Source organism: Nodosilinea sp. E11 (assembly GCF_032813545.1).
In the GTDB taxonomy this organism is placed as follows: Bacteria; Cyanobacteriota; Cyanobacteriia; order Phormidesmidales; family Phormidesmidaceae; genus Nodosilinea.
Genome location: NZ_CP136520.1, coordinates 5,296,000 through 5,353,670, shown reverse-complemented (window position 1 = coordinate 5,353,670; position 57,671 = coordinate 5,296,000). Strand labels below are relative to the sequence as shown.

Annotated in this window: 37 protein-coding genes (2 of these 37 only partly in view); 13 read left to right on the top strand and 24 right to left on the bottom strand. The window is 55.7% G+C overall.

The genetic code is table 11. The annotated features are described in order from the left end of the window. The 7 genes from RRF56_RS25830 to RRF56_RS25800 all read right to left on the bottom strand — a co-directional run. Positions 1 to 4,359: the 5' portion of a PAS domain S-box protein gene (locus tag RRF56_RS25830; RefSeq protein WP_317036026.1), read on the bottom strand. Its footprint begins 1,932 nt before the window's first position; the window shows 4,359 of its 6,291 coding nt (coding positions 1-4,359); its start codon is at positions 4,357 to 4,359; the stop codon falls past the left edge of the window. A 372-nt stretch (positions 4,360 to 4,731) separates the two neighbouring features. Continuing rightward, positions 4,732 to 5,379 carry a HupE/UreJ family protein gene (locus tag RRF56_RS25825; RefSeq protein WP_317036025.1) on the bottom strand — a complete coding sequence of 216 codons (648 nt, stop codon included), beginning with the start codon at positions 5,377 to 5,379 and terminating at the stop codon, positions 4,732 to 4,734. A gap of 84 nt (positions 5,380 to 5,463) precedes the next feature. Next, complete coding sequence (locus RRF56_RS25820; protein ID WP_317036024.1) at positions 5,464 to 5,832, bottom strand: nitrile hydratase accessory protein; 369 nt, start codon at positions 5,830 to 5,832, stop codon at positions 5,464 to 5,466. A gap of 102 nt (positions 5,833 to 5,934) precedes the next feature. Continuing rightward, positions 5,935 to 6,564: a nitrile hydratase subunit alpha gene (gene nthA, locus RRF56_RS25815; protein ID WP_410510520.1), complete on the bottom strand. Its 630-nt coding sequence runs from the start codon at positions 6,562 to 6,564 to the stop codon at positions 5,935 to 5,937. A 36-nt stretch (positions 6,565 to 6,600) separates the two neighbouring features. Beyond that, positions 6,601 to 7,347, bottom strand: a complete 747-nt coding sequence (nthB, locus tag RRF56_RS25810; RefSeq protein WP_410510699.1) for a nitrile hydratase subunit beta — start codon at positions 7,345 to 7,347, stop codon at positions 6,601 to 6,603. A gap of 304 nt (positions 7,348 to 7,651) precedes the next feature. Next, positions 7,652 to 8,185 (bottom strand): DUF1097 domain-containing protein, encoded by a 534-nt coding sequence (locus RRF56_RS25805; protein ID WP_317036021.1) that lies wholly within the window; start codon positions 8,183 to 8,185, stop codon positions 7,652 to 7,654. 34 nt (positions 8,186 to 8,219) lie between these two features. Further along, positions 8,220 to 9,176: a GTP-binding protein gene (locus RRF56_RS25800; RefSeq protein ID WP_317036020.1), complete on the bottom strand. Its 957-nt coding sequence runs from the start codon at positions 9,174 to 9,176 to the stop codon at positions 8,220 to 8,222. Between the two features lie 302 nt (positions 9,177 to 9,478). Here RRF56_RS25800 and RRF56_RS25795 point away from each other — a divergent pair, with 302 nt between their 5' ends. After that, a complete protein-coding gene (locus RRF56_RS25795) occupies positions 9,479 to 9,973 on the top strand; it encodes an Lrp/AsnC family transcriptional regulator (RefSeq protein ID WP_317036019.1) in 495 nt (164 codons plus the stop codon). 9 nt (positions 9,974 to 9,982) lie between these two features. Here the strand turns inward: RRF56_RS25795 and RRF56_RS25790 are convergent, their stop codons facing one another. From RRF56_RS25790 to RRF56_RS25775, 4 genes are all read right to left on the bottom strand, one after another. Next, complete coding sequence (locus RRF56_RS25790) at positions 9,983 to 10,795, bottom strand: ABC transporter ATP-binding protein (protein WP_317036018.1); 813 nt, start codon at positions 10,793 to 10,795, stop codon at positions 9,983 to 9,985. 24 nt (positions 10,796 to 10,819) lie between these two features. Continuing rightward, the gene (locus tag RRF56_RS25785; RefSeq protein WP_317036017.1) at positions 10,820 to 11,689 is read right to left on the bottom strand and encodes an ABC transporter permease; all 870 of its coding nucleotides are present in this window, start codon (positions 11,687 to 11,689) and stop codon (positions 10,820 to 10,822) included. Next, entirely contained in the window at positions 11,634 to 12,671 is a 1,038-nt protein-coding gene (locus tag RRF56_RS25780) for an ABC transporter substrate-binding protein (RefSeq protein WP_317036016.1), read from the bottom strand. Before RRF56_RS25780 ends, RRF56_RS25785 begins: the two co-directional genes overlap by 56 nt. A 269-nt stretch (positions 12,672 to 12,940) precedes the next feature. Next, positions 12,941 to 13,693, bottom strand: a complete 753-nt coding sequence (locus RRF56_RS25775) for an isochorismatase family cysteine hydrolase (protein ID WP_317036015.1) — start codon at positions 13,691 to 13,693, stop codon at positions 12,941 to 12,943. A 110-nt stretch (positions 13,694 to 13,803) separates the two neighbouring features. Here RRF56_RS25775 and nthA (RRF56_RS25770) point away from each other — a divergent pair, with 110 nt between their 5' ends. From nthA (RRF56_RS25770) to RRF56_RS25740, 7 genes are all read left to right on the top strand, one after another. Then, entirely contained in the window at positions 13,804 to 14,421 is a 618-nt protein-coding gene (gene nthA, locus RRF56_RS25770) for a nitrile hydratase subunit alpha (RefSeq protein WP_317036014.1), read from the top strand. A gap of 11 nt (positions 14,422 to 14,432) precedes the next feature. Further along, positions 14,433 to 14,747 (top strand): SH3-like domain-containing protein, encoded by a 315-nt coding sequence (locus tag RRF56_RS25765; RefSeq protein WP_317036013.1) that lies wholly within the window; start codon positions 14,433 to 14,435, stop codon positions 14,745 to 14,747. A 152-nt stretch (positions 14,748 to 14,899) separates the two neighbouring features. Further along, positions 14,900 to 15,268, top strand: coding sequence for an SH3-like domain-containing protein (locus RRF56_RS25760; RefSeq protein ID WP_317036012.1), 369 nt, complete (start codon positions 14,900 to 14,902; stop codon positions 15,266 to 15,268). A gap of 4 nt (positions 15,269 to 15,272) precedes the next feature. Then, entirely contained in the window at positions 15,273 to 15,611 is a 339-nt protein-coding gene (locus RRF56_RS25755) for a nitrile hydratase accessory protein (RefSeq protein ID WP_317036011.1), read from the top strand. 225 nt (positions 15,612 to 15,836) lie between these two features. Beyond that, positions 15,837 to 17,912 carry an ATP-binding protein gene (locus RRF56_RS25750; protein WP_317036010.1) on the top strand — a complete coding sequence of 692 codons (2,076 nt, stop codon included), beginning with the start codon at positions 15,837 to 15,839 and terminating at the stop codon, positions 17,910 to 17,912. Between the two features lie 331 nt (positions 17,913 to 18,243). Then, positions 18,244 to 23,412, top strand: coding sequence for a PAS domain S-box protein (locus RRF56_RS25745; protein ID WP_317036009.1), 5,169 nt, complete (start codon positions 18,244 to 18,246; stop codon positions 23,410 to 23,412). A 59-nt stretch (positions 23,413 to 23,471) separates the two neighbouring features. Continuing rightward, positions 23,472 to 24,989, top strand: coding sequence for a response regulator (locus RRF56_RS25740; RefSeq protein ID WP_317036008.1), 1,518 nt, complete (start codon positions 23,472 to 23,474; stop codon positions 24,987 to 24,989). A gap of 73 nt (positions 24,990 to 25,062) precedes the next feature. On the opposite strand, the gene RRF56_RS25735 is transcribed toward RRF56_RS25740, so the two are convergent. The 5 genes from RRF56_RS25735 to RRF56_RS25715 form a co-directional block, all read right to left on the bottom strand. Further along, complete coding sequence (locus RRF56_RS25735) at positions 25,063 to 31,104, bottom strand: hypothetical protein (RefSeq protein WP_317036007.1); 6,042 nt, start codon at positions 31,102 to 31,104, stop codon at positions 25,063 to 25,065. Between the two features lie 56 nt (positions 31,105 to 31,160). Further along, positions 31,161 to 34,841 carry a TonB-dependent receptor gene (locus RRF56_RS25730; protein ID WP_317036006.1) on the bottom strand — a complete coding sequence of 1,227 codons (3,681 nt, stop codon included), beginning with the start codon at positions 34,839 to 34,841 and terminating at the stop codon, positions 31,161 to 31,163. Position 34,842: 1 nt separating this feature from the next. Continuing rightward, positions 34,843 to 36,210 (bottom strand): hypothetical protein, encoded by a 1,368-nt coding sequence (locus RRF56_RS25725; protein WP_317036005.1) that lies wholly within the window; start codon positions 36,208 to 36,210, stop codon positions 34,843 to 34,845. Positions 36,211 to 36,581: 371 nt separating this feature from the next. Continuing rightward, positions 36,582 to 37,145, bottom strand: a complete 564-nt coding sequence (locus RRF56_RS25720; RefSeq protein ID WP_317036004.1) for a hypothetical protein — start codon at positions 37,143 to 37,145, stop codon at positions 36,582 to 36,584. 102 nt (positions 37,146 to 37,247) lie between these two features. After that, the gene (locus RRF56_RS25715; protein WP_317036003.1) at positions 37,248 to 39,791 is read right to left on the bottom strand and encodes a hypothetical protein; all 2,544 of its coding nucleotides are present in this window, start codon (positions 39,789 to 39,791) and stop codon (positions 37,248 to 37,250) included. A gap of 1,611 nt (positions 39,792 to 41,402) precedes the next feature. Between RRF56_RS25715 and RRF56_RS25710 the strand changes: the two genes are divergently transcribed. Continuing rightward, positions 41,403 to 42,518: an imelysin family protein gene (locus RRF56_RS25710; protein ID WP_317036002.1), complete on the top strand. Its 1,116-nt coding sequence runs from the start codon at positions 41,403 to 41,405 to the stop codon at positions 42,516 to 42,518. Then, positions 42,515 to 43,912, top strand: a complete 1,398-nt coding sequence (locus RRF56_RS25705; RefSeq protein WP_317036001.1) for a di-heme oxidoredictase family protein — start codon at positions 42,515 to 42,517, stop codon at positions 43,910 to 43,912. The genes RRF56_RS25710 and RRF56_RS25705 overlap by 4 nt, the downstream gene beginning before the upstream one ends. A 250-nt stretch (positions 43,913 to 44,162) precedes the next feature. Here the strand turns inward: RRF56_RS25705 and RRF56_RS25700 are convergent, their stop codons facing one another. Then, a complete protein-coding gene (locus tag RRF56_RS25700) occupies positions 44,163 to 45,818 on the bottom strand; it encodes a Ppx/GppA phosphatase family protein (RefSeq protein ID WP_317036000.1) in 1,656 nt (551 codons plus the stop codon). 220 nt (positions 45,819 to 46,038) lie between these two features. Between RRF56_RS25700 and RRF56_RS25695 the strand changes: the two genes are divergently transcribed. After that, complete coding sequence (locus RRF56_RS25695) at positions 46,039 to 47,439, top strand: FAD-dependent oxidoreductase (RefSeq protein ID WP_317035999.1); 1,401 nt, start codon at positions 46,039 to 46,041, stop codon at positions 47,437 to 47,439. Between the two features lie 78 nt (positions 47,440 to 47,517). Here RRF56_RS25695 and RRF56_RS25690 read toward each other — a convergent pair whose 3' ends face one another. From RRF56_RS25690 to RRF56_RS25670, 5 genes are all read right to left on the bottom strand, one after another. Further along, a complete protein-coding gene (locus tag RRF56_RS25690; protein WP_317038379.1) occupies positions 47,518 to 47,946 on the bottom strand; it encodes a thermonuclease family protein in 429 nt (142 codons plus the stop codon). Next, on the bottom strand, positions 47,939 to 49,552 hold the full coding sequence (locus RRF56_RS25685; RefSeq protein WP_410510506.1) for an IS5 family transposase: 1,614 nt from the start codon (positions 49,550 to 49,552) through the stop codon (positions 47,939 to 47,941). The genes RRF56_RS25690 and RRF56_RS25685 overlap by 8 nt, the downstream gene beginning before the upstream one ends. A gap of 105 nt (positions 49,553 to 49,657) precedes the next feature. Then, positions 49,658 to 50,161, bottom strand: a complete 504-nt coding sequence (locus tag RRF56_RS25680; RefSeq protein WP_317035998.1) for a thermonuclease family protein — start codon at positions 50,159 to 50,161, stop codon at positions 49,658 to 49,660. A 121-nt stretch (positions 50,162 to 50,282) separates the two neighbouring features. Continuing rightward, positions 50,283 to 50,696, bottom strand: coding sequence for a fasciclin domain-containing protein (locus RRF56_RS25675; protein WP_317035997.1), 414 nt, complete (start codon positions 50,694 to 50,696; stop codon positions 50,283 to 50,285). An 85-nt stretch (positions 50,697 to 50,781) separates the two neighbouring features. Continuing rightward, a complete protein-coding gene (locus tag RRF56_RS25670) occupies positions 50,782 to 52,077 on the bottom strand; it encodes a CO2 hydration protein (protein ID WP_317035996.1) in 1,296 nt (431 codons plus the stop codon). A 94-nt stretch (positions 52,078 to 52,171) separates the two neighbouring features. On the opposite strand from RRF56_RS25670, the gene RRF56_RS25665 reads away from it, so the two are divergent. Next, entirely contained in the window at positions 52,172 to 52,600 is a 429-nt protein-coding gene (locus RRF56_RS25665) for an NUDIX hydrolase (RefSeq protein ID WP_317035995.1), read from the top strand. Between the two features lie 159 nt (positions 52,601 to 52,759). On the opposite strand, the gene RRF56_RS25660 is transcribed toward RRF56_RS25665, so the two are convergent. Further along, positions 52,760 to 54,325: an NADH-quinone oxidoreductase subunit M gene (locus RRF56_RS25660; protein ID WP_317035994.1), complete on the bottom strand. Its 1,566-nt coding sequence runs from the start codon at positions 54,323 to 54,325 to the stop codon at positions 52,760 to 52,762. Between the two features lie 77 nt (positions 54,326 to 54,402). After that, the gene (locus RRF56_RS25655) at positions 54,403 to 56,256 is read right to left on the bottom strand and encodes an NAD(P)H-quinone oxidoreductase subunit F (RefSeq protein WP_317035993.1); all 1,854 of its coding nucleotides are present in this window, start codon (positions 56,254 to 56,256) and stop codon (positions 54,403 to 54,405) included. Positions 56,257 to 56,714: 458 nt separating this feature from the next. Here RRF56_RS25655 and RRF56_RS25650 point away from each other — a divergent pair, with 458 nt between their 5' ends. Beyond that, positions 56,715 to 57,671, top strand: partial view of a tetratricopeptide repeat protein gene (locus tag RRF56_RS25650; RefSeq protein ID WP_317035992.1) — the 5' portion only. The gene runs 1,374 nt beyond the window's last position; 957 of the gene's 2,331 nt are visible here — the first part of the coding sequence; its start codon is at positions 56,715 to 56,717; its stop codon lies beyond the right edge, outside the window.

The following is a 57,671-nucleotide window of genomic DNA, read 5'->3' as shown; positions in this document are numbered from 1 at the left end:
TTGGCGGCAGGTTGCATTCTGATAAGCGGCCAGTAGCCCCCAGAGGGTATCTCCCGAAAAGATCGGGGCGATCGCAAAGGCTTTGGCTTGAAACTGTTCTAAAAGCTCAATGTGGCAGGGTTGCAAGCCAGCCTGGTAGATATCTGCAATGACAAAGGTTTCGTGGTGTTTAAATCGCCCGCCCTGGGTGTCTTGTAGGTAGGTATCTTCCCAAACTTTTTGAATGTCAGGACCCACCAATTTAACCCAAGGCTCATGCACCGCTTCGGCAATAAAGTCACCGCTCCAATCGGGACGAAACTGATACACGGCGACCCGATCGGTCTGCAGCGTGTGCTGCATTTGCTCAACAGCGGTATTTAGAATAGCGCTCAGGTCTAAGGACTGACGAATGCGCTGGGTAATCTCCCGCAGCACCGTTTCTCGCTCCGCCTGTTGGCGAATGATTGCTTCTGCCTGCTTGCGATCGGTAATGTCTTGAAAGGTGCCAACAATGCCGATAACATTCCCGGCTCCGTCCCGCAGGGGCAGTTTGTTAGTTTCAATCCACCGCTGTTCTCCATTGGCTGGGGTGGCGGTTTCCTCTATTCCCAGCTTAGCAATCCCTGAGGTCATCACCTGGCGATCATCGGCGGTATAGCCCTCAGCTTCGGCCTGGGGAAAACCCATATCAAAATTACTCCTGCCAATCATATCGGCAGGCTCGGCAAATCCAGAGACGGTGGCAAAGGGCTGATTGCAGCCCAGAATCACCGACTGCCGATCTTTCCAAAAGACCGACAGAGGCACGGTATCAAGCACGGTTTGCAGCAACCGCTGAGAGTCTTGCAGGGCGGTTTCGTAGCGTTTGCGATCGCTGATATCTTGGCAAACACAAATTAGCAGGTTGTCTGCCGAGAGTGTCAGCGACAACTGCTCTGGGAAAGTTGTGCCATCTTTACGGGTAGCCGTAACTTCACCTTGCCAAGACTTTTGTGCTAGTACAACTGGCACTATTTCCCGATCGAATCGCTCTAGCTCCTCCGGAGAATACACCATTCGCCAACTTTGACCGACCAGTTCTTCTGCCTGCTCATAGCCAAACATCTTGACGTGGGCAGAGTTGAGATACTGATAACGCTCACCCTCAAGAATAGCAATGCCATTGACTGCGGCTTCGATCGCGGCTAGCTGGCGTTGCAACGCAATTTCGGCGTTTTTACGTTCGGTAATGTCTTGATAGGTTCCCAGAACACCCACCACCTCACCGGTCAGGTTACGCAGGGGCAATTTGTTGGTTTCTAACCAGATTACCGTCCCATTCTGCTGGTGTTGAGGTTCGATGATGGCGAGTTTTGTCTCACCACTCTCCATGACGATGCGATCGTCGGCTCGATAAGCTTCGGCCTCAGTCGCACCCCAGGGCATTTCAGAGTCGTTTTTGCCCACCAACTCTGAAACGGAACCAAGGGAGGCATCTTGGAGAAAGCGTTGGTTAGCACCTAGATACGTGGAGTTTCGATCTTTCCAGAAAATTGAGAGGGGTACCGTATCCACCACCGTTTGCAGGAATTGCTGAGATTCTTGCAGGGCGGTTTCGTAGCGCTTGCGATCGCTGATATCCACCACCACACATACACAGCTTTCGTCCTCGTGAGATAGCATTGCCACCCCAACCAGCACTGGAACCAGATGCCCATCTTTGTGGCGGTAGACCTTTTCCCAGGGAGGAACGGAGTCGTGGTACTGGAGGTGAGCGATCGCGGCTTGGTCTTGAGCCTGGTACTCCGACGGCGTCAACTCCGCCCAGTTGAGGAAACAGCACGACTCTAGCTCCTGGCGACTGTAGCCCAGCATCCCTAAAAAGCAATCGTTGGCCTCGCTGATGCAGCCACTGAAATCGGTGAACATCATCCCCACTACGTTCGACTCAAACACCCGCCGAAAGCGGAGTTCACTTTCCCGTAGGGCCTGCTCTACGGCCTTTTTGGCCGTGACATCTCGAAAGATAGCACGGGTAGAGAGGATCTGTGGGCAACCGTCGGCATCGTCCCCAAACCGACAGTTGATGCTGCCTTCTACCAGCACGGGTTGCCCTGACTTATGGATAAAGGTCAGTTCAACCTGTTCCAGGTTAATGAGCGTTCCGGCTTGCATCTGGTCCATCGCTTGCTGGCAGTGAGGTATACAGTCAGGGGCTAACACATCAAAGATGGTCAACTGCTCGACGTCGGCAGCCGTATAGCCCAAGACATCTCGCCAGGCCCGATTGACAAACTCAAAGCGCCCGGTGTCAATAGCTACTATCTGGATTAGATCGTTAGCATTGTCCAAAAAGTCTTGCAGAAGAGCTTCCCGTTCGCTCAATGCTGCGGTGCGTTCTGCAACCCGAGATTCCAGTTCGGCGTTGAGCCGGGCCAGATCTAGCTCGGCCTGTTTGCGATCGTTAATATCGGTATAGATGCCCAACAGACGCTGAGGACAGCCAGCCTCGTCTCGCTCCACAATCTTGCCCAAAGACATCACCCACACATAGTCGCCCGAGCAATGGCGCAGTCGAAATTCCTCCTGATACTTGTGCTGAGTTCCGGCCAGATAGCCATTAAAGGCCGCCACAACTCTGGCCCGATCCTGCGGATGGACGCGCTCTACCCAGCCGTCATAGGTTTCCTCAAAGGTCTCTGGGTCGTAGCCCAACAGCAGGGCATATTCGGGGCTAAGGGTACCTGCTTGGGTAACCAGGTTGAAATCGTAGATGCCCTGCTTAGCGGAGACAAGGGTCAGCCGCAGCCGTTCTTCGCTTTGCTGAATCTGCTGCTCGTTGCGGTGGCGCTGTTGGGCGGTGGCGATGGTCTGCCCCATCACCTGAAGCAGCCGGATGGTCTCCTCTTCCCAATGTATTTCCTGGTTATAGGAGGCAAAACCGATCGCCCCCACGACCTGCTGCTGTTGAACGAAGGGCACCATCAGCAAGGCCCGCATGCCAGTAGCCTGCCAATGGGCTTGATCGATGGCAGCGGCGGCGGGCAGCTCGGCTAGGTTGGGAATGTGAATGGTTTGCCGCTGGTTTAAGAGAGGACTGCTCCAGGGAAATAGGGCGGTGCAGGGGATATTCTGGGCCTGAGGTTGCTGGGCAGGATAGCCCGATCGACACCATTCATGGGTCATGCTGCTGAGGTCATGATCGGGGTCGTAAGTGAACAGGAAGCTGGTATCGACTTGGGTGATTTCGCCAATTAGGCAGAGGGTGCGATCAATTTCTGCATCCAGGGTGCCGGGATGGCTATCCACAAAGCGACTGGTGATTTCGGCTATAAGTTGGTTAAAATCTCGCTGCCGCTGGAGGGCAACAGCGCTGACCTGCCGTTGGCACATTTCGGACTGAAGCTGCTGGTGCTGGGTTGCCTGCTGGAGGGCGATCCCCACCTGCATCGAGAGCGATCGCAGAAAGTCAACCTCCGCTGGTTGCCAGTCGCGGGGCTGTATTTCGGTCACATTCAGCAGGCCCCATAGCTCGTCTCCACAGAGCAAAGGCACCAAAATCTTGGCCCGAGTCTGAAGCCGGATGAGCAGGTCGCGGTGGCAGTCCGACATCTCAGTGGTGTAGATATCGGACACTACCCGAACATGCCCCTGACGATAGACCTCTACTTGGGTTTCTTGCAAGCAGGTGTCGTGAATGCGATTGCCAACTAAGGAGAGGTCAGACTCAGTAGACTCTGCCACAACTACGGTGGCCCAATCGGCCTCAAACCGCCAAATGTTGACGCGATTGCAGTCCAGAATCTGCCGCACCTGCCGCACGGTGGTGTCTAAAATCACCTGGACATCTAGGGAGGCCAAAATTTGGGAGGCCAACCTAGATATCAGACGCTCGCGCTCCCCCTGCACCTGCACCATTTGGGTACACGCTGCCATTTGCTGCCCCAGATCTGCCGCCTGGATGTTGAGCTGGGCCAGACGATCTGCGGTGAGTAGACCCACCAGGCGATCTTGCTCATCTACAATCGGCAGATGACGAATCTGCTGTTGCAGCAGACCAACGACACTGAACAAGTCGGTGAGTTCAGATTGACGGCGGCTGATTACCGGCTGAGTCATCACCTCAGCGACAGAGAGGCGATCGAGAGGCTGCTGCTGAGCCGTGAGGCGCACCACATCTCGCTCAGTCAAAATACCGATCACTCGCTGATCTGGCTCCACCACCACCACACAACCAGAGCAGACCTCCATGGGCCGGTTATGCTCACGGGCTTCAAGGGAAGCAGTACAGGCCTCGCTCATGCGGGCGATCGCCACCAGCGCCGGAACATCTGGCCCGATGGTTAGGGGATGGCGAATAATTGCAGCAGCTAGAGCAGCGGGCCTCGGGCTAACCATAGATCCAGCCCATCTTCAATAAACACAAGCTCATAGTACCCGTTTGTCTAGCCGCTTCTACTGGTGGTTGCATACAGGCCAGAACTCTCAGCCTATCGCCCGATGCCTCCGGTTGAACAGCGTGGAAGTAACCACATAGACCAAGCTCTCTCTCAGTTAAATCACCAGTCAACGACACCTAGCCTCAGTTCAACCAACGGGGACCTTGAGAAAGCCTCTGGCCCACTCTGCCGATTAAACCAATACGCTTCACTACGAGTAGAGCGCTTCGTAGAGCGCTTTAATTATTGTAGGGTGCGTCACCCTAAGCCATGACGCACCCTACAAAGCTATTTGATTAGGGTATTTAATTAGGACCAATCTCTTGATCAATCAGCTCAGCAGTACACCAGAGAGAAACGCTGCACCAATGCCAGCAAGGCTAAACCCAGCAAAGCGCAGGTTCAGTGCTTTTTGGTCGCCATCGTGGCCCAGCCGCTTAGCTGTAGCGTAAACCCCTAGAGCAATCGCCATTTGGATGGTCGAAAACCCAATGAGGTAGGCCAGTAAAGATGACATACCGGCCCCCACAACCGCTTCTCCATAGGCATAGCCATGAAACAACCCTGCCGCCGCTGCGAGAGCCATGACGACTTTTGCTGGCAGGGTGTTTTTCATGGCCAAAAGTAGCCCAAATACTAGCACTGATGCCGAAATGAAAAACTCTGGAGCGGGTAAATTGACGTTAAGCAAGTGAACAATAGTACCGAGCAAAGACGTGATCACAAAGGCAACCGGAATGAGTAATCCCCGATTAAAAACCACTGCCAGTAGCCCGGCTGTCACCACAAATGCCAAGTGATCGAGGCCAATGACCGGGTGACCTAATCCTGATAGAAACCCTTGCACCATATTAGTCGGTGTTTCTCCACCAAAGGGATGGTGGGCCATTGCAGGCGCACATAGCAGCCCTAAACTGATGCTGGTCAGAGCTGCGATCGCTAGCTTTTTAGAAGAGACTAAAGAAAATTTACTGCGCATAAGGTCATTTCCTATCGATGTAGTGTGCTGTCGTCGCGGTGAGGGTGGCAAAATTCTGCTCTGCTTTTGAAATAACAATCGAGGCTAGGGCTCAGCAGAGTTTTCGTGAGATCGGCTGCAATCTAGCAAAACGGATAGCTTTTTATCCAGTTCCGTTTTGTCTACCAGGCCCGCCTCCAAAACCAGCTTTTCTAAAACCGTGTACCAGCGCTGATAATAATCCCAGGTAGGATCATCCAGATTGTGTTCTACTTCCCAGTCGCCAATAGTAGCAATCAGGTTCTGGCGAAATTCTTCCCACTCGTAGTGCCCCTTTTTTGACAAGGCAATGGCTAGGGCAAAGGCAACTTGTTCCCAACTACGGCTGAAGGCCAGTTGCCCATTCTGCCGAGGGGGAGATTCATCACTGCCCATTAAACTGGAAGCGGCAAAATGCTCAAATCGGGTAAACATAAAAGATTTAGGATGGGAGTGAAGACAAGGACAAGGAACAGACTGGACGTTAGGCGGGTTGAACTATCAACGGAGCGATCGTTCAACCCTATGCATAACTAGCTAGGGGGCCGATACCTTGGCTACGCCCATCATGGCCTCTGGGGTAACTAAAGCAGCCAGTTCCTCTTCACTGAGATGATCCGCACCAGGCGGTTTTTCGGGCAGAACCCACCACCGAATTTGTCCGCTACTGTCCCAAACGCGCACATCTACCGAGGCTTCTAAGTCTAGGCCAAACTCTTTGAGAACCTTACGAGGTTCACGAGCAGCTCTGGCTCGAAACGTAGGATCTTTATACCAGTAAGGTGGCAACCCCAATGTTGGCCACGGATAGCAGGAACACAAGGTGCAAATAATCAAGTTGTGGACCGAGGCAGTGTTCTCAGCTACGCGCATATGTTCGCCTTCCGCACCAGCCATGCCCGTGGTCATACCCATGGCCTCACAGGCTGCATTACAGTCACTGACCAGTAATTGCTTAAAGTCTGGATCAACCCAGGCTTTTGCCACCAATTTAGCGCCGTTGAATGGCCCCATTTTGGAGTCAAAATAGTCTAGAACCTTGTTGACCGTTTCACTGCCAATAATACCTTTTTCGATCAACAGCGCCTCAAGCGCTCTGACCTTGGCTGCACTTTCTAACTCGCGGTTTGAGCTGTAGTTAAATTGCTCATCTCCAGGCATCGACATTGGTAATCTACCTTTCTTACTAAAAATTGCTAAAGACTAGGCCGCATCGAGATAGAGCTCAAACAGATCGGCGTAAAATGTTGAGCCGGGCTCGGCCAACGTATCACCCCAAATATCCTTAGGATCGAAGCGAACGCTGTAGCTGGGTTGGGGCGCTCCTAACCCATCTGATGGGCCAGGAAAATAGGCGTAACAGCCGTCGTAAACTAGATCTACAATTCCAGGCTTGCCCCGCAGATGACCGGGTAAGCGAGTATGTTCGGCAGCCGGCATGTCTTTGACAATGACAGCATCTCCAACGGCAAATTTAGGCTGAGTATCGGCATCCCGTTTGGGCGAATCTCCCAACTCTAGGTACTTGATCACCTGGTCATCAATAGCCGGAGCTTCCTTGTGGGGCAGCGGCGTAGGATCGACATTGCCCTCCTTTAGATAAAACTTGGTCTTCTCGTCTAGTTCTTCTTGAGAGATATAGCCTTTTTCAACAAAGAAGCCAGAGATTCCCCCTAACCACTTTTCGTAATAGCGCAGTTTGAAATAGTCGAAGGGGTTCATCGCTTCTGCGCCCCGCCGCAGATCGGCCCAGGTCCAAATGTCTTTAAATGCAGTAGGCACCTGCTCAATGGCGTATTGGGGTAAGGCTTCCTTGAGGTGAGAGCTGAGGCCCATCATGGCGGTATGAATACCGAAAATGCGCTTTTCCCACTGCTCAACAAAGACTTTTTTCTGAAAATCTACCGGGCCGAGACCCTCTAGACCTCCTAAGGAATGCTGTAGTTTCATCGATTGTGAATCTCCTTCTTCAGTTAATAAATGAATGCTGTAGTGACGTTGACGCGGATGCATCCCGGCTTTGTCAAGGTGCGACGTCATTCCCACGCAGGTGCGAATCCATATGGGAGTCAGCTATCCGGCGTGGACTCCCGCCCCATGCCTTCGCGGGGGCAGGTTCTGCACGGGAATGACAGGCAAATTGTCTATCAGAGCAATGACTTTGCAAAACTGGGATGTACCCCGTTGATGCAGGGTTAACCAGCAAGGGCTAGCTGTAGCTAATCCGGTGATGGGCCAGAGTTATTCCAGACGCTCAACTCCTAATTTTTCGGCCACCTTCTCCCGCTGTCGCGACAGCGGGAAGAGTGGTCATGGCCTTGCCCCAGGCTTCGGATAGATAGCCAAAAATGTTGCCTAAAATCATCGCGGCGATCGCGATTAAAACCGGGTTATTGGGCAGGGCTGCTGTCACAGACAGCCCGGTCACAGCAACTGTACCAACGGTCTGGGAGAAGCCCCACACAATCGCGGGGGTAATGCCGTGGGTAAAGGGCAGTTTAGAGGCCTGAACCATGGCGGCACTACCAATACCGACACAGATGGCCGCAACTAAGGGACTAGGGCCGATTAAATCGATCGCCAGAAGCGACAGGGCTGCAATGATGATGCCCGTGATATTACAGGCAATGGATTTGATAAATCCTTGCACACCACCACCGACAATAAAAAATGAGGCCCAGGCGGTAAACGTGACCCAAACGGGAACAGGAATCACCGTGGCGGTCAGAAAGACATCGACGCCGCCAAGTACGCCGATGCTGATGGTTAAAGCTTCGGACTGTTTCATAGCCGATTGCGCTCCGAATAAATGGATTTTGCGGTTACGTTAGACACTCGCCAAAGCTACGTCGCAGCTCAACCTCGTCTAAATTACGGCCAATAAAGACGAGCTGGTTGTGCCGCACTTCTCCCGGTAGCCAAGGGCGGCCCGGGCGACCATCTAGAGTCATGTGAACCCCCTGAAAGACGAACCGACGGTCTTCGTGATCCATGTCTACGATTCCTTTCATGCGAAAAATGTCGGCACCACGGGCCTGCACGAGTTGATAGAGCCAGCGATTTAGCTTGTCGCCATCGACGACGCCCGGCTCCTGAATGCTGACCGAGGAGACACTTTGGTCATGCTGATGGGCATCTTCGTCTAAAAACTCTGGATCAATGCTGAGGGCATTTTGTAGGTCAAACGCGCCCACTCCCAGCACCGTTTCTAGCGGGATCTGGCAATGCTGGGTGGGGTGGATTTTTGCGATCGCGTTCATCCCCCGAATTCGCTGTTCTAGCTCCTCCAATATCGGAGGAGACACCAGATCGACTTTGTTGAGCAAAATGACATCGGCAAAGGCAATTTGCTCCTGAGCCTCGCTGCTATCCCAGTGCTCCCAGATGTACTTGGCATCGACGACGGTGACAATGGCATCGAGCAGCAGCCGCGATCGCATGACTTCATCGATAAAAAAAGACTGAATCACCGGAGCCGGATCGGCAAGGCCAGTGGTTTCAAGCATCAAGTAGTCAAAATCTTCAGAGCGCTCCATCAAATCACTGACGATCCGAATCAGATCGCTACGGACAGTACAGCAGATGCAGCCGTTATTCATCTCGAAAATTTCTTCGTCAGCATCGACAACCAACTGATTGTCGATACCCACTTCGCCAAATTCATTGACAATGACGGCGATTCGTTTTCCGTGGTTAGCCGTCAGAATATAGTTGAGGAGAGTAGTTTTACCAGCCCCTAGGTAGCCCGTCAGGACTGTAGCCGGGATTAAGTTTTTCAAGGGTAGCTTCCCTCCGCATGACGTCTTAGTCTAAATACCTAATCAGATGAAAGAAAATTTAGATCGTGCTTGAAAATTTACTTGACCTGCAGATCACAAATAGATTATCCGATAAATTTCTATTGTCCCAATAGTAGAAGAAACCAACCATTAGCGACTGTATATCAAGTAACAAGTTTTAGAGTTATTTAATTCAAGTCAGAACTTTAAAAATTGCTACAATGGTTTCCATAAAAAGCATTAGAATTTGCAGCTTAAAGCGACTGTTATAATAATTCAAATCAGCAAGGGCTTGATCACACATGACAACCAACAATGGTGCATCAATACAGGATTTACAAAACCATGAGATTGACCAGCTTGATCTAAGAATTATTGAGCTTTTACAGCAAAATGGCAGAATTCCATATCGCGATATCGCTCGCGCCATTGAAACTCCAGAAGCGACCGTTCGGTATCGGATGAAGAGGCTCTTAGATGATGGCATCATCACCATTAGTGCTTTCATCAATACAGGTAAAGTGCGGCATGAAAACGTTGCCTATATTGAGCTCAAGGTTCAGTCTGACTTTTTTGAATCAGTGCTAGATGAGTTAATCAGCATGGAAAGTATCAGCTACCTTTCAGCCGCTACCGGTGAATTTGATATCATGCTTGAATATATTTATAAAGACAATCAAGATCTCCTTTCATTTATTGGCTGGCTAAAGAGAAAAAAAGAGGTCATCGATCTTAACTCCCGAAATATCTTGAAGATCTATAAAGCTCAATATCCAGCGAGGGTAAGCCAGGAGTGATACTGGTGCTTAACCGGTAATGGGCGTAACGCTGTTGAGTGGTTCTAAGAAGTCTGAACTTTCTCCAATTACCTGTTCTAGGTGCTGCTGTAAGGTTAAGAACGATCTGCTGTAGCGATCGCGGAAAGTTGCCGACGAGATATCTACCGCCTCAACTATTTGCCCAGGCTGACCACCTACTACAATTAGCTTCTGCCCCAGCAGTATGGCTTCTTCTACATCGTGGGTGACTAGCACCATCGTGGCTGCGGTTTCTTGCCAAATTCCTAACAAAAACTTTTGTAGCCGCCGTCTTAATTGAATATCTAGGGCTGAAAAAGGTTCATCTAAAAGCAATACATCAGGCTGAATTGCTAGAGAGCGGGCGATGGACACCCGTTGCTTCATCCCTCCCGAAAGCTGGTGAGGATACAGATTGCGGGCCTGGAATAATCCGACATGCTCCATCACCTCCTGCACCCGCAGGGCATACTGCGGCTTAGCTTTTCCCCGTACTTTGAAGCTAAACCCAATATTCTGCTCAACCGTTAGCCAGGGATACAGCGTGTTTTCTTGGAAAACCATACCAATTCTAGGAGTGATGCCCTCTAAAGGAACGCCATGGAACAATACCTGACCAGATGTAGGGAGGATGAAACCACCTAGGAGCTTTAGAAGGGTAGATTTGCCACCGCCAGATTGACCCAGAATCGTAACGAAATCACCCTGGGTGACCTCTAGGTCGATGTGCATCAGCGCTTCAAAGGCCGAATTTCTATCTCTCTGGAACGTTTTGCCTACGTTTTTGCAATCCAGAATTACCTGCTTAGACAGTTGATGCATAGTGAAAGAAGGGTTGCTCATTGCTTAAATGGTCCACCAGAAAAACTTTTTCTGAATTGCCAGCAGCAAACGGTCAACGGCAAAACCAGTAATGCCAATAATGCAAATCCCTAGCAGAATCAAGTTGCTGTTAAACAAGTTCCGCCCCGTCATCACAACAGTGCCAAGCCCATCTCTTAAGCCGGTCATCTCGGCTGCCAACACGGCCATCCAAGCGGCGATAAAATTGAGCCTCAGCAACGTAAACACCCCTGGTAAGACGGCAGGTATAATCACAAATCGCCAGCAGGCAAAACTATCTCCTCCTAGATTTTTAGCAGTAATCAGTAGATTTAGCGGAATGCGTTTAATCTCGGCTACGGTAGCAATAGTTAAGGTAAAAAACACCCCCATAAACACAATAAATACTGCGGTTAGGTTGCTGACGCCAAAAACCACTAAGGCCAGAGGTACCCAGGCAATGGGCGCAATGGGTGCAATCAAACCTAAAATCGGCAAAATAAATAATTCTGACCATCTAGAGAGGCTAATCACTAGCCCACAAATGATCGACCCAACAAAGGCAATGGTCATGCCTGAGATCACACGAATTAGGGTAACGCTAACAGATTGGTAAATCGTTGCTGACTGAGACCCTAGCCCAATTTTAAAGTCGCTTTCGAATAGAACCGGCAAAAATTTTGACGGCGGCGGCAGAACTTGAGCGATAGGATTTTCAGAGTCGGTGCCGATAACTTCCCAAAGACCAATAAAAACGGCACAGGACACTAGTCCACACAGAAGGGGTAGCATTGAGCGCAATAGGGTATGCCGCCAGCTATAGTTAGCCTTACTCATGCTACTGTTCGAGATCTTTAACGATGGAAATATCAAAAATATCTTTTGCTGGTACATCTGCTTTGATATAGTCCAGCTGCACCATCCTATCGACCACTGTTTGGATAGCATCTAAATCAGGCGTAAACGTAATCGGTGAAGGCTGGGTTTCGAATGCCGTTAACAGCACACCGTCTTCAACCCGGTAGTAGTTTCCGTCCGTCAATAGGTCAATAGCCTGTTGAGGGTCGGTATTAATCATGGCCGCAGCGCACTGAAGCCCTTGGATGTAGGCCTCCACGACCTCAGGCCGATCGCGGAGAGTTTTTTCTAAAACGCTCACCACAGTATTAGGGGTTGTGGGAGACCATACTTCGGCGTTGTCGGTTATGACGTTGGCAGCGCCAGACGCCACAAACTGCGTGGTATAGGGTTTGATATGGCTTAGCACATCGACTTGCCCTAAGCGAAAGGCGTCGACCATGGCCAGTAGATCATCGAAATAGACCATTTCAAAGGCATCTAAATCGATGCCTGCCTGCTCCAAGCCATCGACTAAAATTAGCTCTAGCGTATCCCCTCGCAGGGTAGCAATCTTCAACTTTTCGTTGGGGTTATTGGCAACAAAAGCGGCCAAATCTGCCATAGATTCGACCTCGTATGCACTGTCAATAATCACCTGCATTACTCCCCATCCCCCAGCAGCGGCCACGGTTTTGATGGGCACACCGCTATTGGCGGCAAAGAACGGTAGGGTGAATGGGTTAGTGCTGAAATCTATCTGCCCACCGGCTAAAGCGGCATTGTTGTCACCGGGGTTTGTGAAGAAAACCGTCTCTACCGCCAACCCGTTTTGTTCAAAACAGCCTGACTCTACCCCGACGAACAGCGGTGCCATGTCTAACGCCACTAGGTGGCCCGCCTTTACCGATACCAGCGGATCTGACGCAGAGGCTACCGCCGCATTCTCGCCAGTGGTAGCGGTAGGTGGCGATGAAGCACAAGCCCCTAAAAACAACGTTCCTAAGGCAGAAATGACGACAATTTGCCTGGGCAGCATGAACACACACCTCAACTAGCAAAAACCGGAACTCATCAGCCTGACAGATGGCTGCTACCTCAAAACCTAGACCTCACAACCCAGAGACCGTTTACTGGTGGCCTATGGTTTTTGAGGTTAAGGGCATTAGCAGGTAAAATTTGTAGTCAAAGGCACATCTTTAGCAAGATAGCTACTTATTCTTGCGTGTAAAGCAACATTACGAGCATTTTATCTGCGCTTTTGGCAAGATAACTTTACTTCGTTGATGATTTTTGTGTTGATCGACGCTAATCTGGAGGTGAGTTAGGACAGGGATACAAGGCGTGATAAAGCGTTGAAGATTGCGCAACCCAGCCCAGCACTCCCCCTTCCGACTGAAGGATGTGAACCGTGGCATCGTGATCTCTGCGGTCAAACGCGGCACAACAATCGTCGAGCAGGAGGCAGTAATAGCCTAAATCGCTAGCGTGACGGTAGGTTGCTAAGACACAACACTGCGTCGTTACACCGGCAATCAGGAGGTGGGTAATGTTATGGCTGCGTAATTTGTCGTCTAGTTCAGTGTTGACAAAACAGGAGTGAGCTGGTTTATCTAGTTGTGATTCATGGGATAAGGGCTGGAGTTCTGAAATAATTTCGGCCCCTTTTTCACCTCTCACTAGGAAGCGGCCCATTTTTCCGAGTTGGCCAATGGGCGAACCAGCGTTAATGTAGCGCTGCCGCTTGCTGTCGCTTAAATCAGATAGGTCGGGAGCGTGGCTCTCTCGAGTAAAAATGATTTCAAAGCCCATTTGTCGAGACCAGGTAAGGAGGTTCTGAATTGCCGGAATAATGGCTCTAACTGAAGTCAAATCGAGATTTAACTCACTGCCATTAAAGCCATCGGGATGACAAAAATCATTCTGCATGTCTATCACCAAAAGAGCTGTGCTTTCAGGGGACAGCTCGAAGGGATGAGTTGGAGTTTTTATGGTTATCATGGTTAGAAAATGAGCAATAGCTTTGATTGAATAAGATACTCTATCGCCATTACATTTCATCTATTTTATTTCCAAATTTTGTTGATTCTGGTATTGTTTAATCACCTAATAGCTGCATTCTGGCCAGGTATAAAACTTTTATCGTTTGCGGAACTGGATCGTCACTCGCTATGACTCAGCCTCACCATGAAAAACCTGATCTCGCTCTCCGTGTGCAGGCGATCGAGTCGCTTTTGGTAGAGAAAGGGATCATTGATCCTGCGACTCTAGACACTATTATTGATGCCTATGAAAATCGCATTGGTCCCCATAATGGGGCGCGGATTGTGGCGAAAGCTTGGGTTGACCCAAACTATAAGGAACGGCTGTTAGACGATGGTACTAGTGCGATCGCAGAACTGGGCCTCACCGGTTTCTCCAGCGAACACATGGTCGTGGTCGAAAATACCCCCCAGGTGCACAATCTAATTGTTTGCACCCTGTGTTCTTGTTACCCATGGGCTATTTTGGGCCTGCCTCCCACCTGGTATAAATCCTTTGCCTACCGATCGCGGGCCGTGATTGAACCTCGCCAAGTGTTACAAGAGTTTGGCCTCACCATTCCGGCAGATGTCGAGATTCGAGTCTGGGACAGCAACGCCGACCTGCGCTATCTGGTGCTACCAGAACGTCCCAGCGGGACCGACGGGATGACAGAGGCGGCCCTAGCGGCCCTGGTCACCCGCAATGCCATGGTGGGCACGGCAAAAGTTCAGCCCCCGGCAGCGGCTTCTACCCTTGCGACCTAGGAGAACACACCATGAACGGTCCCCACGATCTGGGAGGCATGCATAACTTAGGGCCAATCCCTATAGAAGAAGACGAGCCTGTGTTTCACTCCCGATGGGAAGCTAAGGTCTTTGCCATGAGCTTTGCCACCTTTTGCAACTTCTTCCCGGTGGACGAAACTCGCCATGCCTCTGAACGCATGCCGCCAGGCGACTATTTAAGCTCTCAATACTACGAGCGGTGGTTGTACGCTTTAGAACTGTTGATTACTGAGCACAACCTGGTCACCACAGCAGAAATTGAGCAGCGTATGGCTGAGTTGGCTAAGACCAACTCCGAGTCCTAACCCCCCCGATTCGCCAATGGCCAACTCGTAGGGGCAGACTCTGCGCCCCTCTGAACCGGGGGTAGCCCGGTAGGATTTGGTATAAGACCGATCGCTAAACCAGATACCGTTGAAAACACGCCTTCGATTGCTACACCTCCCCACGTACCCCCATGGCCATCCAAACTAGTAACGAATGTATGACTGTGGCCCAGGCTGAGGCTTTGCTTCAGTCGGGCGTTGACTGCCGGGGCGAGGTCGATACCCTTCCCCAGTTTCGGGTGGGCGATCGCGTCAAAGCCAAGGTGATGCACCCAGTCACCTATACCCGCCTACCTCGCTACGTGCGAGGCAAGGTGGGCACCATCACCAAAGTCCATGGTGGGTATATTTTTCCAGATACTATGGGGCAGCGCTTAGGCCCCAAGCCCCAATACGTCTACAGTGTTCGTTTCTCAGCCCATGAACTTTGGGGCCCCTCGGCCTCGCCCCAAGACTGTCTTTACATTGACCTATTCGATGACCATTTAGACGCTCTTTAACGCTATGTCTAACCCACCACCACCTTCACCTTCAACCGTCTGCCCAGGCTTTTCCCCAGATGATCAGACTCTGGTTTTTAATGCCCCCTGGGAAGCTAAGGCGTTTGCGATTGTGAACCACCTAGCCACCGATCAGCACTGTACCTGGTCAGAGTGGACCGAGTATTTGGTCAACGAAATTTCGACGACAGATCAGGAAGCACCTGGATCAGTAACCTACTATGAACAATGGGTGATTGCTTGTGAAAAAATGTTGATGGCCAAGGGTCTAATTGATGCTCAAGGCATTAATTCAAAACTAGATGAACTAGCCGCAGAACGAGAGGCAAATCACCATCATTGATGGGTAGCAGGTGAGTAGATAAACATAAAAGGCAATTCTAGGACTGCTCACTACAACCCAGGAGGGGCATACAATTTTGGAGCCTATAGGGGTAAGCCTAGTACGAATATTACCAGGAAATGGTCGTATTTTGGACCATAGTTAGTTGGGGAGCTCCTACTGCTATAGTTTAGGCACTCTTGCTAGTAAACTCAACATGGTGCTCCTAAGGAAGGAGTTGTGCCAATGCCTGCCACCTCCACCAATGCCTCGCTGCAAACCTTAGAAGATTTACAGCTAGCCGTCTGTGAACGGTTACTGCGAGGTGTGGCGATCGCCACAAATCTGTTACTCACCGAAAGTGACCACCACGCCGCTATCAATGCTGCCCTAGGCATTTTGGGTGAGGCTACTGGCGTAGATCGCGTCTACATTTTTGAGCATCATCCCCACCAGAATAGTCAAGTACCTGCCATTAGCCAGCGATGGGAGTGGGTGGCAGAGGGGGTCGTCCCCGAAATTGAAAATCCCATGTTGCAAAATCTGCCCTACAGTGATTTTTTACCCCGCTGGCAACTAGAGCTCAATGAAAGTCGCCCCATTGTGGGGCTGATTCAAGATTTTCCCCTTTCAGAACAAGCATTGCTGGGGCCTCAGGGCATTTTGTCGATTTTAGTTGTGCCCATCAGACTCAAGGATCAAGTCTGGGGATTTGTCGGATTTGATCAGTGCAAAACGGCCCATCAGTGGAGCGAAACCGAGATTACTACCCTCTGGGCGATCGCAGGTAGTTTTGGGGGCACCATTGCTCGTCACCAGGTTGAACAGGCTTTACAAGATATCAACCGCACCCTTGAAGAGAAGGTTGAACAGCGTACTCAAGAGCTCACCCTTGCCAAAGAACAGGCCGATCAGGCCAACCAGGCAAAAAGTGAGTTTTTGGCCAACATGAGCCATGAACTGCGTACCCCGCTCAACGGCATTCTGGGCTATGCCCAAATTCTCGCCCGTTCCACAACCTTGTCGATGAAAGATCTTCAGGGTGTCGATATCATTCAGCAGTGCGGTCAACATCTGCTCCACTTAATCAATGAAATTTTGGATTTGGCCAAAATAGAGGTCGGGAAAATGACCCTGCAATCGGCCGTGACGTCCCTCCCGTCCCTATTGCAGAGTGTAGTTGACATCTGCAAAGTTAAAGCCGATCAAAAGGGGCTTAGCTTCTACTACCACCCTAGCCAGGCGTTACCCCTTGGAGTTGAGGTCGACGAAAAAAAGCTGCGGCAGGTGCTGATTAACCTGGTAGGCAACGCTATTAAGTTTACCGACAGCGGTTCGGTTACGCTCCAGGTCGATGTGCTCGACACCACCGCCGATCGGGTCTCCTTGCGCTTTTGCGTCGTAGATACTGGCATCGGCATTGCCGACACTGATTTACCCAGACTCTTCCAGGCCTTTGAGCAACTGCGTGCCCGATACCAATCGGTAGAAGGCACCGGGTTGGGTCTAGCGATTAGCCAGCAGATTATCCATCTGATGGGCAGCTCCATTGAGGTCACTAGCCGCCTAGGGCAAGGTAGCGAGTTTGCCTTTACGCTGGTATTGCCCCAGGCCGCCGCCTGGAAACCTCGACAGCTGACGGATCGTGTAGTCAACGACATCGTCGGCTACCAAGGAGCGCCACGGCGCATTCTGATCATCGATGACCACTGGCAAAATCGCTCGGTAGTCATTAACCTGCTAGAACCGCTGGGGTTTCAGCTATTGGAGGCTGACAACGGCGAAACGGGCCTAGCCCAGCTGCGATCGCACCACCCCGACCTGATCATCACCGACCTGGCTATGCCAGTTCTAGATGGCTATCAGTTCATCAATGCCGTCCGCCAAGACCGCCAGTTTCAGCACTACCCGATTGTAGTTTCGTCCGCATCGGTGTCTCAGAGCGATCAACAAATGGCCCTAGACTGCGGCGGCAATGCGTTTCTGGCTAAACCCATTGAGGCCCAGGCCTTGTTTGCCACCCTGTCTGATTGCCTAAACCTAGATTGGATCTACGCCTCCCAGGCCAATGCTGCGACGGCAACGACATCGTCTGGCTCAGAGTTGATTCTGCCTGAAAGAGGGGTTTTAAGCACCCTATTACAGCTGGCCCAGCAAGACAATATCAAAAGTCTGCGCGAGCAGTTGTTTGCCCTCCAGCAAAACGATAGCCGTTACACCCCCTTTGTCGAAGAGCTGCTCGAATTAGCCCAGCAGTTTAGAACCGAAGAAATTGAACGGCAACTGACCGCCGCCTTGGCCCGCGATCGACGGCAGGGCTGATTATGTCCCCTGGGCTGAGCCACCGTTAAGGGCTAATGACCTAGGCCCCTGCAAAGTGGAATACAACCCTTCGGGCTGGGGTAGAGCCGCCTTAAGTATTCGCTAGGCCTAGGTTTCAGGGGTTTATGCCAAATTCTATCTGCTGTTGAAGAGGCTATGCTAAGTAGACAGGTCTAGTGCAAGAGCGTTGTAGGGCAAGCTGCCGCGACAACTCACTCTGTGATGCATGAGTGATGCATGAAGGTGCTCTACTAATCGTCACAATCTCTTTCAACCGCTCTTCCCACTAGCTTGCTAAACAACTCAGTTTCGCCCCGCACTCTCGGTCACTATGGTTCTACCAGCACCCTCAGCCGACAGCGATCGCCTGCGCAATATTGCTCGCCATATCCCTGGGGTGATCTATGAATTTGTTCAATATCCCGATGGCCGTATGGCCTTTCCCTACACCAGCGACGGGCTTCTAGAGCTTTACGGCCTTTCCCCCGAGGCGGTGCGCGAAGATGCCGCTCCTATGTTTGCCGCCGTGCATCCTGAAGATCTAACCTACTTAGCTGAGTCGGTTCAAGTTTCTGCTGCGATGCTTACCCCCTGGTGCTGCGAACATCGCATTTATCATTTAAACGGAAACCTGCGCTGGGTACAGGGCAACGCCACACCCCAGCGCGCCTCCGATGGCAGCATCCGCTGGTACGGTTACGTTCGCGATATTACCGAGCAAAAAGCTAGCCGACTGGCCCTTGAGGCCAGCGAACAGAAGCTGCGCCGGGTGATCGACACCATCAATGGCCTGGTGTTTATGGTTGCCCCCGATCTCACCTTGAGCTTGCTCAGCCCCGCTGTGGCTGCGGTGACCGGATACGCCCCAGACGAGTTTCAGCATTGCCACCTTGCCGAGGTTACCCACCCTGACGATCTGGCCCATTGTGTCGAGCAGGTGCAGGCCTGTCTGCGTGGCGAGGGTAGCCGCCGTATAGAGTTTCGAGCCTTACACCGAGACGGGCACTACTACTGGTACTCCGCCAATCTATCACCGTTTACCGCCGAGGATGGGGCCACAGTCTCCTGTTTAGGCATTGCCACCTACATCGACGATCGCAAGCGGGCAGAACTGGCCCTGCAAGAGAGCGAGGCTCGCTACCAATTGCTAGTGGCAAATGTGCCGGGGATGGTCTACCGCTACTTGCCCGGTAGTGAAGGCGGTGCCTTTACCTATGTCAGCGCAGGCTGTTATGAGTTGTTTGGGCTAGAACCAGCCCAGATACGGCAAGATGCCAACCGGGTTTGGGGCTTAATTCATCCCGACGATATGCAGTCGCTGCAAGCCTCTATCGCCAGTGCGGTAGAACGCTGTGCCGCCTGGTCATGGGAAGGACGGTTCACCACTGTAACCGGGCAACTGCGCTGGCTTCAAGGCCGTTCCCGCCCTCAGTTAACCTCAGATGGGCTGGTGTGGGATGGCCTATTGATCGACATCACGGCCCTAAAGCAAACCGAAGCGGCGCTGGGCCAGGAAGTAGCCTATCGCCGCGCCCTCTTTGATGCCTCTGGTGATGGCATTGTGGTGTTAAGTTCAGCGGGTCAGGTTCTAGAGGCCAACCACAGCTTTGCTGCGATGCTAGGCTATTCGCTAGATGAGACCATCGGTCTCCATGTGGCTGATTTTGACGCTGACCCAGAGGCGTTCGACGAGCAACAAGAGACCGACAAACTGTGCCTCGATCGCTTTGAGCGGCGACATCGGCGACAAGATGGCTCAACCTATGCTGTAGAAATTTGCGCCAGCGCCGTTCAGTGGAATGGGCAGTCGGTGCACCTCTGCGTGTGCCGCGATATTGAGGAACGCCAGCGGGCTGAGCTGGCTCTGGCCGCCAGCGAAGACCGGTTTCAGCGGTTAACTGCCGCTTCGCCGGCGGTGATTTATACCGTGGTAGAGAGCACAGAAGGCATTGTGCGCTTTGACTATATCAGTCCGGCGGTGGAAGAAGTCGATGAAATCTCGGTGGCTGCCGCGATGGAAAATGGGGCGCTGCTTTCTGAGCAAATCTACCCTGAGGACCGGGAGCGATATCTGGCTACCTACAGGGCTAGCCTCCAGGCGATGACCCCATTTAGCTGTGAGTGGCGGATTATTACCTCATCGGGCAAAACCAAGTGGCTGCAGGCCAATTCGCGGCCAGAACAGCGCCCCAATGGTGAGGTGGTTTGGCACGGCATTACGCTAGATAAGACTCCTGAAAAGCAAGCCGAGCTAGAGATCATCGCACTTCAATCGGCCCTGCTAGAGGCCCAGGACATTGCCCACATTGGCAACTGGACGTTTGATCTGGCCAGCCAACGCATTACTTGGTCGCCAGAACTGTTTCGCCTATTTGGCTTAGATCCGTCAGAGGGTGAGCCGACCTACGAGGCTTACCTACAACTGATCCACCCTGACGATCGCCCTCTGTTGTTGCAGGCAATTGAACAGGCCATTACCCAAGGTACGCCCTACAAAATTGACTATCGCGCCCTGCTGCCCGATGGCAGTATCCGCTACCACGAAGGGCGGGGCAAGGTTGAGCGCGATGGCACTGGCCAAATCATCCGGCTGTTGGGCACTGGCTTAGACATTACCGAGCGTAAACATACCGAATTGGCCCTGCAAGCCAGTGAAGCCCGCTTTCGAGTCATCTTTGACCAGGCCGCCGCAGGTATCAATCAAATTGATGCTTCGGGGCGCTTTGTTGAAGCCAACCAGTACTATTGCGATCTCCTAGGCTACACAAAAGCCGAATTGATGGAGCTAACCTTTGCCGATGTTATGCACCCTGAAGATCTGGCGCAGCGCCAGGCTCAAATGGATCACGTTTTCTATGGTGAGATTGACTACGTAGCCTATGAAAAGCGCGATCGCCACAAAAATGGCGACTGGATTTGGACCAAAATTAGCATCTCTGTACTGCGCGATCAGGCAGGCCAGGTGGTGGGCAACCTGGCGGTGGTGGTCGACATTCGCGATCGCAAGCGCTACGAAACAGCGCTGCAAGATTCTCGACAGTTATTACAAACCGTGCTCGATACAGTACCCCTGGCCATCTTTTGGAAAAATCGTCAGTCGGTGATTCTCGGCTGCAACCAGCAGTTTGTACAGGCGTCTGGGTTAACGACCCCAGATGAGGCCATTGGTAAAAACACCTTAGATCTGGGGTATACGGCTACCGAAGCCCAAGCCTATATCGAGACCGATGGCCAGGTGATGGCATCAGGCGTTCCCAGAATTGGGGTTCAAGAAACCATCACCCCAGTCGGGGGAGAACAGCGGTGGGTCGAAACCAACAAGCTGCCGCTGCGAGACTGGACGGGCAATGTGATTGGCGTGGTAGGTACCTTTCAAGACATTACCGAGCGCAAGCAGGCAGAAGCAATTATTCGCCAACAGGCGGAGCGAGAAACGGTGCTGCGAAAGATTACCCAGCGCATTCGTCAGTCCTTAGATCTAAGCGCTATTCTAAATACCGCTGTTGAGCAAATGCAGCACACGCTGCAGACCGATCGGGTCGCCGTGTATCAGTTTCGTCCCGATTGGAGCGGTGACTTTATTGCCGAAGCGGTGCATGATCCTTGGGTTAAATTAGTAAATTCTGACATTCAAAGAGTTTGGGAAGATACCTACCTACAAGACACCCAGGGCGGGCGATTTAAACACCACGAAACAGTGGTCGTTGCAGACATCTACCAGGCTGGCTTGCAGCCCTGCCACATTGAGCTTTTAGAACAGTTTCAAGCCAAAGCCTTCGCGATCGCCCCGATCTTTTTTGGAGACACCCTCTGGGGTTTACTGGCCATTTATCAAAATGCGACCTGCCGCCAATGGCTCGATTGGGAAGTTGAATTACTACAGCAGATTGCCGACCAATTGGCGATCGCCATTCAGCAGGCCAGTCTGTTTGAACAACTCCAACAAGAACTGACCGAACGCCAGCAGGCCCAGCAGCAGCTCAGCGAGCGCAACCAAGAGCTGGCCGTTGCCAACCAAGACCTCAGCCGGGCCACCCGTCTCAAAGATGAGTTTTTGGCCAATATGAGCCACGAACTCCGCACTCCTCTAAACATCATTCTAGGGTTTGCCCAGCTGCTCAACGCCGATCGATCCCTTCCGGCGCAGCAGCGAGACTACGTCAACATTATGTACAGCAGCGGCAATCACCTGCTGCATTTAATTAACGACATCCTCGATCTGTCTAAGATTGAAGCCAACCGCATCACCCTAGATCCCGAAAGTATTGATCTGTTGAGTTTGCTTCACGATCTCCAGGCCATGTTTCAAGATCGCGCTGCCGATAAAGAGCTTTACTTCACCCTGGCCTTGGCGTCAGATCTCCCTCAGTACATCGTCACCGACCCCAATAGGCTCCGCCAGGTGCTAATCAACCTACTGGGGAACGCCATTAAATTTACGGTGTCAGGAGGCATTACGCTGCAAGTTAGTCTGCAACCCCTAGAGCCGGAGGTCGTAGCGTCTAGCTCAGCAGAGAGCCCTAGTCCATCCTCTATGGGGCTTTGTTTTGCCGTTACAGACACGGGCACAGGCATTGCTGAGACAGAACTCGCCGCCATTTTTGATGCTTTTACCCAGGCTAAGACTAACCATATTGCCTTGGAAGGAACAGGGTTAGGCCTGGCCATTAGCCGCAGTTTGGTTCAGCTCATGGGCGGAACCCTCATGGTTAGTAGTCGCTTAGGGCAGGGAAGCACCTTCCAGTTCACCCTACCCCTAGAGTTGGCTAACGCCGAAGATGTGATCTCAGACGACAGGCTTGGCCCAGTGATTGGTCTAGCCCCAGGGCAACCGGTCTACCGTATTTTGGTGGTCGATGATCACCCCGAAAATCGGGCTCTACTGATGGCGGCCCTTGCTCAAACTGGCCTGGAAATCGAGGAGGCTAGCGATGGGGTTATGGCGATCGATCGCTGGCGAGAATGGCGTCCCCACCTGATTTGGATGGATCTGCGTATGCCAGGAATTGACGGCGGTGAAGCCACCCGTCGCATTCGTCAGGAGGCCCAGCACCAGGGCGAGGGTAACGGCCCAATTATTATTGCCCTGACCGCCCAGGCCTCTCGGGATGAGCGCGCCCGTGCCCTCGCCGCCGGTTGTGATGACTTTGTCAGCAAGCCCGTTCAGATTGATCAGCTGTTCACCAAGATGGCTGACTATCTTGGCCTCCGCTATCGCTATGCAGCAGCATTAGATCAAGATAGTCAGCCGCCTGTTCTCCAAGGGGCTTCTCGCCGCCTAAATACCAGCGATCTCCAGGTCATGCCCCCCAGCTGGATCGCCGCCCTCCATCAAGCGGCTATTCTCTGCGACGGCCAAGACACCACCCAACTGATTCAGCAAATTCCGGCTGAGCACCGGCTTTTGATAGACAACCTCAACCGGCTGCTGCAAGAGTATAAGTTTGAGGTGATTATGCAACTCAGCCAGCCAGCTCCAATCGCGGGGTCTGGCCCCTAGCCGCTGTTGCGATCGCCTCCTAATGTTGCCAGGAGAGCCAGAGACGTTGGAGGGAAGAGATGCGGATTCTATTGGTTGATGATGACGAGCTCTTGACCCAGCAGCTAGCCGATTTTTTGGTGTCGCAACTCTACACCGTAGACATCGCCCTAGATGGCGATTCCGGCTGGAACTACGCTCAAGCCGCTGACTACGATCTGATCGTCTTAGACATTAACTTACCTAAGCTCAACGGTATTCGTCTCTGCCAAAAACTCCGCCAGGCCCAATACAGCAAGCCGATTTTGCTGCTCACCGCCCAGGGCGATACCTCAGACAAAGTGGTTGGTCTCGATGCTGGAGCCGACGACTACTTAGTAAAACCCTGCACCCTCAACGAATTATCAGCCCGCGTTCGGGCTTTACTGCGGCGTTCAAGTACCCTGAGTGATCCGATTCTGCGATCGGGAGATTTGTGCCTTGACCCCAGCACCTGTGAAGTGAGCTATCGAGGACAACTCCTGTCTCTTTCTCCCAAAGAATATGGGTTGCTTGAACTCTTTCTACGGCATCCCCAACGAATTTTTAGCAGCAGCAGCATCCTTGAGCACCTCTGGAACTTTGACGACACCCCCGGTGAAGAAACCGTCAGAACTCACATCAAACGCCTACGGCGCAAACTCAAAACCGCTGGGATAGATACCCTGATTGACACGGTCTATGGCATGGGCTATCGGCTTCAGCCACCCTCTGCCGAGACCCCCGATACCGAAAAAGAAGCTCTGAGAAATGAGGTTCGTCAAGCCGCGATCGCCCTGTGGGATAAATTTAAACCGGCCACCTGCAGACGACTGATTAGCCTAGAGCAAGCGGTGGCGGCGCTGCAATTGGGGCCACTACCCGAACCCTTGAGGCAGACAGCTCTCGTGGATGCCCATAAATTAACGGGGTCCTTAGGCATGTTTGGCTTTCCAGAAGGCTCTCGGCTAAGTCAAGCCATTGGGCACTGGCTCAAAACCCCCAATCCCGAAGCTGTCAGCCAACTTCAAGCCTTAGTGGTGGCGCTCCAAGCAGAATTACAAACATCGCCTCAGCCGTCAGAGGCCATGCAACCGCCGCCGTTGGCAAAGACTCAAGACATCTCCTCTAGCCTTTCCCCCGCGTCAAAACCTTCCCTCAGCTCTAACGCACCCCTCAAAGTTCTGGCTGTAGATGACGATAGGGCGATCCTAGAAGTGCTACAAACGATGCTCTCTCGCTGGGGTATTGAGCCTATCACCCTGAGCAATCCACTACAGGTGTGGACCGTTTTAGCCCAAGAATTACCCGACTTACTGATCCTCGACATCGACATGCCAGATCTCAACGGTATTGACCTCTGCAAACTCATTCGCGATGACGATACCTGGAATGGCTTACCGATTCTATTTTTGACGGCCCACCGAGAGGAAGATACGGTGCTAAAAATCTACAGGGCTGGGGCCGATGACTACGTCGCTAAGCCCTTTACTGAGCCAGAAGTCATGACTCGTATTTTCAATCGCATCGAGCGAAACCGTCTCTTGCAAACCTGGCGCAAACCATCCAGCCGTCAGTAGACGGTATAGGGTTCACGGAGAAAGCCCTCTCCGTGAACCCTATACCGCGAACCTTTTTTCTAGACAATCCGTGCTAGTCGATGCGGCCCCGAAAGCGGACAAAGCCGTAGGCTCCTGGCGGATCGCCTGCCCCTGTGGCCGGAGGTAAAGTTCCCAGGTTGGCCACGATCGCCCCGTTAGTGTTGTTGCCGCAGCCCGACAGGCGGGCGTCAAGGCTGGTCAGGTTGGTGCCGGGTGGCACATACTGCCCCACGTCACCATCGCTGCTGTTAGACAGCGCCACCGAAATGGGGTAGGGGTTGGTGCTCGACTCAGTGCCCAGACCCAGCACAATGCCGCGATCGCCCCCAGCAGTCGTCACCCCCGGCACAGGATTGGGACCACTGGCCGCCGCTGTACCATTAAAAGCATCGGGAATAAAAGACACATTGGCGGGCACTAGGTCGCAGAACAAGGCGTTTTGGGCCGGAACTGTGCCGCTGGAGAGAAAGTAGATGGTAAACTCCACCGTGTCGCCGGGCTGCATGTCCGAGGTCATCTGCCCCCGCAAAAAGTTGCTGGGCCAGTGGGGGTGGTTGTCGTCCTGGTCGCGGGGTGCCGCTACATAGTTGGGGCCAGGGGTATTGATGCCATCCACCAGGTTCGTCAAGGGAGTGCCATTAACTGCCGTAATTCGTTTTACCAACAGAATTTCTGGGGCACTGGCGATCGGTCCGGCATGGCCCAGGTTGTTGCCGCTGCTGATCGAGCCATCGACCGTGGCGATCGCCACCGTTGGTAGTGGGCTGGTGGTCAGGCTATGCCCCGCCGGTAAATCGGGATCGTCAATATCTAGCGTCAGCAGAAAATTGCCGGTGCGATTAACCGCAAACGAAAAGTCGCCGCTGGGATTACTCACCTGACTACTGAGCAGCTTGTCGGTGGCCTCAAGAGTGCCGTTGCCGTTGAGATCTTCGTAGAGCCACACTGTAATGTTGGCAGTGCCACCTTCACTACCGTTGAGGGTGCCATTGCCGTCACTGTCTAGAAAGACCCGCCCCGAGATGATGTTTTCCCCACTCCCAGCGATCACCGTTGTGTCTTGGGTGGCGCTGTTGTTGGTGGTGTCGCTGTCGTTGGTCGAGGCCACCGTGGCGGTGTTGACCAAGATGCCCGAAACTTGAGGCGTAACCTGCACAGCGATCGCCACACTGCCACCGGCTGGAATCGTACCTAAGCTACAGGTAATGGTGCCGCCACTTTCGCTACAGGTTCCCTGGTCCGGGTTGGCCGAAACAAAGGTGACTCCGCCGGGCAGGGTATCGGTTACGGTCACGCCCGTGGCGCTGGTGGTGGCGTCGCCGTTGATGGCGGTCACGGTGTAGGTCAGCGGGCTGCCAATGGTCACCGGGTCGGCATTATCGGTCTTCGTCACGGTGATATCGGCTGTGCCCCCACCCCCTAGGCTATTGGTCACGGTAGCTGTGTTGTTAGTGGTGTTGGGGTCTGGCGTTGGGCTGTAGGTCGTCGCAACGTTAGTGAACGGCGATGCGATCGCACTATCTACCTGCACAGTTAGCGTCAGCGTCGAGCTATCGCCAGGCGCTAGGGCACTGCCCAAGGTACAGGCAATATCTGGCCCCGCCGGAGCCGTGGGACAGCTCCAGCCCGTCCCCGTCCCCGACACGTAGGTCAATCCATCGGGTAGCTGATCTTCCAGGGTGATGGGCGCTGCTGCTGCACCGCTGCTAGAGACCGCATTGGTGACCACTAGCGTGTACTGAGCCTGCTGCCCCGCGACAAAGGCCGTCGCCGCCGTTTTAGTCAGTGACAGATCGGCACTGGTTGTAATCGTGGTGGGGTCAGTATCGCTGGCGCTGGCGGTTGCGCTAGCGCCAATAAACACGCTGGCCGAGTTGGTTACGCTGTTGTTGCCCACGGGGGTGCCAGCGCCCACGTTCACGGTCAAATCGACCGCATTACTGGTACCAGGGGCCAGATCGTCGTCGCTGGTGCAGGTCACAGTAGTGGTGCCGGTACAGGTCCAGCCCTGTCCCACGGCAAAGGCAAAACTCAGGTTTCCCGGTAGAGTGTCAGTAATTCTGAGGGTGTCGGTAATGGTGGCATTGCCTGTATTAGTGATGGCCAGGGTATAAGTACCCTGCCCACCCACCGGAAAACTACCAAAGTGGCTCTTATTTAAGCTGAGGGATTGGACCACGTTTTGCACCGAGTTACTGGTGCTGCTGCTGTTGTTGCCACCCGTTGGATCGGGGGTCGTTCCACTGACTGTCGCCGAGTTGACCACCGTTGCGCCACCGGCTGCCGAAACCGAGACCTCTAGACTGATGGTGGCGCTAGCACCTACCCCCATCGTGGTATTGCGGGTACAGGTTATCGAGGTGCCCGCGCTACAGCTAAAGCCGTCGCCCGCCCCCGAAACAAAGCTCAGTCCCGCTGGTAAAGCATCGGTAACCGTGATCGGTGCCACGCTGGGAGAGGGGCCATTATTGGTCACCTTGAGCTGGTAGGTTGCCGTCTGCCCAGTTACCAAGTTGCCTACCAGGGTCTTAGCAATGCTTAGATCGGCTTGCTGGGCGATCGCCGTGATAAGGGTATTGCTGGTGTTATTGGCCGTGACGGTTTCCCCACTAACAGTGGCCACCGTAGCCGTGTTGCTAATGCTAGCCGGGGTGGTGCTGCCTACCAGCACCTTGAGATTCAAAACCGTGCTGGCCCCTGGGGCAAGGTTGCTGTAGTTGGTGCAGGTTACGGTTTGCCCGGCGGCAGAGCAGATCCAGCCATTGCCACTGCCGGAGAGGTAGCTCAATCCTGTAGGCAAAGTATCGGTCACCACCAGAGGGGCCACCGCTACGGTCGTACCGACGTTGCTGACGGTCAGAATGTAGGTGCCCTCCTGGCCCAGAGCAAAGTTGCCCGTGTCGGCCTTGGTAATGCTTAGATCAGGGTTGGCCGCCGCTACGGTGGTAGTAGCACTAGCGTTATTGTTATCGGCGTTCGTATCCCCAGGGCTACTGACAGACGCCGCGTTGGTAACCGAGCCACTGGCGGTAGGCCGGACAGTGAGATCGATCGCACTGGTAGCTCCGGCGCTGAGGCTATTGGTGTTAATGCAGGTAACGGTGCGACTAGTAGCCTCAAAGCTACAGCTCCAGCCTGAGCTGCCCGAGGCCGACGCCGCTGATACATAGGTCAGCGCGGCGGGCAGCACGTCTTTGACCGTAATCGGCTGACTGGTCGCTAAGGTGGTGCTGGTGTTAGTCACCGTTAGGCGATAGACGCTGTCAACGTTTTGGGCAAAGCTGCCGAATGCCGTTTTGGCAAGGCTAAGGTCAGGCCCCGGTACGGTAGTGGTGGCCGTAGATACATTGTTAGTAGGGATGATATCAGTCCCCGAAGACGGAGTCACCGTCGCGGTGTTAGCTACATTTCCGGTAAAGCCACTGCCGACCGTGCCCGTAATCGCAAACTGCACGTAGCCCCCACCTTGGACATTCGCCTTTCTTAGGCTGATGGTGTTGACTTCAATCGTGTTGCCCGTACCGCTAAGGGGGTTGGTGTTGGTGCCATTGCACGAGTTACTGCCGTTGCCTACGCCAGCATTGGGTTCCGGCACAGAACAGGTCCAAGCCACATTGGTAATAGTGCTGGGAACAACGTCCCGCATTGTGACGCCAGTATCATTGCCGTTGCCGGAAGATTTATTGTTGACCCGCACTGTGTAGGCGATCGGGCTATTGGGGCCCGTAGGCGCAGTGGTCAAGGTCTTGATAATTTCTAGATCGAGGGTACCTGCCGCTACAGTCGTATTGTCAGAACCACTGTTGTTCGTCGTTTGGGTTTCGCCAGGGGTAGAGACCGTTACGGTGTTGGTAAACGTTCCGGTCGTCGTAGGTGTGACCGTCAGCAAAATGCTGCTGCTCTGGTTCGGGGTGAGTGGGCCAGGGTTGGTACAGGTCACATTAGGGGCCGCAAAACTACAGCTCCAGCCCGAGCTACCAGCGGCGGCGGTTGCCGAAACGTAGGTAAAACTTGTGGGCAGTGTGTCAACGACGGTGATCGGGCCGGTGGTGCTGGCTACCCCCTGGTTGGTCACCGTAATGGTGTAGGTGCCTTGAGCACTCTGAGCAAAATTGAGGTTGTTGTCCGTTTTGCTGACGATCAGATCGGGAACAGGCTTGCTGGTATCGGTGATGTCGCTGGCGGTGTTGTCAGCAGGGTTGGTATCAAAGCTGCCACTGCTGACGGTGGCGGTATTGGTAACGCTGGGGGTAGCCACATCAGGGTTAACGTTCACCGTTAGGGTTAAACCCGAGGTTTGGCCATTGTTGAGACCGCTAGGGTTGGTGCAGATCACCGTCTGGCCATTGGCCGTGCAGCTCCAGCCACTGCCGCTGGCGCTACTGTAGGTGAGCCCAGCCGGTAGCGTGTCGATAATCGTGAGCGGCCCAACCGCGTCAAACCCACTGCTGTTGCTGACGGTGAGGGTATAGGTGCCGGTGGTACCGGTGACAAAGGTGGCTGGGCTGTGGGTTTTGGCCAACTGAATATTTGGCCCCTGCACAATGGTGGTAGGGTCGGCGGCGCTATTGTTGCTGAGGTTGGGGTCGCGAGTTGCGCTCGTCACCGTGGCCGTATTCACACTGTTGCTGGCGGCACTCGAATCGACGGCAACGGTGAGATTAAAGGCAGAGCTGCCCACCGGTAAGTCGTTGGGGTTGGTGCAGGTCACGATTTGACCGTTGGCCCCACAGCTCCAGCCGCTACCGCTGGCGGAGACATAGGTAAAGCCCGTAGGCAGCGTATCGGTAACCGTGATTGGGCCGCGCGCTAGGTCAGGGCCATTGTTGGTAACGGTTAGGGTGTAGGTATTGTTGCCGGTGGCGAAGTTGCCGCTGTGGCTTTTGGTTAAGCTGAGATCGGCCTGGCGATCGACCACGGTAATGGTGGTGCTGCCCAAACCAACCTGGCTGCCGTAGTCGGCGTTGTAGTGGTAGCTACCACCCGAGAAGTCAAGAATCAGGTGGTTAACAGTGTGGTTTTGGCTGCTGGTGTTGCCGGGGCCAGTAGACAGCACTTTGATGGTGTATTCAGTGACCACCGTATTGCCGACTTTGCCATCTCCACTGGTGTCTTTGTCGCTGATTAAGGGGTAGTTGCAGTTGTTGGCGCTGGTGCGGTAGCCGGGGTAAGACGGATCGCTGATCCAGCCGCAGGCGTTGGCGTAGATGCTGCTATTAACAAAGCCAGGATCGCTAGAGTAGGTGGTTGAAACGTTGAGAATCTGAAAAACAATGTTGGGGAAATCAGAGCTGATGGTGAGCTGGGGATAGCCGGTGGCAGTTTGAGAGGTGAGGCGAAAGGTGTAGGTACCGCCCACTTCCACAGTCATGCTGCCGGGGGTAGTCAGGTTCTCAAAGCTGAGCACGTCATTGCGCGCCTGGGAGAGAATGCTCTCGACATAGAGCTGCCGAGGGTGGCCGGTGTCGTACTGGCCCGTGTCGGGGTAGCTGTTGGTATCGACCACGCCTGCATTGTCGGCTACGGCCTCAATTCGGAAGCGTTGAGCCGTGTTGTAGGCGGCTGCATTGCGAGATACCGTGACGACGTAATAGGCGTCAAAGCAGTTGGCGGGTTTGGCCGCGACTACGTGGTGATTGGGGGGTTTAGGGCCAGAGGGCAAGCTGTCGGTTTGCCAAATGTCACTATTGAGGCTGTTGACGATAGTCATATACGGGTTGGTCGCCCCTTCCCGCACAAACCGAACTCTGAGGTTTTGGGCAGGTTCTGCCCCAATGTTGCAGACCCGTGCTCCAGTCAAATACTGGTTGGGGCCTTGGTTGACGTTATTGCTGTCTAGCCCCACCATGTCCCAGGTGAGCGGTTCGATAGAAAGGTTGGTGGCCGCCATTGCTGGGGCCAAAGGCCACAGACCACCAATTTGAAGCACGGTAAGGGCACAGGTGAGTAGCGCCATCAGCCCGTAGCGGCGATAGCGGCGCAGGGTTGGCCTCCATTTTCCCCACCGCTGCCAGACCTTAGCAAAGCGTTTTACCCCGTGCCGACGGCGAGGAGCGGAGGAGCGGAATTGGTAGCGGGTATAGAAACGGGGCATGGCTAGCAAATCTACAAACTGCACAGGGTGAAACAGGGAAGGAGTAAGCCCAGGGGCTACTCGGGCAGGGGCACTGGCGTGGGTGGGGCAGAGTCGTCGTCGATGCTAAACCCCTCTAGCAACGAGTTGTCGAGCTTGAAGGTGAGGCCGAAATAGGGGCCTCCCGCCGAGCGAGAGCCGTTGAAGTCGCGATCGTAAACACCGCCAAAGCTATAGCCCGCCGAGAACCGCAGGTTTGGGTTCAGGTAGTAGCCCGCCTCCAGGGAGAAGCCGGTTTCGCTATAGCCTGCGCTGGGCTGGGTGATCCAGCGCGCTTCACCGACGAGATCCCACTGGTAGCTGAGCCGATAGGTGGCTCGCAATTGAGCCAACGATACGGTGCTGCTGCCCACGAGGTCTGAGGCCAGGTAGGAGGTGCTGTTGCGCAGGGCGAACTTACCGTAGAATTCCCACTGCCAGTCAGGAGCATAGATTGCCTCGGCAGAAAAGACATGATCTTCGGAGCCGCTGCCGCTGCCCTGCAATAGGCTCTCGGGCAGTAGACCTGGGTTGCGACGATACTCGTAGCGCATGAGGGCATTGAAGACATCGCTGTCGGGGTCGCGGTAGGCCAACCCCAGCCGCAGGTTGGTGGTGTCACCCAGCCCTGTCAGCAGTTGATTGGCGGCGCTGGCCTGCTGAAATCGCCCCAGCACTGTGAGAGATGGGGTCAGCCGCCCTCGGGCATCGGCAGAGATCAGCGTGTTAGAGCCGCTGCTGGAGGTGCGGTGCTCAAAACGAGCGTTGGCCTGAACGTCGGGGCTACCGGTGTAGGACAGCCCAACACTGTAGCTGCTGCCGCCAGTGGGGGCTAACGCGGCGGCAGACTGACCGACGGCGTAGGGCTGGGCAAACTGAGTACCCGCCCCGGTGACCAGATTGTTGCTTTGAAACACATGCTCGTAGGCCAAGTCGAGCTGGAGGCCGGGGGCCAGAGTAACGCCCTGCTGAATGCCGACCGAACCCGACATTTGCCCCCGATCAAACATTGAGAAGTTGCCGGTCAGTCGGGTGTCTGATCCCAACTCGTAGTTGCCCGAGAGATACAGAGAGGTGATGGAGTCGTTGTCAAACTGCCCCCCATTGAGCACCTGGTGGGTGACCCCTAGGCTAATGCCGGGGTAGATTTGCCAGTTAAGGCCGAGCAGGCTGCGGTTGGGGTAGACGGCATCGGCGCGGGCGGCCAGGGTGAACTCGTTGAGGGCGGTGAAGGTGACGTTTTCGGCGATCGGCATAGTCGCCATCGAGCGAATCTGGTCAGTTACCGTGCTGAATTCGGGACTAATGCGATCGCGGCGATCGCGGTGAATCCAGTCAATGGAAGTCGTAGCGCTACCGATGCGCTGCTGAATGCCCGCCGTGATTGTCGTCAACGAATTGTCTAGGGGCTGACCAGGGGCTGCGACAACCCTTGGCGATAGCAGTGGCTCTAGGGCCGTGAGGGTTGCAGGCGCAATGCCATAGTTGTCTTCGTGGTCGTAGCCAAAGCGCAGGGTGGTGGTTTCCGACAGAGTCGCCTGGAGTTCGGCTCCGTAGCGGCGTTGGCCGGGGACAAAGCTGGTGGTGGCATTGTTGGTAAAACCGGGAGACACCTCCTGCCAGTAGGCCCGTCCCGCCAGGCTGTCGCTGAAGGTGTTCGTGACCTCCAGGCGATAGGCATCGCCCGAGACTGGGGTAGCGTTGACCAGGCTATTGGTCGAGTGGGCATATTCGGCCAGCAGCAGACCGCCAGTGCCAAACCGCACCTGGGCATCGACCCCGTAGAGCTGAAACTGCTGGGCCGCCTGGTCTTCTTGCAGGTAGGTGGCCCCCAGCCAGCTGGCCAGGGCCGAATCGCGATTGAGGTGGTAGCGCAGCCGACCGCCGTAGAGACTGGTGCTGCCGCCGCCTTCGTGTTGATAGGTGGCGACAATGCGCCGCACCAGGGTGCGCCCCTGGCTATCGACGGCAGTACGCAGCACCGGCTGGCGAAACAGCACCGTACCGCGATCGTAGTCAATTTCGTAGTCGGGACCCCGGCTGAGCTGCTGGCGATCGAGCACCTGGCCAGGGCGGTTGAGTTCTTCTAGCTCAAAGTAGATCGCCTCACTGCCGGGCACTAACAGACGGCGAGAGAGAAAGTAAAAGCCGCTGGTGCCGTCGGGGGCCAGGGTATCGCGCTGAAACCCTTGAATATTGTTGCCGTAGATGGCAGACAGTTGCAGGTTGCCCAGGTTGTAGTTGCCGCTAAAACCGTGGAGCGAGCGGCTGACGCTGCTAAACAGCTGCGAGGAGGTAGCAAACTCACCGGTCTGGTAGTCTCCCCACATCACATAGTCAGAACCCGCATTGGGCTCAGGGGAGGTGCGCTCTAAACGCAGGTAGAGACTGTCGGTGGAGGGGGCCAAGACCTCTGAGGTGGAGTCATCGCCGTAGACGGGATAGGCGCGATCGCAGCTTTGATAGTTGCGAAATAGCGGCACGGTGCCGTCGCAGCCCTCGTTAAGGGCGCGATCGCTGCGGTAAGCCCCGGTAAACCGCCAGTCCCCAAAGGAGGTGATGGCAAAGGCTCCACCCCGCAGAGCTAGCTCAGTCCCCCGTCCGCCGTCAGCGGGCAAAAAATCGCGGTAGCGGCTGTAGAAATCGGTGCCACCGTTCCCCAACCGCAGGTCAACCACTCCCGTCAGCAGGGTTGGCCTGAGTTCGGTGATAAACTCGACCTGGGTATAGGCTTCTAGCTCGGCGCGAGCGGCGCGAATCGTCACCTGGCCTGGAGTCAACCCCGTTTGCAGGGTAGCGTTAAACGCGCCGCCGTCGGTTTCAACTTGAAACCCCTCCTGACCAGGGTTGTGATCGTCGCCGACAAACTGGCCTTGGCTCGCCTGTAGGGTCACCACGGTATCCTGACTGGCCAGATTGCCCTGGGCGTCTAACAGCTGTCCCTGCACAGACACCGTAGAGCGACCGTCAGCCGTTACCCGACTCTCCAGTGTGGTCACAGCCAGACGGGAAATTGTGCCGCGCACTTGTACCTGTAGGTCAGCCCCAGCTAGCGTCTCGCCCTGGAGTTGACCCTGGGCCGATAATTGGTTGTTGCCCGCATTCAGCGTTACCCCGTACCAGGTTTGGGTAACCAGGCCGGTTTCCCCGTTGGTCTCAGTGCGGCCAATCAGATCGTCACCCACCGGGCTGCCGTTCACCGTCAGGGCGATCGCACTGCCGATAGGAAACTGTAGTGTCACGGTTGTTGAGGGGATATCGAGCACCGCCCCCGACTCGGGAGTCACAAAGCGAATGCTTGGCTGGGCTACCGGGTCTGCTACGGCTGGGGGCTCCGGCATGATCGGTGCAGCCACGGCCTCTGACGCCAATGGTTCACTAGCCCACGGGATTGTTGCAGGCGTGGGAAAGGCTATCTCGGCTATCTCCAGCTGCGTATCAGACCGGTTGGTCTTGCCATCTGAAGCCGAGAGAATGGCCCGGGGAGAAAACTGAGGTGCTGCGGTTTCAGGGTTACTTTCAGGGGCGATCGCAGTATTGGCCACCTGGGCAGTATTGGCCACCTGGGCTGGTCCCGTTACCTGGACTACCGCTGCTTCGCTGCCTGTCACCAGCGGTTTTGTCGGAGCCTGGCTTGCGGCCAACGATGCGCCGCTGCTCACAACTAGGCCCACATTGCCCAGCAAAATAACCGTCTTCTGAAGCTGATTAAAGGCCATATTAGTTCTCTCCCCGCTGGGACTGGGGCCTGACTCCAAAGTTCATCCGCACCATGCCGCCGGGGGCCAGATGCACCAGCCGCGAGGCGCTATTGCGCTCAATAAAGACCCGGTTGGGCGCTAGCTCATAGCCCGGAATACTCAACGGATCGAGGGTGCCGGAGCGGTAACCCGGCAGCACATTGGCCAGCGAAAAAATGCCCCGTTCATCGGTGGTAATCCGATTGCCGTCGTCTAAAAAGATCACCGCGTTGGCTAGGCCTGGTTCTCCAGGCTGCTGCTCACCGTCAAAGTTGTGGTCTTCAAAGACGCGTCCAATCAGGGTGCCGCAGTCGGAAAGCAGGCCCGGATCAATGCGCAGGCGGTGGCTGGCTGGCCCATCGCGGAGTATCGCTCCGGTATCGCTGCGGCGAGCGGTAACTACCGCTGAATTGCGCCCTGTGCCACGGGCGGCATCGGCGGTCAACTGCACGGCATAGACCAGGTTAAGCGCCTCACCCACGGGCAGCGATACCCCGCCATCCAGCTGAAGTTCTACGGTGGAGCCAGACTGGCTCACCTGCACCCCATAGCTCTGAGCCCCTATCATTGCCCGGGCCGATCCTGCCACCAGCCGAAAGCCCAGGGGTAGGGTATCGGTAAAGCTAAACTCCTGTAGCGCAATGTCGGTCTGGTTGCGCACGACGAGGCGATAGATGACGGTGTCGCCTGGCTGGGCCACTGCGCGATCGCCGGTCTTAATCAGCTGGAGTTGCCGAGCGTTGCACAGGGTGGTTACCAAGTTGAGGGACGACAGTTGAAGACCCACCTGGGCCGCATCGCTCACCTGAATCGTCTGTTGGTCCACCTGGGTGGCACCGTTGGCGGCGATCGGCTGCCCATCGAGAGACGTAGCCAGATAGCTAATCACGCCGCCGCTATTGCTGGTGATCTGGAGCTTAACCCGCCGCTGCCCGTAGACAGTACCGGCAGGAGGCGTGATCACCAGCAGGTAGGTGCGCCCCACATCGGTTTGCCCCTTACTGGGATCAAACAAGAAGTTGTAGGTACCCTGGGGCGATAGGTTGTAGGGGTTGGCGTTGGTGCCATTGGGGGCTAGCCCCCCAGGTATGCCATTGTTGGGAATATTGGGTAACTCGGTAGGCGTGAGCGCCACCAGCGACCCCGGTTCTGCCTGGAGCGGATCGCCAGGCAGCGGATCGTAGAGAGCCGCTGTGAACCCCAGGTAGTTGGCCAGGGGCCGACCACCACAGTCCAAAAGTTGGCCAAAGGGATCGATTAAGGATAGCCCTAGCGACAGGGAGCTACTGCCCGTCCAGGTGTCTGCACCATTGCCAAAGGTGTAGGTGTAGGTGGCCTGATTGTTCAAACTGGGTTCAGGCGACGGCTGTGCTCTTAGGGGATGAGCTAGACCCAAGGCACAGGTTAGCGCCAGGCAAAACCCAAGCAGATAGGTCCAACAGTTTTGCAGCCTTCGCCTTGGCGAGATACCTGCGCGGAGCCTTCTTGGCCGAAGCAGCGCCCGCCCCCAATGCCTAATTTGGCTAAAACAATGCGTACCCATTCAAGTGTCTCAAAAATGATTTAAGAAGGTTTGGCAGCAGGGCTAAAGCCACAGCCATTTGCAGAACGCCTCAAAAATTGACACAAGCTCTCTGTCCTAAGAAGGTCCGCAGCTTCTCAGGCGGGTGCTCATGGCTGAGGGAGGGCGATCGCGGGGTTTCCCGCGATCGCGTGCTACTACTTCACCGCGATGTCATAGCTAACCTGCACCGCTACCTCAGGCTCCAATGCCTGGGCAAAGTCCCAGCGAATGGTGGTATACGCTTCAGCCGGGGCAGGCTCCAGGGTGACGGTGCCATCCTCCTGCACCACCTCCACCAGAGGCTCGGCGACAAACGACTCGCCACCATCAATGCTGTAGGTAATGGCTGCACCTTCATTGCCAGTGGCCGTTGCCAGCACGTAGGTCATCTGGGAGGGAATGGCCTGGGTAATCACCAGGTTCTTAGCCGGTATTTCCCCGGCGTTTTTCGAGCTAATGGTGTAGCGCAGCACATCCTGGGGTTGTACCGTAGCTTCTCCCTCTAGCGGTTGCCAAACCAGCTGCGATTGGCCCTGGTCGTCCACGGTCTGCACCTGTTTAGCCGCCTCTAGCACCAGCTTGACCTCTGGGCGCAGCACCTGCTGGGCTAGCTCGGCTGTGGCGACTCGGAGCTGAGCCAGTACTGGACTGCCCTTAGCCAAGGGCACAATGACACAAGTGGCCAAAACGGCTAAACCTAAACCAAGCGAGCGTTTCATAGTTATTAACCTGATTCAAAAGTATGGGCAATAGGCAAGGGATGATGGTCGTCCTTGGGGACCGAGACTGTGGTAGAAACCAATGCCTCTGTCCCCGATGGACTAATTGACAATCCGTCGCAGAGTAAGCGCACCACCCGTCTGAGGTGCCAGAGACGGAATGGTGTTGACATACCGGGTCACCGCTGTACCCGAAGCTGGATCGGTGGTGCCCAGCAGCACCGCGCCGTTGAAGAACTGCAGCGTGCCCCGGCTCGCCACCGTGTTCTGTCGGTGGGTGGTGATGGCTGCCCAGGTGTTAGGAGCATTGGCTCCATCCTCAGTAATGACAAACGCACTGCCGGTCAACACCCCATTACCGCCGCCAGTGGCAGGCTGCACTTCAGAGATGTTCTGGTAACTAATTTGGTATTCCACAAACTGACCCGGTTCAGGTCGCCGCGTGGGAGTTGCACTAAACGCTTCCAACTCGGTGATTCCATCTCGGTCGAGAATGCGGGCGGTCTTCACCAGGGTGATAAAGCCGGGATAGACACGATTGTTGGTGAAGTTGTAGACCGTCTCCGTGGCTGGGTTAAAGTCACCGTTGCCGTTGTTATCGACAAAGGCCAGCACGGGAATGGTGTATCCCTGAATTTGGGGCGTACCCGTCGGCAGGTTCACCGTCACCGTGTAAGACTGCTGCTGGTTCGGGTTCAGCGTTCCAATCACCACGGGCGCATCGTTGGAGGTAAAGCCCGCCGCCGCTGTATAGGTATAGGTTGCGGTCTGGCCCCCAAAGGCAATGGTGACGATGGTGCCGTCTGGGATCTCGTCGTTGAGGGAGGTGTTGTTGTTGCGATCAATGCCGTGAATTCCACCTGTTAGTGCCACTGCCGCATCGGGGGCGTAGGGCAGCAGCTTGACGTTGTCTAAGTTGGTGGCAACGGTATTTCTGACGGTGTTGGTGATCGTCACCGCCAGCGGATCGCTAAGATCACCCTGCACCCCAACCGGACTAACGGCAGTATCAATAGTGGTAGCAACGTTCGTGAAGTCGTCATTGGCATTGGTGGGGCCAGTGGCGTTAGGAACATTGTTAGGGCCGTTCAGTAGGGCACTGTTCGTCAGCGGTAGGGCCGAGATCAAGGTCACATTTGACTCTCCGCCAGGGCCCGTGCCCGTGTTGTTGTTGTTGGTATCGGGGTCGTTGGGGTCAGCGGCACCGGTCCGAGGGGTGGTGGTGAAATTGCTAATGTCAGGATTGACTGGGAAAATACCATCGTCATAGTTGTTAGGACGCTGGTCTCCCGACTCGTCATAGACCAGCCGATTGTTCGGGTCGCCAAAGGTTTCACCAAAGATTTGGCCCATGTTGGCAACTGTGCCCCCGGTGGCTGGTAGACCACTGGTTACCACGGTAAACCTGAAGTCATTGACGGTAGTCCCCGGCGCTAGGGCACCGTTAACCCCGGCGTCATAAATAAAGCCAATTCGCGTAACGGTGGTGACGTCAGCGGGCGGGGTGGTCGTCCAGGTCACCCCACTGATGGGGTTTTCAAGGCCGCTGTAGGCGTCATCAATGGAGTAGACCGGAATCCAGTTGCCGTTGGGGACCAGGGGAGTGATGCCATCCCACACCGTGTTGGGGGGTACGGTGGTAGATACCAAAATCCGCTGGACAGCAGTGGCCCCAGTGCCAGTATCGAGATTAATGGTCGTGCCTTCTAAACTTCCCGCCGGAAAGCCAGGTTGAGGATTGTTGGCCACTCGAAAGTCGAGATCGTAGGTGATGGTATCGTCGCGGGCATCGTTGACGTTGGCCCCCGGTGCGGTGGTCGAGGTCATCAGCAGGGTGGTCTGCGCTAGCGGCCTAGGGGCGGTAGCCAAAAACTCTTCATGGGAGGCAGCGGCCTCTCGTTCACCGTTAGCCGGAGTGAGGGCGAGATCGGCATCTAGGGTGCGCAGATCGTTGGCATTGGAGGCAGTATCCGAATCGTCGCGGATATTTTGCTGATTTTGCGTGCCATCGGCGGGCGCAGTGGTGTTGTCGAGGGTGTTGCCAAACTGTACTTTTACCGAGTCGCCAGCGTTGGTAGCGGTGACGGCCATGGTGACGCGCACTTTAAAGTTGCCGTCAGCCGGAATCACCCCTGTGGTGTTAGGGAAATCAGCACCTAAAGCAGCCGTTGTGCCTCCCCCTACTGGTACCAAAATGGGGGTAGTCAGTACAACACCATTTACTTCAACAATCTCTACGGCGGTGATAGTGCCTCCCGTCGCCAAGGTTCCAAGCGCCGTTGCCCCTGGAATGTGGACGTAGGCATCGGCGTTGCCGGTGTTGGTGACTAAGAAATCGAAATAGAGGGTGTCGTTGGTGGCGATACTGCCGCCGTTGGTGTCGGTAAACCCGGCATCGCTGACCGTCAGGCCCCTCACCTCTTCTACGATGATGGTGACCCGGTTGGATATGGCATCGAAGTTGGTCGTACCATCGCTATAGGTAGCGGTGGCTTCGTTGATAATACTGGTGCCCGCAGCGGTTCCCTCGGCTAAAACGGGATAGAGAAAATGGAAAACGCCACTGGTAGCGATCGCCATAATCACTAGGGGGCGAAATTTCTTAGATGGCACGGGGGAATGAATCGGCATAGATATATTTTTCATGATTGATGAGTGACGAAATAGAATCTGCACAGCCTGTCCAGGCTGAACGACTCACATCAGCATCGCTAACCCGGTAGCGATGCTTGGGCGATATAGAGACTAGCCCTAGAACCAAGACGCACCTTCTACTCGTTGCCGCATTTTGACATCAGAACCTAATCGGGCCTTATACGGTAGAGCTATAGTTCCCTTTTTATAAAATTTCTAACCGCCCGTACCAAAACTATCAAAAATCTCCTAGCAGGGTCATTCCCCACCTATCAAGATTAAGCCATTTCAACGAGATCAAAAAGCTATAGCACAAATACTCAAAACAGCTATTACTTGACTACGTAGTTTCGCGAAACAAAGACAAAGGTCAGCAGGCAATTCCACCAATAAAACTGCTTTGCCTAAACAAAAAACAGGGTTAGAAAGCATAAAGTCAATACATCCTGCCATCAAGATCGACAATAAAAATAGGGTGGATAAATCACAGAAGTAATTCATCCACCCTATCCACAGCAAAGTAAAAATGCAGGCCTACAAACACCTCAACGCCATGCCTACCAATTAATTGGACGATCGGCAGACCTCCTGTCATCGCAGAAAAAGAGGTAGCCAGCCTATCTATGCCGCAAAATATTGACCGAGACAACGAACAAGCCTTAATTTGTTCTTACAAAACAAGAATATTAATAATCCGGAATTAAAACACAATTATTCATGGCTATTGAACATCACATTTCAACACAGATAATGACCGCTTTCTTCACCTCGGCCATGCAACATTGCCGATTTAATCCATGATCAGGGTTGATTTCATAGGTCACACCGAGCAGCAGCACAGCTCGTCGCAATAATTTATGGCTCTTCAATAATTGTCGGCGCTGACTTTTTAGATAGCTAGCTAGTTTCACCTAAGTAATGCCATTTTCTTTTTCCGTATTTTCACGGATGCTGGTTAACAGTCCGTCCATTCAATCAGGCCACTGCTTTAGCAGTTTAATTACAATCATTAATTCTGCTTGCTCAAGAGCCTCCTACACTTAGCCAATCTCCAAAGAAGCAGTCCATAAATTTTGCCAGACCTCTTCAGATTTTTCTGCGCGCTCTTGGCTCGCAATATATAGAGGTGCACCGAGGAAATGATAGGGCGCGATCGCCATAGCAGAGCCAGTCAGCTCAGATAAACCTAGAGACTGGAGGATACGATCGCGCCCTGACCCTTACTCCGGCGATGGAAGTAGACCGAAGAATTTTTGACCTTTACCACAATCCTGGCGGGGCCGTGAATTAGCGCCAAACAGGCGGTGCATTTCCATTGCTCGAATAGCTTGACCTTTTTGAGAGTCTATGTCAATAGTAGAGGGTGTTTGGCATGCCTTGGAAGCCCCTACCGTTTGGCGAGACAACTAGATCTAATTCGCTAAATGCCTTACCTGACAGGACTTTCACCGCTTTTCCTTACCTTCTGGGAGATCATTCCCTGAAGCTTCTCCATGGGTTTAGTTGATAATGACCAATACGAAAAATAGACTGAAAGTTTGGGTTGGGTTAGGCACCTACGCGCTTGTGAGTGTCGGGGGTGCAGCTATACCTGAGGCAGCCGAGGCTGAGGCCGGAACCGCTTTGGGTAACCAAGCTGCCCTGTGTCGGCCCATCGCAGTCGATGGCGGCGGTGAGGGCGGTGAAGGGGGCGAGGTGATTGAGCCACAGCCCGCGCCGATTGCGCCCGTGGTACTGACTCCAGAGCAGCGATTTCGCGATCGCCGGATTGTCACTGATTTTGTCGATCGGCTGATTGTGCCGAACTACCAGCAGCTTACCCAGCGCTCGGGAGACCTGTCTGAGGCGATCGCCACTTTTAGGCAAACCCCCACCGAGGCGACCCTGGCCGATGCCCGCCGGGCCTGGTTGGCCACTCGCCAGCCTTGGGAACAGAGCGAGGCCTTTGCCTTTGGCCCGGCAGCCTCTCTGGGTCTCGATGCCGAACTGGATGACTGGCCCTTGAATGAGACCGACGTTCTGGCGGTGCTGAATAGTGACAATGCCCTCACCCCCGACTATGTAGCAACGTTGCAGACCAGTCAGAAGGGATTCCATGCGATCGCCTTTTTGTTGTTTGGCACCAACGCTGACAAACCCTTGAGTGCCTTTACTGAGCGGGAGCTAGACTACTTGACGGCGATCGGCCCGGTGTTTGATGCAACCGCCAATGCCCTATTGCTGAGCTGGACCGAGGGAATCGACGGCTACCCAGCCTACCGGGAAGAGTTTGTCAAAGCCGGGGAGAGCAGCGGAGCCTACCTGACGGTGCAGGATGCCGGAGAAGAAATTGTGCAAGGCATTTTGGGGATTTTAGATGAGTTGGGCAATGTCAAAATGGGCGAAGCCCTGGCTAGCCAAAACCCATTTTTGCTGGAAAGTCGCTTTGCCCAACACTCCCTGCAAGACTTTGCGGACAATCTGCGCAGTGCCCAAAACGCCTACCTGGGCCAGTTCCCTGCTAGTAACTCGCAGGGGCGCGGGCTACAGACGTTTGTGGCTTCGGTAGACCCGGCCCTAGATGCTGAGATTCAGGCCCAGATGCAGGTGGCCCAAGGGGCGATCGCCGCTATTCCTGGCCCGATTGAGATAACGCTGTGTGACCCCAGCGCCCGACCTCAAATCGAAACGGCCATGGCAAGTGTCTTGACTCTGTTTAACACCTTTGAACAGCGGGTATTGCCCCTGGTGCAGCAATGACCTGGACGCAACAGCTCAGTCGCTGGCACCGCCGGGGGACCTTGGCACTGATGGCGCTGATGGCGGGGGTGCTGCTGTCGGGACTGCTGCGATCGCCCGCCTATTCCCAAACCCCTAGACCCCAGGCCGGGGGTGACACCACCATCTATAGCCGCACCTCCCACGCCTACGAGCAGCCCGCCCCTAACCTCGATGCCCCGTGGGCCGCCCGCCATGCTGCGGGCGATCTGGCCTTTGAGGCCGCCTTTGTCACCGCCCCAGCCCCAGTCAACCCCGGCCTTGGCCCCCGGTTTAATGGCACGGCCTGCGCCGGGTGCCACATCAAAAACGGTCGCGGTCTGCCGACCAAGGGGCAGCGAGTGGTGCGGGTCAGCCTGCCCACGCCCGCTCAGGGCAATGTACCGCCTTTGGCCTACACCCACGAGGCCGAACCGCCGGGGGCCAATGCGCCGCCAGTCCCTGGCCTAGGTAACCAGGTGCAGGAGCAGGCCGTCTACGGCTATGCTCCCGAAGCAGTGGTACAGCTCACCTGGCAAGAGCAGGGGGGTATCTACGGCGACGGCACGAGCTATAGGCTGCGATCGCCCCAAATCCAGCTCCTTACCGCTGACGGCACGCCCCTCCCCGACGACATCTTGATCTCCCACCGCATTCCCCAGCCGGTGTTTGGGGTGGGCCTGCTCGAGGCCGTACCCGAGGCGGATATTCTGCGCCAGGCCGACCCGGCTGATCGCGACGGAGACGGTATTTCAGGGCGACCAAACCGGGTGTGGGATGGCGTGCAGCAGCGCCTTACCCTGGGCCGGTTTGGCTGGAAGGCCAACACCCCCACCCTATTGCAGCAGTCGGCCTCGGCCTACACCAACGACATGGGCATCACCAACCCCCTCTTTCCTGCCGCCGATGGCCAGCAGGACATTGACCTAAAGACCCTGACCGCCGCCACCGTCTACGTGCAGACCCTGGCTGTGCCCGCCCGTACCCTGCTCGACGACCCCCAGGTGCAGCGGGGCGAACGCCTGTTTGCCAGCGCCCAATGTACCGCCTGCCACCTGAGCGAACTCCGCACCGGCCCCCATGAAATTCCGGCCCTGGCTCACCAGACCATTCACCCCTACACCGACCTGCTGCTCCATGACCTGGGACCAGGGTTGGCTGACGGTCGGCCCGACTTTGCCGCCTCCGGCAACGAGTGGCGTACTCCGCCGCTATGGGGTTTAGGACTAGCCCAAACCGTGCTTCCCTTTGCTGGCTATCTCCACGATGGCCGCGCCCGCACCCTCGAAGAAGCGATTCTCTGGCACGGCGGTGAAGCAGAACTGGCCCAGGCGACCTTTGTCGCTATGGCCCCAAACGACCGAGCGGCACTGGTGCGGTTTTTGCGATCGCTTTAAAGAACAGGGATATCGGGTTTTGGGTATGCGGGCTGGTCTTTTGCCGTTGCCTTGCACCTGATACTGAATCCGACCTGGCTAGCCCCGGTTGGGTTAGGCAAACACCGTTTGGCCCCGACGTAATCCGCCTAGAGATTGCCCCCGCGAAAGCGTGGGGCAATCTCTAGGCGGGAATGATCACCGTCAACGTCTGTTCTAGTGAATAACGTTTGTTCTGGTGAATAACGTCTGTTCTGGTGAGTAATGTGGGCTAGCCGGTGACGAGTCGAGCCTCCAGCTGCACTTCAAAGACCTGCTCAAAGTACTCTTTTTTGTAGTCTAAATTCCATAGTTCTGAAGCGCAATCGTCACTGGGCTTGGCCGGCTCAACCTCAACATGGAGCCGGTGGGCATCGGCGTCAACATGGCAGTGAATGCGTTTAACCGCGCCAATACCCCGGCGATCGAGGGCAACGGCAATGCGCAGCAGGGCACTGAGGTGAGTAATCAGTTGCCGGTGGTAGCGGGTGGGCAGGTTGCGGTAGTTGTCATGCTTTTTCTTGGGGGCGCTTTTGCGGTGGTAGCGGGCAATATTGGCAATTACCTCAAGTTCGGTTTCGGTGTAGCCCAGCAGTTCGCCATGACGCACCAGATAGTAAGAATGCTTGTGGTGCGACGAGTGGCTGATGAAGTGACCGCAGTTGTGAAGAATGGCAGCGGCCCAAAGCAGTTCTTTTTCGAGGTTGCCCCAGGTATGTAGACTGCCTCGGGTTTGATCAAACAAATCCATGGCAAACTGGGCCACTCGCTGGGAGCGTTCGAGATGCACTTTATATTTTTTGGCGGTTTTAAGCACGTTGCGCTGTCGCACCGACTTTTGAAACTGCATGCGGTCTTCGATCAGACCGTGGGTGAGCATCCAATCGACGACGACGCCTTCCCGCAGGGCGCGTTCGCAAATGGTAATGCTATCTGCCTTCAACAGCCCCATGGCTTCGTGGAGAATCACCGCCCCGGCGACGATGATTTCGGCGCGGCGCGGCGACATTTCGGCCATGGCGAGCCGTTCGGCGTAGGTGGTCTTGCGCAGGGTTTCGACCAGCTGCGAAATTTCGGCGTAGCTCATTTGAAAGCCGTTGAGCGGGTCGGGCACTAACCCCAACCGCTGAATCGCAATCTGGGCCGCCAAACACTCGATGGTGCCCGAGGTGCCCATCAGCTGCATCGGTTCTTCCGGGGCGAGGTGATGTTTGAGCCCGGTGGTGTTGGGTTCTAGCATGCCTCGCACGTAAGCCCGCAGGTCAATAAATTCGGCGTCTGAGATGGGGTCGGTGGAGACAAATTGAGCGGTGAGGCGCACGGCCCCTACTTTAGTGCTGCTGAGAAAGCGGTGGGGCTCGCCAGTGCCCAAAATTAGCTCGGTGGAGCCACCGCCAATGTCAATAATGCTATGGGGCTGGCCGTTGAACTCGACCCCGGAGAGCACCCCGAGGTAAATGCGCCGGGCTTCTTCGGTGCCCGAAATTAGGTTGATGGCCAGCCCCACGTCTTGGTTGACCCGCTCGATGAAGGCTTGGCCGTTGCTGGCTTCCCGCACGGCGCTGGTGGCAACCGCAACGACATCTTCGGCCTGAAGACTGGTGGCGATCGCACAGCAGCGTTTTAGCGCCTTAATCGCCCGCTCCATGGCGGCTTCCGACAAACCGCCGGTCTCTTCGTTGAAGTCGCCCAGGCGCACCGTCTCTTTTTCGCGATCGACAATGGTGAAGGCGGGCAGGTCGGGCTGAATTTTGACCACCACCATGTGAATGGAGTTGGTGCCCACGTCAATGGCCGCGAGGATGCGATCGCCGGTAATTTCTGGCGGAGCAAAGTTTGAAAAGTCGGTGACTGTGCTCAACTCGCGGGTCGAGGTAATGGCTGTCATGGTGCGCCCATACTGCTTTTGCTTCAGATTTTACCTGGCTAGCTGCCCTCCATTGGGCGGCTGAAAAAACTTTACTCAGATTAAATACAAGTTAAAGACAAGCCGAAACCTAGATTATGGGGTTCGAGGATCGCCAGCAGAGCCCCAGCAACCTAAAGCCCTGCGCCGTCTCTCTCCCGGGCTGGCGCTAAACTCATGGGGAACAAACGATGGGGAAACCATGACCGTCGATTACGATGGGGTGATTTTAGGGGGTACGGTGCAGGGACGCGAGGCCGCTGCTCTGGCAGTGCGAGAGGGCGCGCGGGTGGCTTTAATCGAGCCACCAGGAGCGGTGGAAAACCACATTCGCCAACAGATTGGGCTCACGGCATTAGCCGGGGCCGGGGCGAGGGCTGATTGGGATGGCCTCAAGCATCACATCAGCGCCTTAGAGGCCGTCGCCTACCCCCACCTGAGCCTTGACCGGTTGGCCACCAGCGGTGTAGATGTGGTGCTAGAACCGGGGCAGTTTAGCCCCCGACCCCAGCTGGCGGTGACGACGTCGACCCGCAGGCTCAGATCCCGTGGCTACCTGCTCGCCCCCGGCAGCGAGGTCACAGTCCCTGCCATTCCAGGGTTGGCGGGCACCCCCTACCTCACCCTCACCACCCTGCTCAAGCTAGCGTCGCCGCCCGAGACGGCGATCGTGCTGGGGCGCAGCGGAACGGCGATCGCCCTAGCCCAGGCCCTGGCTCACCTCGGTACCCGCACTACTCTGATCACCCGAGGCAAGTCCCTTCTCCCCACCGAAGACCCGGATATCTCAAGTTTTGTGGCGGCTCTGCTAGAAGCGGCGGGGGTCACGCTCTATCTAAACCTGTCCTTGGCGGCGGTGCAATACAACGCTGGCTTCGAACTCGCTCTCGCTGATGGCCAGACCCTCTCGACCTCGACCCTGGTGCTGGCGACCGCATCCCACCCCACCTTAGAACACCTCAATCTACGCAGCATCGGCATTCAGCCCCGCATGACCCAGGGCAATATAACCGCTGTGCCCGTAGACGATCGCTTAGTCACCGCCCACCCCCGCGTGTTTGCCTGTGGCCCAGCCCTCGGCGGCTACTGGGCCGAAGCAACCGATCACCAAGATGTGGCGATCGCCATTCGCAATGCCCTCTACCTGCCGCTGCGCAAGCTGTCTTTGCTCAACCGCATGGCGCTGCTCTACACCACGCCAGAATATGGGCGGCTTGGCCTGACCGCCGACCAGGCGAACCGCTACTACGGCAGCGAGGTCACAGCGGTACAGGTGCCCTTTGGCCAACTGCTCAAGCCCCACTACGGTGACGACATCACAGGCTTTTGTCGGTGGATGGTGCGCACAGACGGGCAGATTTTGGGGGCTCAAATCTGCGGCCCTGGGGCCAGCGAATTGCTGCACACCGTGGCGATCGCCATTCACCAAGGCATTCCAATTCAGCGGCTAGATCGGGTGCCAACCCTCGCTCATAGCCACGCCGCCATGGTGGCTCGCATGGCTGATACCTGGCAGCAGCAGCGCTGGCACCAGGGCACCTGGCGACGCGACTGGGCCGAGAATTGGTTTAACTGGCGGCGATCGCGGCGGCGGCGATGGTAGGTGATAAAAAAATATTGGCCTCTGGTAGGGGCAAATAGCGGTTGCCCAATGCAGAAACTTGTCCCTACAAAAACCGCCTTAGCGCAAGCTTTCGCAGGCGATACCGTCCTTGTCGCCATCTAAACGATGGGGGTCGCCGGGGAAGGCATTGAGCACCGCCTGGGCCTGTTCCCAGGTAGTGAAGTCGCTGCAATTGCAGTCGGTGGCAACGCAGGCTGGCAACCCGGCAGGATCAGCAGCGGGAGTCGGCGTAGCGGCTGGGGGCTGGGCAGGGGTAGGGCTTGAGGATGAGCCACCCTGGCGAAAATCCCAGGGCAGGGTGGGGTTGGCCTGACTCCAAAAATTGCGGCGGGCGGCGCGGGCCTCGGCCTCGGCCTGGCGGTAGTCGGCAGCGGTAGCGGCGCAGCCTGAAAGGTATTGTTCGTAGACTACGGCATAGCCCTCGCGCACCAGCTGTAGGCCTACCGACTGGCCATTACTGTAGGGCTTGCTGAAAAAATCAGCAATTTGGGTAACAGAGCTGCGATGGGGTTGCCTGAGCGAGAAGACTCAGCCACCCCCTGGTAGCTGAGTCAATCCAACGAGATCGCCCCCGGTTTCGACGTCCCCTTGGCGAGACAACGGCCGCCAAGATAGCGATAAAAAGGAGTCTCAACGCCTGGAGACGGCGCTCCAGGTTCATCACCAGAAAGGTAATGGCAATAGCGGTTTCAGCGCTAGGGGCCAACTTAGCCATGACCCGAGCCAAACTGAACCGCCGCTTGCCCTGGCCAAACTTGCCTTCGACGGCATTGCGAATCTTGGCATCGGCTTGAGCTTGCCGGTCCACCTCAGCTCTCGCCCCTGCCTTCGGTCGTCCTAAGGGTGGACCACTGAGGCGAATGCCGTGGGCCTTGCACCAACTGCGATTGACACGAGTGCGATAGATCGCGTCGGCATGGACTGATTCAGGATAATAGCCGTGGCGAGCCTTGTACTGCTCCACCTGGCGGGGTAAGTCAGCGGCTTCGTGATACGCCTCCCAATCGAGGCGGTCAAGGGAACAGTAGCCCGATACGCAGCTTATCGAAATTTTGGCCCCAAATTCGACCGGAGTTCCGGCTTTACCCCGGACAATAGGGCGCACATGGGGCTGAGCCAAACTGACAATGCGGTGCTCAATACGCCGTTGCCGGTGTTGATAGAGATGCCACTGTTGCCGATAGACCTCCTGAATCACCAGCAGACGTCGGTACCAAAAGCGAGGCAAGACACTTAAGGGTGCCCCACCTGACACCAACCGTCGGATATGGCCCAAGTTGCGGCGTAGGTAGCGCAGTTGTTGACCGATAGCCTTCCGGATGTGTCGTCGAGTGGCGCGGCGTTGTTTCGCCACCTTGAGATAGGCGCGACGCGCCTGCTGCCGGTAGGTCCGGGGTTTGCGCATCCTCGGTTGTGCTATCGCGTCATAGAGATAGTCGAGAATGCGTTCACTGCTGGCTCGGGCCGCATTGAGCAGATGCAGGTCAGTGGGATAGTGAATATCAGCCGGAGCCACACTGGCATCAAGTATCAGTTGGCCCTGATTCGGTGGTGGTGGCTCATCCTCATCATCTGACTCGTTTGATGAGGACGGCTCAGAGGCTGATGACGCCTTAACTGGGGTCTGCGAGGCACGGCTTTCGGCGGCCGTCTCGCCGGGCTGGACCGCAGGCGTAGCCCGCTCAGCCGCCAACGCGTCCTCGACGATTCGAGCATTCACTTGATTGACCAACTCCAGACTCAATCGCTGCCGAAAGTGGCTCAGCATTGAGGCCTCAAACGGGGCCTGGTCGCTGTACTCATGGAATCCCAGAAAGTATTGCAAATACGGGTTCTCGCGGATCTGCTCTACCGTCTCGGCGTCAGTCGTGCCCAGCCGTTCTTTGATAATCAGTGCGCCCAATGCTATGCGAAACGATTTGGCTGGGGCTCCTTGGCTCTCGCTGAACTGCTCGGCATAACTCGATTCAAAGGCCTCCCAGGGGATAAGTTCCGCCAGTTTCACCCAGCGGTTCTCACCGGAGAGTTTGCCCCCAAACGGCAAATAGAAGTCTTCAAAACTCAGTTGGCCTGGGCTAAGACGGCGGTACATCGGCAATCAGGTGCAAGGGTTTTGGCCCTATCGGGCGATTTTCCTTGCACTTTATCACCTCGGATCCACTCTGAACACTCCAACCTACAAGCCTCTTAGCCTTTTTCAGGAAGCCCTACTGTAGAGTTCAGCCACGGTTCTGTCGTAGCGATCGCGCTCAATCGCCCGCACCTCTACCGCTTGCCCGGTGGCCAACAACTGCCGCAGCCGCAGCGAGGCCTCAGAGCCAAAGGCCTGATTACTTTCGGGAGCATCGATACAGGCCAGACGCACAGTAATTGGGCCAGTTTGCCCCTGCACGCGTAGGGTATCGCCATCGCCCACCGAGACTACGGTGGCGGTGGGCAGGGTTGTGGCGGCGGATTGGGTAGCGTAGGTCAGGTTTGGTTCGTCTTCCTGTCGCTTTTGCTGGGCGGTGGCAAACTCCGCTGGGTCTGGCCGATCCTCCGACTGTGGCTCTACCCTTGGGGAAGAACTATTAACCCTTGCCCCTGGCTCCGAAAGGGCGATCGCATCACTGGGGGGCGGGGCTGAACACCCTGCGACCAAAACAACTAGCCCTAGCGCCGCCATACCCCGGGTGAAGGGCAATCCCAGCAATAAGCGCATTCCACAGGGTTGAAACATAGTCGGAGCCAAGGGCGCAGCAGTCCATCATATTAACGGCGGTCACCCCGTCAATTCCGGATAGTTGTGCCCAGTCAGGCGACTATTCAGCTAGGTCTGGCGCTCACCCCATCAAAATCACGTTATCGAGCACGTGGATGATACCGTTGTCGGCTTCAATGTTGGCGGCAAGCACCGTGGCATTCTTTACCTCAAAGCCACCGTCACCTTCAAAGGGGCCAGCGATCGGAATCGGCGCGCCTTCCAGCGATTCCACCGTCCCGAGTTTGATTAACTCGTCCTTGGTGTACTTACCCGCCACCACATGGAACTTGAGAATGCGGCCCAGTTGGGGCGGGTTTTGCACCAGGGTTTGCACCGTGCCGGGGGGCAGCTTGGCAAAGGCGGCATCGTTGGGCGCAAACACGGTAAACGGGCCAGGGCTTTGTAGCGCTTCGACCAGACCCGCCGCCTGGACGGCAGCGACCAAGGTAGAGAAGCCTTCGTTATTGACGGCGATATCGACGATGGTAGGCATAGGGGTGGAGGGGTAGGGGGGGTAGGAGGTAGGGGCGCAGAGGCGAAGATCCCAGGGTTCTTAAAGAACCCTGGGATCGGTTGGTCTAGCGATAGCCCTGCTGCTGAATGTCGCGCAGGCGAGCTTCGGGCCGCACAAAGCGATCCATCTGAGCCTCAAAGAACTGGCGATTGGCCATCAGGTGGCGAGGGTTTTGGTCATCGAGGGGGTAGAGCAGGGCGGTGCGCAGGGCCTGAATCACCGCCGAGGTGACATTGTACATCGATCGCTGAAAGGTAATCCCCAGCTGGATCAACATGTCGTCTTCGCCCCGGCAGTGCTGGTTGTAGTAGTCGAGCAAATAGGGCGGCAAAAAGTGCAGCATGTCCTGCATCAGCAGGGTGGGGGGAATGCCAGCGCTGCCGACAGGGAAGACATCGGCGTAGAGAATACCGTAGTGAAAATCGTTTTGATCTGCCGGTACTTGCCCCGCCTGGGCATTGTAGGACTTGGTGCCCCGGAAGGGAGCAGTGCGGTAAAACACCGCTTCAACGTAGGGTAGAGCCGCTTCGTAGAGCCAGGTGAAGCCGCAGGATTTGGGGATCAGCTCAAAGCATTCGTTGCCCACGTAGACATGGTGGTAGATGGGGCGACCGGCGACGGCAAAGATACCGTTAACCAAGAAATCCATGGCGTCGGGTACGCCCGCAAAGCCGCCTTCGTCGTAAATGTCGCTCATTTCAAAGAAGACGGGGGCCATCACTTCCCAAAACAGGCCCAGGTTGGAGTAGTAGGAGAGTTCGCGGCACTTTTCGTAGAACATTTCGGGGAACAGCTTGTGTAGCCCCAGCATGGCCGGATTGCCCTTGAAGTAGGCCCGAATGGCGCGATCGCACGCTTCCTTGTACTCATCGGTGTACAGGTAGTCGTTGAACCGACCACCCATGTCCTGGTGCCACAGCATCGCCCGCATGCAGGCCTCGGCAAACTCCATATTGACGCGATCGTGCCAAAGGTGAAGAAACAGTTTGGGCAGCTTGCGCTTAGTTTCCCCTTTGGCCATGAACTCTAGCAGCTCGGGGTGAGCGGTGGCCTCACCGCGCCAAATCCGCAGGTCGGCGGTGTCGCCCGCGTAGTGGTTGTGCAGATCCAAATACTCTTGGGGCAAAAAGTACTTGAAGGCGGGCACGGGGTTGAGAAATACCCGCTCAGCAATGTAGAGCAGATCGCGCCAGTAAAAATCCATCGGCACTGCGTAGGCCTTGTAGATACCGATGATCTGCATCAGGTTTTCCGGCGTATCCGGCAGCATCGACCCGCCCGACTCTAGCCGGTGAACCACGTCGGCGTGGGGATGCGTCGAGGGGGGAATCAGGGGTTTGGTTTGAGTGAGGGTAGGCATGGGATTGGATGGGTAAGGGGGGTAGGAAGTAGGGTGGGCACTGCCCACCATCCAAACTGCTGTAGGCTAAATTCGTTCAATCGGGACGTTTGCTATGGGCAAAAAAGCGCGGATTCGGCCAATTGCTATCTGTCTGCTGCGGCGAGGGGAAGAGATTTTGGTGCATGAAAGCTACGACTCGGTGAAGGGGCAGGGCTTTGCGCGGCCTCTGGGAGGCGGCATTGACGTTGGCGAAACCAGTGCCGCAGCGGCGATTCGCGAAATCAAAGAGGAGCTGGGGGCCGACATTACCGGGGTGAATCTGCTGGGCATCGTGGAGAACATCTTTATCTACGAAGGCGAGCCAGGACACGAAATTGTGTTTGTCTACGATGGGCGGTTTGTGGATGAGTCACTCTACGAGCGCGAGAGTTTGGATGTGGTAGAGGGAAAGCGGCAGTTTAAGGCGGTATGGCGATCGCCCCAAAGTCTCCGCGCTGGCCCCCACTACCTGGTACCCGAGGCGATCTGGACCTACCTCTAACCGCTACCTCCCATAGGATGGATTAGGCCCAAAATCCCCTGCGCTGATACCACCTGATGTTGTCTTGCCGTAATGCACCACTTCCAAGATTCAGGCATTGGGGATGTTGCGGGATGGGATGGTGCATCGCTGCGCGGATGCACCCTACGGGGCGATCGGTTAGGGCAGGGTTGGCAGGGTGGCGATGGGGAGGGAGATGGTTTCATCTGGACCCACCTCTGTGGGTAATGTCTCGATCGCCTCGTCAGCCACCACATCCTCGGTCACCAGCGGAAACGCTGCCACCATGGCGCTGGCCGTAGATTCGCCCCACTTCACCAGCCAGTTGGGCTGAATGCCAAGGAAGAGAATGAGTCCGGCCAGAATGTAGGCGGGCAATTTCTCAGAAAAGGTAACCTTCGGGAAGTAGGCGATCGCGTTATCTAGCCGCCCAAAGCAGGTGCGGTTGAGCAAAATCACGAAGTACACCGCCGTCAGGCCTGTGCCAATCACCCCCAGCAGGGTCTGCACCGGGTACACCGCGTAGCTGCCCTGAAACACCAGAAACTCGGTGACAAACCCCACCAGGCCGGGGATACCGGCGCTGGCCATGCCCCCCAGCACCAGCAGAGCGCTGACCATGGGCAGCCCCCGCACAGGGTTCATCAGGCCGTTGAGCACATCGAGATCGCGGGTGCCCACTTTGGTTTCGATCACGCCGACCAGGTGAAACAAAATCGCCAGAATAATGCCGTGGGAGACCATCTGACTGACGGCCCCGGTCAGCGCCAGGTCGGTCATGGCTGCGCCGCCCAGCAGCACGTAACCCATATGGCCAATCGAGCTATAGGCCACCATGCGCTTGATGTCTTTTTGGGCGATCGCCGTCACCGCCCCATAGAGCACACTCACCGCCGCCCACCCGGCCAGGTAGGGTGAAAACTGCGCCCAGGCATCGGGAAACAGCCCCAGGCCAAAGCGCAATAGACCATAGGTGCCCAACTTGGCCAGCACCCCACCCAGCATCATCGCCACTGGGGTACTGGCCGACACATAGGTATCGGGCAGCCAGGTGTGAAACGGCACCAGGGGAATTTTGATCCCAAAGGCCACCAGCAGCAGCCCCAGCAGCACCCCCTGCCACACCATCGGCAGATCGTGACCCATCACCGCATGGTAGGTAAAGTCTTGAGCCCCACTGAGCCACACCGTACCGAGGAACCCAGCCAGCATTAGCGCTCCCGACAGGGCGGTGTAGAGCAAAAACTTAGTGGCCGAGTAGGCTTTCTTCTCGCCGCCCCAGATGGCGATCAGCAGGTACAAAGGCACCAGCTCGATCTCATAGAGCAAGAAGAACAGCATCAGGTTTTGGGCCACAAACGCCCCAGCTACGCCGCTGCTCACCAGCAGCAGCAGGCTATAAAACAGCCGGGGTCGCTCTAGGTGAGGGGCACTGCTCCAGATCGCAATCCAGGTGATCAGGCTGTTGAGCGCCACCATCAGCAGCGATAGCCCGTCCATGCTGAGTTCGTAGTTGAGCCCTAGAGCTGGCAGCCAGGGCAAAAACTCGTGGAACTGAAAGCCGCCAAAGGACAGATCAAACTGGGTAAATAGCCAAATGGTCCACAGCAGGGCGGCACCGGCGCTAATCAAGGCCCCGGTGCGGGCTTGCTGGCCAGTTAGGCCGGGCCAGAAGCCAATGGCGATCGCGCCGAGCAGAGGGAGAAGTAAAAGAGGGGTGAGCATGGACGGGGATGGGTAGGGGGTGGATGGGTAGGGGGTGGATGGGTAGGGCGGTTTTACGGCTTCACAGTCTCACCGGACTAGAACAGCGCCGTCAGGGCGTGCCAGTTCATCAAAACTCCCAACCCGGCAACGCCCAGGGCGATGGTGAGCACGTAGAACTGAAGCTGGCCGGTGTTGCCATACTTAAGGGTTTCACCGCTAAACAGGGAGGCGAGGCCGACAGCATTGACCAGACCATCGACGACGTAGCGATCGAGCCAGTCGGTCAGCCGCGAGAGCAGGTCTACCCCCAGCACAAAGGTATTGCGGTAGAGCTTCGGTGTGTAGAAGTCGTAGGCCAGCAGGTTTTGCAGGGGCTTTTTCACCAGACCAGCCGGGTGCTCGACCACGCGGTTGACGTAGAGCAGCGTGCCGATCGCCGCGCCCAGCAAACTCGACCAGGTCAGCAGCAGAGCCATATCTTGGCTGATCTCAGCCCAGGCGGGCAATAGGTGGAACTGCCCCATGAGCAAAGGCAGGTGCAGGGTAAAGCCCGCCACCAACGCCATAGGCAACACAATCAGCCAGATCGGTTCGGGCGATCGCAGGGTCATCTGCTGGGTCTGGCCTGCAAAAATCAGGCCAATCATCCGGGCCAGGCTAAAGGCCGCCAGCCAGTTCACTAGCAGCACCAAGGCCACCAATAGGCCGCGATCGCTCTGCCAGAGCCCCGACACCAGCGCAAGCAAAGCCCAAAATCCACCCAGGGGGGGCAGCGCCACCAAACCCGCCGCCGCCGCCATCATCGCCAGGGCCGTGACGGGGCGACGCCCCCAGAGCCCGCCCATCTGGGTTAAATCTTGGGTCGTGATATTGATCACAATCGAACCGGCCCCCATCACCAGAGCCGCCATGCTTAGAGCATAGATGAGCGCTAACAACAGCGCCGCCTGAGGCTGCTGAGCGCCGACGGCGATAAACATCAGCCCCATATAGGCGCTGCTGAGGTATGACAGTACTCGCTTGATGTCAACCTGAGCAGCAGAAATCAGGGTTGCACCGATGGCGGTGACAGCGCCTACGGCGATCGCAAAGGCCGAGGCCGTTGACGACAGAGCAATCACCGGTTCCAGCTTCACCAGCACCCACACGCCGGTAGACACGACCACTGCATTGCGCAGAATCGTACTGGGCAGCGGCCCTTCCATTGCCTCGTCGAGCCACAGGTGCAGCGGAAACTGAGCGCACTTGCTCATCGGGCCAGCAATCAGCCCGATGCCAATTAAGGTAATCAGACCCGGGTCTACATTGGCGGTCTGGGCCCAGGCTCCGAGTTCCCGGTAGTCCCAGGTGTGGGCTAAAGGATAGATGGCCAAAACCCCCATCAGCAGCACCAGGTCGCCCACCCGCTTGGTCAGAAAGGCATCGCGGGCTCCGGTCACCACCAGCGATTGGTTGTACCAAAAGCCCACGAGCAGGTAGGTACCCAGGGTCAAAATCTCCAGCAGCATGTAGGAGAACAGGAGGGAATTGCACAGCACCAGGGCGCACAATCCGGCCTCAAACAGGGCCATCATGGCGAAAAATCGCCCCCAGCCCCAGTCCATTTCGAGATAGCCCACGGCGTAGATCTGCGCTAGCAGATTAAGCCCGGTAATCACCACACAGGCCCCCAGGGTGATGGCTGATGCCTCTAGGGGAATAGTGAGATTGAGCCCCGACACCTCGAGCCAGGGGGCAAAAAAGAACTGAGGTGATGACTTTCCCCAAAAGGCCAAAAACGCCAGCAGGCTGTGACCCAAAGCCAGAGCCGTGGTAACAATATTGATATACCCAGCCGGCCGCGGCCCGGTGCGGCGAATCATCGCTGGCGACCAGGGAATGGTCAGCAGCGCCCCGAGCAGCGGGTAGAGGGGAATTAACCAGCTGGTTTGGGCCAAAATTGGGGTCATAGTCGAGAAAACCTTAGGCAGAAGGACAGCAACGGCATTGCCTAGCCAGGGAGGGCGGCGTTTTCACTCAATCCCTAGGCAACAAGGGTTGATTGACAAAGCTCAATCAAAACGCCAGCTAGATAGACTTGAACCTATTCATTAGAGTTTAGCCAATGCTAGACCCAAAAAGGAAGCCATAAATTGGTTGACTACAATTTGGTTTTCATTCCTGATTGATAATTTTCTATAATCACTCCCGGTCTACACACCTGCGATCGCTCAGTCTCAGGGTACTTTCCCCCGGGGCACTTTAAAAAATTATCCTGACGCTGCGATCGCAGTCTGAAGAATAGACCAGTAGCGGTTTCGCCCCCCTGACGCCCCCTCAGCCACCGCGATCATTGGGTAGAGCCTGTCTGGCCCAACCCATTCACTGCAAGCCGTCCGCAGCTTTAAAACTTCATCAGGGATCTAGCATGGCCGATAACCATTGGTTGACCCGGGCCGAACGCGCTCTAGTCGTTGGGTCTGGCATCGGTGCCGTAGCATCTGTTACCGCTCAAAATATTGCCTTGACCTCGGCACCGCTGACGGTGCTGGTCGCCATTGGGCTGCTCAACCGCAATCGGGTTGAAAAGCAGCTTGAAGAAGCTCAGGAAAAGCTCGCCCGTCAGCATCGCCAGACTGGGCACCGCCTCACCAACCTCAGTAAGCAGGTCACCGCCCTACCCTCGCCAGAAGCGCTAACCAATTTTCAGCGGGCGGTAATGGAGCGCAATAATCACTCGTTTATTCGGTTTTCTAAACAAATTGAGGCGCTCAAGACCCACGTCGATCAGCGGATTGAGGCGCTGCCCACCCCTGACCTCAGCCCGATCACCCAGCAAATTGCCCAGCTCCAAGAGCAGGCAGCGGCGGCCCAGTTGGGCTTTGACAACGTCAATACTTACATGCAGCGGTTAGTGACCACCCCTCGGGTAGAAGCCGCCGAAAACAAGCTCTCCCAAGTTAAGACCGACCTCATGCAAACCCGCGTGAGCTTAGAAAATCTGCGCTCCGAAACGCGCACCCTGGTCAGCAACCTCCAAGCGGCCCTAGGCCAGCTAGACCGTCGCTGGCTGGAGTTGCCCCAGGCCACTGCCCCGGGGCAGCGCCCTACCGAAATCGGCGACATGGTAAAAGCCATAGCCACCCTGGTACCCCAGTCAGAGTTTAGTCAGCTGGTAGACCATGTCAAAGACCTCACCCGCCAGCAAACCCGCCTTGAGCAGGCGCTGACCAAAATTCCGGTGGGCACGGTAAATGGGTTACCGGCACCACCCCACAGCACCGCCGAGCTAGAGCGGTTGACCGCCGAGGTGCAGCAGCTTCAGCAGCAGGTGAGCCGCCAAGAAACCGCTGGCCACACCCAAGAGCAAGTGCAGCAAGTGGTG

Coding starts and splice junctions, on each gene's coding strand:
- RRF56_RS25825 (WP_317036025.1), bottom strand. CDS start 5,379: ATGCGCAGTAAATTTTCTTTAGTCTCTTCTAAAAAGCTAGCGATCGCA.
- RRF56_RS25820 (WP_317036024.1), bottom strand. CDS start 5,832: ATGTTTACCCGATTTGAGCATTTTGCCGCTTCCAGTTTAATGGGCAGT.
- nthA (WP_410510520.1), bottom strand. CDS start 6,564: ATGTCGATGCCTGGAGATGAGCAATTTAACTACAGCTCAAACCGCGAG.
- nthB (WP_410510699.1), bottom strand. CDS start 7,347: ATGAAACTACAGCATTCCTTAGGAGGTCTAGAGGGTCTCGGCCCGGTA.
- RRF56_RS25805 (WP_317036021.1), bottom strand. CDS start 8,185: ATGAAACAGTCCGAAGCTTTAACCATCAGCATCGGCGTACTTGGCGGC.
- RRF56_RS25795 (WP_317036019.1), top strand. CDS start 9,479: ATGACAACCAACAATGGTGCATCAATACAGGATTTACAAAACCATGAG.
- RRF56_RS25790 (WP_317036018.1), bottom strand. CDS start 10,795: ATGCATCAACTGTCTAAGCAGGTAATTCTGGATTGCAAAAACGTAGGC.
- RRF56_RS25785 (WP_317036017.1), bottom strand. CDS start 11,689: ATGTACCAGCAAAAGATATTTTTGATATTTCCATCGTTAAAGATCTCG.
- RRF56_RS25780 (WP_317036016.1), bottom strand. CDS start 12,671: ATGCTGCCCAGGCAAATTGTCGTCATTTCTGCCTTAGGAACGTTGTTT.
- RRF56_RS25775 (WP_317036015.1), bottom strand. CDS start 13,693: ATGAAATGTAATGGCGATAGAGTATCTTATTCAATCAAAGCTATTGCT.
- nthA (WP_317036014.1), top strand. CDS start 13,804: ATGACTCAGCCTCACCATGAAAAACCTGATCTCGCTCTCCGTGTGCAG.
- RRF56_RS25765 (WP_317036013.1), top strand. CDS start 14,433: ATGAACGGTCCCCACGATCTGGGAGGCATGCATAACTTAGGGCCAATC.
- RRF56_RS25760 (WP_317036012.1), top strand. CDS start 14,900: ATGGCCATCCAAACTAGTAACGAATGTATGACTGTGGCCCAGGCTGAG.
- RRF56_RS25755 (WP_317036011.1), top strand. CDS start 15,273: ATGTCTAACCCACCACCACCTTCACCTTCAACCGTCTGCCCAGGCTTT.
- RRF56_RS25750 (WP_317036010.1), top strand. CDS start 15,837: ATGCCTGCCACCTCCACCAATGCCTCGCTGCAAACCTTAGAAGATTTA.
- RRF56_RS25745 (WP_317036009.1), top strand. CDS start 18,244: ATGGTTCTACCAGCACCCTCAGCCGACAGCGATCGCCTGCGCAATATT.
- RRF56_RS25740 (WP_317036008.1), top strand. CDS start 23,472: ATGCGGATTCTATTGGTTGATGATGACGAGCTCTTGACCCAGCAGCTA.
- RRF56_RS25735 (WP_317036007.1), bottom strand. CDS start 31,104: ATGCCCCGTTTCTATACCCGCTACCAATTCCGCTCCTCCGCTCCTCGC.
- RRF56_RS25730 (WP_317036006.1), bottom strand. CDS start 34,841: ATGGCCTTTAATCAGCTTCAGAAGACGGTTATTTTGCTGGGCAATGTG.
- RRF56_RS25720 (WP_317036004.1), bottom strand. CDS start 37,145: ATGAAACGCTCGCTTGGTTTAGGTTTAGCCGTTTTGGCCACTTGTGTC.
- RRF56_RS25715 (WP_317036003.1), bottom strand. CDS start 39,791: ATGAAAAATATATCTATGCCGATTCATTCCCCCGTGCCATCTAAGAAA.
- RRF56_RS25705 (WP_317036001.1), top strand. CDS start 42,515: ATGACCTGGACGCAACAGCTCAGTCGCTGGCACCGCCGGGGGACCTTG.
- RRF56_RS25700 (WP_317036000.1), bottom strand. CDS start 45,818: ATGACAGCCATTACCTCGACCCGCGAGTTGAGCACAGTCACCGACTTT.
- RRF56_RS25695 (WP_317035999.1), top strand. CDS start 46,039: ATGACCGTCGATTACGATGGGGTGATTTTAGGGGGTACGGTGCAGGGA.
- RRF56_RS25685 (WP_410510506.1), bottom strand. CDS start 49,552: ATGTACCGCCGTCTTAGCCCAGGCCAACTGAGTTTTGAAGACTTCTAT.
- RRF56_RS25680 (WP_317035998.1), bottom strand. CDS start 50,161: ATGCGCTTATTGCTGGGATTGCCCTTCACCCGGGGTATGGCGGCGCTA.
- RRF56_RS25675 (WP_317035997.1), bottom strand. CDS start 50,696: ATGCCTACCATCGTCGATATCGCCGTCAATAACGAAGGCTTCTCTACC.
- RRF56_RS25670 (WP_317035996.1), bottom strand. CDS start 52,077: ATGCCTACCCTCACTCAAACCAAACCCCTGATTCCCCCCTCGACGCAT.
- RRF56_RS25665 (WP_317035995.1), top strand. CDS start 52,172: ATGGGCAAAAAAGCGCGGATTCGGCCAATTGCTATCTGTCTGCTGCGG.
- RRF56_RS25660 (WP_317035994.1), bottom strand. CDS start 54,325: ATGCTCACCCCTCTTTTACTTCTCCCTCTGCTCGGCGCGATCGCCATT.
- RRF56_RS25655 (WP_317035993.1), bottom strand. CDS start 56,256: ATGACCCCAATTTTGGCCCAAACCAGCTGGTTAATTCCCCTCTACCCG.